This is a genomic window from Variovorax sp. MHTC-1 (genome assembly GCF_003984645.1).
Lineage (GTDB): Bacteria > Pseudomonadota > Gammaproteobacteria > Burkholderiales > Burkholderiaceae_C > Variovorax.
Window position 1 is genome coordinate 220,660 of record NZ_RWKI01000004.1, and the last position, 56,761, is coordinate 277,420.

Annotated in this window: 50 protein-coding genes and 1 pseudogene (1 of these 51 cut by a window edge); 21 read left to right on the forward strand and 30 right to left on the reverse strand. The window is 68.8% G+C overall.

Annotated features, from left to right (window positions below):
• Positions 1–203: 203 nt before the first annotated feature.
• The 5 genes from EJI01_RS09125 to EJI01_RS09145 all read left to right on the forward strand — a co-directional run bounded on the left by EJI01_RS09125 (position 204) and on the right by EJI01_RS09145 (position 17,246).
• Entirely contained in the window at positions 204–11,039 is a 10,836-nt protein-coding gene (locus EJI01_RS09125) for a cadherin-like domain-containing protein (RefSeq protein ID WP_185878872.1), read from the forward strand.
• Between the two features lie 61 nt (positions 11,040–11,100).
• The gene (locus tag EJI01_RS09130; RefSeq protein ID WP_126836792.1) at positions 11,101–13,002 is read left to right on the forward strand and encodes a TolC family protein; all 1,902 of its coding nucleotides are present in this window, start codon (positions 11,101–11,103) and stop codon (positions 13,000–13,002) included.
• The gene (locus EJI01_RS09135) at positions 12,999–13,787 is read left to right on the forward strand and encodes an efflux RND transporter periplasmic adaptor subunit (protein WP_185878873.1); all 789 of its coding nucleotides are present in this window, start codon (positions 12,999–13,001) and stop codon (positions 13,785–13,787) included. Before EJI01_RS09130 ends, EJI01_RS09135 begins: the two co-directional genes overlap by 4 nt.
• A 19-nt stretch (positions 13,788–13,806) precedes the next feature.
• Positions 13,807–15,159 (forward strand): efflux RND transporter periplasmic adaptor subunit, encoded by a 1,353-nt coding sequence (locus tag EJI01_RS09140; RefSeq protein ID WP_126836794.1) that lies wholly within the window; start codon positions 13,807–13,809, stop codon positions 15,157–15,159.
• Complete coding sequence (locus EJI01_RS09145) at positions 15,153–17,246, forward strand: HlyD family efflux transporter periplasmic adaptor subunit (protein ID WP_126836795.1); 2,094 nt, start codon at positions 15,153–15,155, stop codon at positions 17,244–17,246. Before EJI01_RS09140 ends, EJI01_RS09145 begins: the two co-directional genes overlap by 7 nt.
• 425 nt (positions 17,247–17,671) lie before the next feature.
• Here EJI01_RS09145 and EJI01_RS09150 read toward each other — a convergent pair.
• From EJI01_RS09150 to mutL, 10 genes and pseudogenes are all read right to left on the reverse strand, one after another.
• Positions 17,672–17,881 (reverse strand): annotated as a pseudogene (locus tag EJI01_RS09150) (MFS transporter); the annotation flags it as partial.
• A 60-nt stretch (positions 17,882–17,941) separates the two neighbouring features.
• Complete coding sequence (locus EJI01_RS09155) at positions 17,942–19,216, reverse strand: amidase (RefSeq protein ID WP_126836796.1); 1,275 nt, start codon at positions 19,214–19,216, stop codon at positions 17,942–17,944.
• Complete coding sequence (locus EJI01_RS09160) at positions 19,216–20,574, reverse strand: NAD(P)H-dependent oxidoreductase (RefSeq protein ID WP_126836797.1); 1,359 nt, start codon at positions 20,572–20,574, stop codon at positions 19,216–19,218. The genes EJI01_RS09155 and EJI01_RS09160 overlap by 1 nt, the downstream gene beginning before the upstream one ends.
• Positions 20,575–20,577: 3 nt before the next feature.
• Complete coding sequence (locus EJI01_RS09165; RefSeq protein ID WP_126836798.1) at positions 20,578–21,453, reverse strand: phytanoyl-CoA dioxygenase family protein; 876 nt, start codon at positions 21,451–21,453, stop codon at positions 20,578–20,580.
• Complete coding sequence (locus EJI01_RS09170; protein WP_126836799.1) at positions 21,450–22,145, reverse strand: GntR family transcriptional regulator; 696 nt, start codon at positions 22,143–22,145, stop codon at positions 21,450–21,452. Before EJI01_RS09170 ends, EJI01_RS09165 begins: the two co-directional genes overlap by 4 nt.
• Before the next feature lie 83 nt (positions 22,146–22,228).
• On the reverse strand, positions 22,229–22,876 hold the full coding sequence (locus tag EJI01_RS09175; protein WP_126836800.1) for an ABC transporter ATP-binding protein: 648 nt from the start codon (positions 22,874–22,876) through the stop codon (positions 22,229–22,231).
• Positions 22,873–23,802: a tRNA (adenosine(37)-N6)-dimethylallyltransferase MiaA gene (gene miaA / locus EJI01_RS09180; protein ID WP_126836801.1), complete on the reverse strand. Its 930-nt coding sequence runs from the start codon at positions 23,800–23,802 to the stop codon at positions 22,873–22,875. The genes EJI01_RS09175 and miaA overlap by 4 nt, the downstream gene beginning before the upstream one ends.
• Positions 23,792–25,039, reverse strand: a complete 1,248-nt coding sequence (locus tag EJI01_RS09185) for a multidrug effflux MFS transporter (RefSeq protein ID WP_221885656.1) — start codon at positions 25,037–25,039, stop codon at positions 23,792–23,794. Before EJI01_RS09185 ends, miaA begins: the two co-directional genes overlap by 11 nt.
• A 45-nt stretch (positions 25,040–25,084) precedes the next feature.
• Positions 25,085–26,032, reverse strand: coding sequence for an alpha/beta hydrolase (locus tag EJI01_RS09190; protein ID WP_126836802.1), 948 nt, complete (start codon positions 26,030–26,032; stop codon positions 25,085–25,087).
• 162 nt (positions 26,033–26,194) lie between these two features.
• Positions 26,195–28,033: a DNA mismatch repair endonuclease MutL gene (gene mutL / locus EJI01_RS09195; protein WP_126836803.1), complete on the reverse strand. Its 1,839-nt coding sequence runs from the start codon at positions 28,031–28,033 to the stop codon at positions 26,195–26,197.
• A gap of 60 nt (positions 28,034–28,093) precedes the next feature.
• On the opposite strand from mutL, the gene EJI01_RS09200 reads away from it, so the two are divergent.
• Positions 28,094–28,744, forward strand: a complete 651-nt coding sequence (locus EJI01_RS09200; protein ID WP_126836804.1) for a DedA family protein — start codon at positions 28,094–28,096, stop codon at positions 28,742–28,744.
• A gap of 57 nt (positions 28,745–28,801) precedes the next feature.
• On the opposite strand, the gene EJI01_RS09205 is transcribed toward EJI01_RS09200, so the two are convergent.
• The 3 genes from EJI01_RS09205 to tsaE all read right to left on the reverse strand — a co-directional run bounded on the left by EJI01_RS09205 (position 28,802) and on the right by tsaE (position 31,215).
• Complete coding sequence (locus EJI01_RS09205; RefSeq protein WP_126836805.1) at positions 28,802–29,080, reverse strand: glycine zipper domain-containing protein; 279 nt, start codon at positions 29,078–29,080, stop codon at positions 28,802–28,804.
• 189 nt (positions 29,081–29,269) lie between these two features.
• Entirely contained in the window at positions 29,270–30,718 is a 1,449-nt protein-coding gene (locus tag EJI01_RS09210; protein ID WP_126836806.1) for an N-acetylmuramoyl-L-alanine amidase, read from the reverse strand.
• Complete coding sequence (gene tsaE / locus EJI01_RS09215; RefSeq protein WP_126836807.1) at positions 30,715–31,215, reverse strand: tRNA (adenosine(37)-N6)-threonylcarbamoyltransferase complex ATPase subunit type 1 TsaE; 501 nt, start codon at positions 31,213–31,215, stop codon at positions 30,715–30,717. Before tsaE ends, EJI01_RS09210 begins: the two co-directional genes overlap by 4 nt.
• Between tsaE and queG the strand changes: the two genes are divergently transcribed.
• Positions 31,201–32,271: a tRNA epoxyqueuosine(34) reductase QueG gene (gene queG / locus EJI01_RS09220; protein WP_126836808.1), complete on the forward strand. Its 1,071-nt coding sequence runs from the start codon at positions 31,201–31,203 to the stop codon at positions 32,269–32,271. The two genes, tsaE and queG, sit on opposite strands and share 15 nt — an antisense overlap.
• Here queG and EJI01_RS09225 read toward each other — a convergent pair.
• Together EJI01_RS09225 and EJI01_RS09230 are read right to left on the reverse strand one after the other, a co-directional pair.
• Complete coding sequence (locus tag EJI01_RS09225) at positions 32,258–32,680, reverse strand: hypothetical protein (protein WP_126836809.1); 423 nt, start codon at positions 32,678–32,680, stop codon at positions 32,258–32,260. The two genes, queG and EJI01_RS09225, sit on opposite strands and share 14 nt — an antisense overlap.
• A gap of 41 nt (positions 32,681–32,721) precedes the next feature.
• Positions 32,722–33,627, reverse strand: coding sequence for an AEC family transporter (locus EJI01_RS09230; RefSeq protein WP_126836810.1), 906 nt, complete (start codon positions 33,625–33,627; stop codon positions 32,722–32,724).
• A gap of 106 nt (positions 33,628–33,733) precedes the next feature.
• Between EJI01_RS09230 and EJI01_RS09235 the strand changes: the two genes are divergently transcribed.
• From EJI01_RS09235 to EJI01_RS09255, 5 genes are all read left to right on the forward strand, one after another.
• On the forward strand, positions 33,734–34,708 hold the full coding sequence (locus tag EJI01_RS09235; RefSeq protein WP_126836811.1) for a tripartite tricarboxylate transporter substrate binding protein BugE: 975 nt from the start codon (positions 33,734–33,736) through the stop codon (positions 34,706–34,708).
• Between the two features lie 66 nt (positions 34,709–34,774).
• A complete protein-coding gene (gene xerD, locus EJI01_RS09240) occupies positions 34,775–35,677 on the forward strand; it encodes a site-specific tyrosine recombinase XerD (RefSeq protein WP_126836812.1) in 903 nt (300 codons plus the stop codon).
• 1 nt (position 35,678) lies between these two features.
• Complete coding sequence (locus tag EJI01_RS09245; protein ID WP_126836813.1) at positions 35,679–36,419, forward strand: DUF72 domain-containing protein; 741 nt, start codon at positions 35,679–35,681, stop codon at positions 36,417–36,419.
• A gap of 22 nt (positions 36,420–36,441) precedes the next feature.
• Positions 36,442–37,413 carry a Bug family tripartite tricarboxylate transporter substrate binding protein gene (locus EJI01_RS09250; protein ID WP_126836814.1) on the forward strand — a complete coding sequence of 324 codons (972 nt, stop codon included), beginning with the start codon at positions 36,442–36,444 and terminating at the stop codon, positions 37,411–37,413.
• A gap of 82 nt (positions 37,414–37,495) precedes the next feature.
• Positions 37,496–37,948 carry a MaoC family dehydratase gene (locus tag EJI01_RS09255; protein WP_126836815.1) on the forward strand — a complete coding sequence of 151 codons (453 nt, stop codon included), beginning with the start codon at positions 37,496–37,498 and terminating at the stop codon, positions 37,946–37,948.
• Here EJI01_RS09255 and EJI01_RS09260 read toward each other — a convergent pair.
• The gene (locus EJI01_RS09260; RefSeq protein ID WP_126836816.1) at positions 37,945–38,748 is read right to left on the reverse strand and encodes a ferritin-like domain-containing protein; all 804 of its coding nucleotides are present in this window, start codon (positions 38,746–38,748) and stop codon (positions 37,945–37,947) included. The two genes, EJI01_RS09255 and EJI01_RS09260, sit on opposite strands and share 4 nt — an antisense overlap.
• Positions 38,749–38,786: 38 nt before the next feature.
• Here EJI01_RS09260 and EJI01_RS09265 point away from each other — a divergent pair, with 38 nt between their 5' ends.
• Together EJI01_RS09265 and EJI01_RS09270 are read left to right on the forward strand one after the other, a co-directional pair.
• Positions 38,787–39,311, forward strand: a complete 525-nt coding sequence (locus EJI01_RS09265) for a gamma carbonic anhydrase family protein (protein ID WP_126836817.1) — start codon at positions 38,787–38,789, stop codon at positions 39,309–39,311.
• Between the two features lie 23 nt (positions 39,312–39,334).
• Positions 39,335–40,333 (forward strand): Hsp33 family molecular chaperone HslO, encoded by a 999-nt coding sequence (locus EJI01_RS09270; RefSeq protein WP_126836818.1) that lies wholly within the window; start codon positions 39,335–39,337, stop codon positions 40,331–40,333.
• Here the strand turns inward: EJI01_RS09270 and EJI01_RS09275 are convergent.
• The 7 genes from EJI01_RS09275 to EJI01_RS09305 all read right to left on the reverse strand — a co-directional run bounded on the left by EJI01_RS09275 (position 40,287) and on the right by EJI01_RS09305 (position 46,441).
• Complete coding sequence (locus EJI01_RS09275) at positions 40,287–41,282, reverse strand: hypothetical protein (RefSeq protein ID WP_126836819.1); 996 nt, start codon at positions 41,280–41,282, stop codon at positions 40,287–40,289. The genes EJI01_RS09270 and EJI01_RS09275 overlap by 47 nt on opposite strands.
• Positions 41,283–41,295: 13 nt before the next feature.
• On the reverse strand, positions 41,296–41,736 hold the full coding sequence (locus EJI01_RS09280) for a hypothetical protein (RefSeq protein WP_260602381.1): 441 nt from the start codon (positions 41,734–41,736) through the stop codon (positions 41,296–41,298).
• A 31-nt stretch (positions 41,737–41,767) separates the two neighbouring features.
• The gene (gene ftsB / locus EJI01_RS09285) at positions 41,768–42,043 is read right to left on the reverse strand and encodes a cell division protein FtsB (RefSeq protein WP_126836821.1); all 276 of its coding nucleotides are present in this window, start codon (positions 42,041–42,043) and stop codon (positions 41,768–41,770) included.
• Between the two features lie 124 nt (positions 42,044–42,167).
• Positions 42,168–43,451 (reverse strand): phosphopyruvate hydratase, encoded by a 1,284-nt coding sequence (eno, locus tag EJI01_RS09290; protein ID WP_126836822.1) that lies wholly within the window; start codon positions 43,449–43,451, stop codon positions 42,168–42,170.
• Positions 43,452–43,546: 95 nt separating this feature from the next.
• Positions 43,547–43,840 carry a DUF1330 domain-containing protein gene (locus tag EJI01_RS09295; protein WP_126836945.1) on the reverse strand — a complete coding sequence of 98 codons (294 nt, stop codon included), beginning with the start codon at positions 43,838–43,840 and terminating at the stop codon, positions 43,547–43,549.
• Positions 43,834–44,691 (reverse strand): 3-deoxy-8-phosphooctulonate synthase, encoded by an 858-nt coding sequence (kdsA, locus tag EJI01_RS09300; protein WP_126836823.1) that lies wholly within the window; start codon positions 44,689–44,691, stop codon positions 43,834–43,836. Before kdsA ends, EJI01_RS09295 begins: the two co-directional genes overlap by 7 nt.
• A 79-nt stretch (positions 44,692–44,770) precedes the next feature.
• Positions 44,771–46,441 (reverse strand): CTP synthase, encoded by a 1,671-nt coding sequence (locus EJI01_RS09305; protein ID WP_126836824.1) that lies wholly within the window; start codon positions 46,439–46,441, stop codon positions 44,771–44,773.
• A gap of 161 nt (positions 46,442–46,602) precedes the next feature.
• On the opposite strand from EJI01_RS09305, the gene coaBC reads away from it, so the two are divergent.
• From coaBC to EJI01_RS09325, 4 genes are all read left to right on the forward strand, one after another.
• Positions 46,603–47,829 carry a bifunctional phosphopantothenoylcysteine decarboxylase/phosphopantothenate--cysteine ligase CoaBC gene (coaBC, locus tag EJI01_RS09310; RefSeq protein WP_126836825.1) on the forward strand — a complete coding sequence of 409 codons (1,227 nt, stop codon included), beginning with the start codon at positions 46,603–46,605 and terminating at the stop codon, positions 47,827–47,829.
• Positions 47,826–48,290 carry a hypothetical protein gene (locus tag EJI01_RS09315; protein WP_126836826.1) on the forward strand — a complete coding sequence of 155 codons (465 nt, stop codon included), beginning with the start codon at positions 47,826–47,828 and terminating at the stop codon, positions 48,288–48,290. The genes coaBC and EJI01_RS09315 overlap by 4 nt, the downstream gene beginning before the upstream one ends.
• Positions 48,291–48,737 (forward strand): dUTP diphosphatase, encoded by a 447-nt coding sequence (gene dut / locus EJI01_RS09320; RefSeq protein ID WP_126836827.1) that lies wholly within the window; start codon positions 48,291–48,293, stop codon positions 48,735–48,737.
• 165 nt (positions 48,738–48,902) lie between these two features.
• A complete protein-coding gene (locus EJI01_RS09325) occupies positions 48,903–49,394 on the forward strand; it encodes a glycine zipper 2TM domain-containing protein (protein ID WP_126836828.1) in 492 nt (163 codons plus the stop codon).
• A gap of 51 nt (positions 49,395–49,445) precedes the next feature.
• Here EJI01_RS09325 and EJI01_RS09330 read toward each other — a convergent pair whose 3' ends face one another.
• Positions 49,446–49,970: a peptidylprolyl isomerase gene (locus EJI01_RS09330; RefSeq protein WP_126836829.1), complete on the reverse strand. Its 525-nt coding sequence runs from the start codon at positions 49,968–49,970 to the stop codon at positions 49,446–49,448.
• Between the two features lie 14 nt (positions 49,971–49,984).
• Between EJI01_RS09330 and EJI01_RS09335 the strand changes: the two genes are divergently transcribed.
• The 3 genes from EJI01_RS09335 to EJI01_RS09345 all read left to right on the forward strand — a co-directional run bounded on the left by EJI01_RS09335 (position 49,985) and on the right by EJI01_RS09345 (position 51,986).
• On the forward strand, positions 49,985–51,124 hold the full coding sequence (locus EJI01_RS09335; protein WP_126836830.1) for a cupin domain-containing protein: 1,140 nt from the start codon (positions 49,985–49,987) through the stop codon (positions 51,122–51,124).
• A complete protein-coding gene (locus EJI01_RS09340) occupies positions 51,114–51,620 on the forward strand; it encodes a hypothetical protein (RefSeq protein ID WP_126836831.1) in 507 nt (168 codons plus the stop codon). The genes EJI01_RS09335 and EJI01_RS09340 overlap by 11 nt, the downstream gene beginning before the upstream one ends.
• Positions 51,621–51,713: 93 nt before the next feature.
• Complete coding sequence (locus tag EJI01_RS09345) at positions 51,714–51,986, forward strand: hypothetical protein (protein ID WP_126836832.1); 273 nt, start codon at positions 51,714–51,716, stop codon at positions 51,984–51,986.
• Between the two features lie 49 nt (positions 51,987–52,035).
• Here the strand turns inward: EJI01_RS09345 and EJI01_RS09350 are convergent, their stop codons facing one another.
• The 6 genes from EJI01_RS09350 to EJI01_RS09375 form a co-directional block, all read right to left on the reverse strand.
• Positions 52,036–52,812 carry an MBL fold metallo-hydrolase gene (locus EJI01_RS09350; RefSeq protein ID WP_126836833.1) on the reverse strand — a complete coding sequence of 259 codons (777 nt, stop codon included), beginning with the start codon at positions 52,810–52,812 and terminating at the stop codon, positions 52,036–52,038.
• Between the two features lie 124 nt (positions 52,813–52,936).
• Complete coding sequence (bamC, locus tag EJI01_RS09360; RefSeq protein ID WP_126836834.1) at positions 52,937–54,022, reverse strand: outer membrane protein assembly factor BamC; 1,086 nt, start codon at positions 54,020–54,022, stop codon at positions 52,937–52,939.
• Positions 54,023–54,136: 114 nt separating this feature from the next.
• Positions 54,137–55,060, reverse strand: a complete 924-nt coding sequence (gene dapA / locus EJI01_RS09365; protein WP_409513942.1) for a 4-hydroxy-tetrahydrodipicolinate synthase — start codon at positions 55,058–55,060, stop codon at positions 54,137–54,139.
• A gap of 8 nt (positions 55,061–55,068) precedes the next feature.
• Positions 55,069–55,572, reverse strand: coding sequence for a class I SAM-dependent methyltransferase (locus tag EJI01_RS09370; protein ID WP_312846045.1), 504 nt, complete (start codon positions 55,570–55,572; stop codon positions 55,069–55,071).
• Positions 55,573–55,601: 29 nt separating this feature from the next.
• Entirely contained in the window at positions 55,602–55,742 is a 141-nt protein-coding gene (locus EJI01_RS28730) for a hypothetical protein (protein ID WP_185878875.1), read from the reverse strand.
• 14 nt (positions 55,743–55,756) lie between these two features.
• Positions 55,757–56,761, reverse strand: the 3' portion of a protein-coding gene (locus tag EJI01_RS09375) for an MFS transporter (RefSeq protein ID WP_126836836.1). Its footprint extends 213 nt past the window's final position; 1,005 of the gene's 1,218 nt are visible here — the last part of the coding sequence; its start codon lies off the right edge, out of view; it ends in the stop codon at positions 55,757–55,759.

Sequence of the window (56,761 nt, forward strand, 5' to 3'; positions counted from 1 at the left end):
CGAAGGGAAATTGGTGTCGCGTCAGCCATACATACATGTCGAAATATTGGTAACGATCGAATACAACGTTGCTACCGCCCGCAGAATCAGCCCGCTCTCTTTAGTAACAGCTTTGCGTGCGGCCTCAGCAGTGTCCCGCCGCTAGTCGAACGCCTCCTATGCCCAAGCCCAAGTTTCTTCGCCCTCGCCCCCATCGATTTGCATTGGAGAGCCGGCAGCTGTTCGATGGTGCCGCCTTCGTCGAAGCAGCTACGCATTCCGCCGAGGCGCCCGCTGCGGGCGCAGCGCCGGCCGAGGCCCAGCACCATGCCGAGCCCGCGCACCCGGCTCCTGCGCCGACGCCGCACGAAAGCGTGGCGGAGCCGACGTCAGAGTCCCCGGCGACATCCACTGCGCCGCACGAGATCTACGTGGTCGATCAGAACATTGAGAACTGGCAGCAGCTCGCCGCTGCCGTGCCGCCCGGTGCGGAACTGATCGTGCTGGATTCAGGCTCTTCAGGTGTCCAGCAGCTCGCCGATGCGCTGCAGGGCCGCAGCGGGATCACTGCGCTGCACATCCTGAGCCACGGCAGCACGGGCGAGATCACGCTCGGCAACGAACAGGTGAACCTGGCCGGCCTCGATCGCTCCGCCGACGCCTGGCGAACCATCGGCGCGAGCCTCAGCGCCGATGCCGACATCCTGCTCTACGGTTGCGACGTGGCGGCCGATGGCGCGCTGTTCTCCCAGGCGCTCGGCAGCCTGACCGGCGCCGACGTGGCTTCGTCCACCGACGCCACCGGCTCGGCCGCACGCGGTGCAGACTGGATGCTCGAATCCGCGACCGGCCACATCGAAGCGCGCAGCTTCGCAACCGCCGACTTCGATGGCGTGATGGCCGCGCCGACGGTGACGACCACCGCGACCCGCCTGACGGTCGCCGAGCCGAGCAGCCTCAATGCGCCCGGCGCCGACCGTGCGACTCTGAGCGGCTGGACCATCACCGACGACGGCTCGGGCAACGTAACCGTCACGGTCGTCGTGGAGGATCCGACTGCGGGCACGCTGTCCTCGGCCAGCACCAGCGGCGTCACCGCCATTGCGGGCGGCTACAGCTTCTCCGGCAGCGTGGCGGACGCCAACGCCTGGGTCAACCAGCTGGTGTTCAGCTCCGCCGATGTCGAGCTCGGCACCACGGCCGCCAGCACGAGGATCGTCGTGACGGTCACCGATTCGGAGACGCCGGCGCTGACGGCGACGCGCGCGCTCGACGTCACGGTCACGCCGTCGAACGATCCGGTCGCCGTCGCCGATGCGACGCAGTCGGTCAACGAGATCGGCAGCACCGTGCTCACGGTCGGAACGCTGAACGCGATCGATCCCGAGGTCGCACTCGGCACCCAGGAGCCAAGCCAGGTGGTGTACGCGCTCACGGCCGCTCCGGCGTACGGCTACCTGACGGTCAACGGCACGCGCCTGGGCGTGGGTGGCGTATTCACCCAGCAGAACGTGATCGACGGCCTCGTGGTGTACGTCCACACGGCCACCGGCGCCGACCAGAACACGCAGGACGGCTTTGCCGTGCAGATCAACGACGGCGCGACGCCGTCGAACCGCTCCGACTCGGCCACGATCACACTGAACGTCACGCCGCTCAACCAGGCGCCGACCGTCAGCGGTTCGGGCAACATCCTCGAAGGCCAGCCGGCGAACGCGCTCGAGGGCGGCAATCCCGCCTCAGTGGTCGGCGACCTCATCGTCGCGCAGGGCGGCGGCGACGATACCGATGCGGCGCTGACGGTCCGTCTGACCAGCCTGCCGACGGACGGCACGCTGTTCTACACCGGCACGGTCACGATCGGCGGCGTGTCGCAGGCGGTCAGCAACCGTGCCGTGACGCAGGCCGACATCGACGCCGGCTTCGTCTTCGCCTACAGCGCCCGCAGCGGCCTGACCTACGGCAACGCCGGCAACCGCGACAGCGACGGCAACCCCGCGACCGGCTATCCCTTTGCCGACGGCTTCGGCGTCGAGATCAGCGATGGCGGCGGCGGTGCCGGCGGCGGCGCAGCGCAGACCGCCAGCACGACCATCGCACTGAACATCCGGCCGACCGACGACGACCCGGCCCTCGACCCCGCGAGCAGCCTGCAGGCCAACGTCACCGCCCCCGGCGACGGGAGCGGCCCGTACACGGTCACTCTGACCATGGCGATGCTGAATGCCCTCGATGTCGACTCCAGCGACGACCGCCTGAGCATCGCCGTGGTCTCGCAGGCCTTGCTCGACCAGGGCCGCCTGCTGCTCAATGGCGAGGTCATGCCGAACGGCGCCACCTTCACCGTGGCGGACGTCAAGGCCGGCCGCGTGCAGTACGTGCAGCAGCAGGGCGCCGGGCCGAACCAGACCGACAGCTTCCAGTTCCAGATCCGCGACAACACCACCAGCGTGCGCTGGAACGCGGACGGCACGCGCATCCAGCGTGACGGCGGCCACTACGACGACAACGGAACACCGGGCGACTACGGCGACGACAGCCTGCAGACCTTCAGCTTCACGATCAACCTCGTGGAAACGCCGGACGGCAACGGCGGCGCCTTCCCGCCGCTGAGCAATGCCACCGCGCACGCCGACTCCAGCTATGCCGGCACCGACGCCACGGGCGCCTCGCGCGGCAACCTGACGGAAGGCGGGACCATCGTGCTGGCCGGCACCGGCAGCGATTTCAACGCCACGCCGGGGCTGAGCTACACGGCGGACGGCGTCCCGCCCGAGCAGGTGGTCTACACCATTCTCGGCTTCGACGGCGCGAGCGGCGGAGGATGGAACGGCGTGCTGCAGCGCTTCGACGGCAGCGCGTGGGTGAACCTGAACGCCTTCGATACCTTCACGCAGGCCGATCTGAATGCGAACAGCATCCGCTTCGTGCACGACGGCGCCAGCGAGGACTTCGAATCGAGCGTGCGGCTGTCGGCATCGGCCGGCGTGCTGGTCGACGACGGCGCGGGCGGGCTGACAGCGGATGCCTGGGTCACCAGCTTCAGCTTCTACGCCACCCCGGTCAACGATGCGCCGGTGACGGTCGGCACTTCCAACACGGTGATCCCCGAAGGCGAGATCGCCTACATCACCACCGGCCAGCTGCAGATCAGCGACCCGGACGATGCGGTCAGCGAAGGCTACCTGGAAGGCTCGGCCACGCTGCCCGGCAGCGGCGACAACTTCGCCTACAACAACGCGGCCAGCGGCACGGACGCCCTGCGGTTCGAAGTGCTGACGCTGCCGCCGGGCGGCACGCTGCAGTATTCGACCGACGGCGGCGCGACCTGGCTCGACGTCACCGCGAACCAGGTCATCGATGCCGCGCTGATCACCGGCACCGCCGGCACCACCGGCCTGCGCTTCGTGAGCGATGGCTCCGAGGTGCGCAACACCAGCTTCGACGTGCGCGCGGTGGACCGCTGGAGCGCCACCTCGAACACCGCGACGGTCGGTATCCAGATCACCAACCTCAACGATGCGCCGCAGATCGCACCCGATCCGACGCAGGCCGATCCGGAGACCTCGGTCAACGACCCGTTGACGGTGGCCGAGGGTGGCTATGCGCAGATCTCGACGGCCATGCTCTCGGCCTTCGACCCTGACAGCACCACCACGCAGGTGCAGTACACCATCACGGGCGCCCCGGCGCACGGCAGCATCGCCTATTCGACCGATGGCGTCACCTTCCTCAGGCTGGGCGTCGGCTCCGCCTTCAGCGAGGCCGATGTGCTCGCAGGCCGCATCTACTACCTGCATGGCGGCGACGAGTCGGACGGCGCCACCTATCCGAATCCGCCGAGCGACTCCTTCACCTTCAGCCTCGGCGACGGCGACAAGGAGCAGCCGGGCAACCAGTTCTGGATCTACGTCACGCCGGCCAACGATGCGCCGGTGGTGGCGGCGCCGGCCGGCCCGATCCCGGTCGACAGCGCCAGCGGCGCCAACAATCCGGTGCCGGGCTTCAGCGTGGCCGATACCGACATGGACACGCCCCAGGCCGGCGAGACCGACTTCGTGCAAGTCACGGTGCGCCTGCTCGATGCCGGCGGCAACGCGTTCGGCGCCGGCGCCTATACCGGCGTGACGATCGGCACGACTTCGCTCGGAGGCGCGACGATCGACGGCGACAAGAACGGCGCCGAAGACTTCCTGACCCTGCGCGGCACGCGCGCCCAGGTCAATGCGGCATTGGCCGGGCTGACCGTGACCTTCGGCGACGACCGCGACGCGGTCTACCAGGTGCAGGTCATCGCCGACGACCGGCTGCGCGATGCGGGCGGCGCGCTGGTGGACGCCGATGCGGGCACCGGCGGCGTGCAGCCGGGCGCCAACGGCGGCCCGGTGAACGAATCCGATCCGGCGGGCAGCGCCGGCATCGCCATCCCGGCGACCGAGTACGACTGGTACAGCGCCGCGGTGCCGACCGCCGGCGCCATCACCGGCAACGTAGCTGCCGCTTCGGTGCGCATCTACGCCTCGAGCGAGAACGACCCCGCGACGCTGGGCGCCCCGGCCTCGGCCAACGTGGTCGAAGACCAGGCGAGCTACATCGGCGGCGGCTTCGTCGTCAGCGATCCCGAGTCCGCCGCCTTCGATACGCCGGTCACCGTGAGCCTTTCCGTGCCGAGCGGCACGCTGGGCATCGGCGGCGCCGGCGTGCAGACCAGCTTCACGCCCGGCGGTGGCCAGGCGGTCGCCATTGCCGGCGACGGCACCGGCGCGCTGACCCTCACCGGCCGTGCGAGCGACATCCAGGCGCTGCTGAACAGCGGCGCCATCACCGGCCTGACCTACCGCAGCGCGGCCAATGTCAACCACGACACCAACGGTGCCGCCGACGGCGACGTCACGCTCACCGTCTCCTTCCAGGACGCGGGCTCGCGCATCGGCGATGACACCGGCACCGGCAGCGTCGCCAACAACCCGGCCGATGTCACCGTGGCGCTGACGATCGCGCCGGTGAACGACGCGCCCACCGTTTCGCTCAATGGCGGCGCCACGCCAAGTACACCGGTCGTGCTGACCGGCGGCGCGACGCCGACGGCAGTGCCCGGCTTCGTGGTCGGCGACGTCGACGTCACTGGCGACATGGACAACGGCTCGGATTCGGACGTGACCGACGGCGAGACCGACTTCCTGCAGGTCACGGTCCGCATCACCGATGCCGCGGGCAACGCGCTGCCCGCCGGTTCCTACAACGGCGCCAGCAGCGTCACCATCACCTCGAGCACCGCCGGCAGCTCCGGCGTGACGATCGACACCACCAACGACGGTACCGGCAGCGCGCTGGTCATCAGCGGCACCCGGGCCCAGATCCAGGCCTACCTGGACGGGCTCGAGGTCGCTCTGACCGGCGACCTGGCCAACGGCGACCAGGTCTACCGCGTCGAGGTCATCGTCGACGACCGCCTGCGCGACGGCGGCGGCACGGTGACCGGCGCCAACGGCGGCCTGAACAACGACGCGGACAACGACGGCACCGTGATGCCGCCCGCGACGCCGATCGATCCCTACGCGGCCACGCCGGGCGGCCTGGCGAGCAATGTCTCGTCGACCTACCGCACGCTGTTTCCCTCGTCCATCAACGACCCGGCGCACATCGCGGCCGGCAACCTGAACGCCAATGAGGGCGGCAGCAGCGTCACGATCACGGGCATCACCGTGACCGACCAGGATGCGCTGGAGACCAGCATCCTGACCACGACGGTCTCGGTGCCGGACGGCTTCACCATCACCGGCATCGGCGCGGGCACCGGCGGCAGCGCGGTGATTGCGGGCGACGGCCGGTCGGTCACCATCACCGGCACGCTGGCCGAGATCAACAGCCGCATCAACACCATCGCCGTGCAACTCCCGGATGCGCCGGGCGATGCCGCGCGGACGGACTGGAACGGCGCCTTCACCGTCACCGTCCAAGTCGACGACGAGGGCAACACCGGCGGGCGCCCCGGCAGTTTGGCCCCGGGCGACAACAGCACCACCGGCACCTTCGCCTACCAGGACGGTGTCGCCGCCGACCTCCTCACCACGCGCAGCTTCAGCTTCACCGTCAATCCGGTCAACGATGCGCCGGCCGTGGTCAACGGCAACACCGAGACGCTCGCGGCAGTGAACGAGGACGTCGGCAATGCGGCGGCCGGCAGCACCGTCGGCGCGCTGTTCGGCAGCCATTTCGCCGATGCGACCGACCTGATCGACAACAGCAGCCACGACGGCACGGGCGGCAGCGCATCCGACAGCTTCTTCGGCGTGGCAATCACCGGCCTCGCGCTCAACGCGGCGCAGGGCGAGTGGCAGTACTCGCTCGACGGCTCGACCTGGACTGCGGTCGGCGCGCGCAGCGACGCGAATGCGCTGGTGCTCGCATCGAGCGCACAGCTGCGCTTCGTGCCGGCTGCCAACTTCCACGGCACGCCGAACGCATTGACGGTGCGCCTGGTCGAGACCGATGCCAACGGCGACAGCGCCACGCCCGACCCGGCCTCCGGCTCGACCGTGAACGTCTCCGGCGCCGGCAACGGCGGCACGACCGTCTACAGCGCGGGCACGGTGGTGCTGTCGACCAGCGTCGCCAACGTCAACGACCGGCCGACCGCGACCGATGCCGTGCTCGCCACAGGCATCGAGGACCAGCAGGGCCAGCCGGCGCCTGCCGCGACCGTCGCCGGCCTGTTCGGCGGCGCCGGCTACGGCGACGCCACCGACAACCAGAGCGCCATCGCCGGCGGCGGCAACGCCGCCACCGCCTTCGGCGGCATCGCAATCGTCGGCAACGCTGCCACGGCGGCGCAGGGCACCTGGCAGTACTCGACCGACAGCGGTACCAGCTGGGTGAACGTGCCGACCGGTGCTTCCGACGGCAGCGCGCTCCTGCTCGCACCCGATGCCCAGCTGCGCTTCGTGCCGGCTGCCGACTACAACGGCGCGCCAGGCGCACTCACCGTGCGCGTGTCCGATGCGCCGGTGGCAACCGGCTCGGGCGACATCAGCGCCACCGTCGGTGACCAGGCCAGCCAGTGGTCCGTCACCCGCACGCTGTCCACCACCGTGGCGCCGCGCAACGATGCGCCGGTTCTCGTCGGAACGACAGGCGCGACCGCCGTCGAGAACGGCCAGACCGGCAGCGGCACCAGCATCCCGCCGGTGGCACTGCTCACCGGCGCCGCCGTGACCGACCTCGACCTCTCGACCACCCCGGGCCTGGCAACCGGCACCTTCGGCGCCGGCAGCATCACCGTCGGCTTCGATGGCTACCAGCCTGGCGACCTGCTGTTCGTCGACCCGGCCGCGCTGCCCGCCGGCGCCGTCGTCTCCGGCGGCAATGGCGTCCTTCTGGTCGTGCAGTTCGACGCCGACACCACGGTGGCCGAAGTGCAGGCGGTGCTGAACGCGCTCGCCTACCGCAGCACCAGCGACAACCCGACCAACTACGGCGCCGACACCGACCGCGTCTACAGCATCGTCATCAACGACGGCAACAACGTGCAGGCCGGCGGCAATGCGGGCGGGCCTGCGCTCGACAGCAACGTGCTGACCGGCACGCTCACGATCACGGCCACGAACGATGCGCCGACGGCGAACGACGACACGCACAGCGTCGGCGAGGACGCGGTCTCGGTCGGCAGCAACGTGATCACCGGCCGCCTGGCGCCGCAGGGCGACACCGATCCGGACAACACCGTGCTGACCGTGACCGGCGTGCGCACCGGCACCGAGGCCGGCACCGGCACTGCGGGCAGCGTGGGCAGCCCGCTGGCCGGCAGCTACGGCAGCGTCGTGCTCAATATCAATGGCAGCTACACCTACACGCTGGACAACAGCGATCCGCGCGTGCAGGCGCTGACGGCCGGCGAGACCCTGACCGAGGTCTACACCTACACCATCTCCGATGGCGCAGGCGGCACCGACATCGCCCAGCTCACCATCACCATCACCGGCGCCGCCAACGACGGCCCGGCCGACGACCTGCCCGGCATCGTGGTGAACGACCAGAACGGCGCCGCCACCGGCCAGCTCAGCGTGGACGAGGCCGGCCTCACGAGCGCCGACGACACCGGCGAGACGGCCGGCAGCACCTTCACCATCAGCGCGGCAGATGGGCTCTCCGCCATCTCGATCAACGGCACCCCGCTGACGCTGGCGCAATTGCAGGCAGCCACCCCCGGCACGCCGCTGACCATCACCACCGCGGACGGCGTGCTCCGCATCACCGGATTCACGCCGACGCCGACCGGCACGGTGGGCGGCCTCACGACCGCCGGCCAGGTCAGCTACAGCTACACGCTAACGCAGCGGCAGGACCACAGCGGCGGCGAAGTCACCGACCCGTTCGCCTTGACCGTGACCGACCGCGACGGCGACGTCGCGAACGGCACGCTCACCGTGCTGATCGTCGACGACGTGCCGCTGGCGGTCAACGACGCCAACAGCATCACCGAAGATGCGGCGCCGAACACCGCGAGCGGCGACCTGAAGATCAACGACAGCAACGGCGCCGATGCCGGCAACGGCGTGCCGGTCTCGGCCGTGAGCTTCGGCGCCACGGCGGGCACGGTGGGCAGCCCGCTGGCCACGACCTACGGCAGCATCGTCGTCAACGCCGACGGCACGTACACCTACACGCTCGACAACAACAACGCCACCGTCAATGCGCTCACGGACGGCCAGACGCTGACCGAGACGGTGAGCTACACCATCGTCGATGCCGACGGCGACCTCTCCACGGCCACGCTCACGATCACGATCAACGGCAGGACCGACGATGCGGGCGGCCCGTCGATCGTGCCGGTCGATGGCAACGGCGCCGCGGCCGGCGAAACGGAGGTGCGCGAGAGCGGCCTGACCGATGGCGCGGGCGGCACCGATCCGCGCGAAACCAGCGGCGGCACCATCGCGATCGAGGCGGCCGACGGATTGACTTCGGTCACGGTCGGCGGCACCACGCTGACGGTGGCCGAGCTGCAGGCGCTCGGCACCACGCCGGTCACCATCGACACCGGCGAGGGCACGCTGGTGCTCACCGGCTTCACCGCGACCAGCTCGGTCGGCGGCGTGCCCACGGCCGGCCAGCTGAGCTACACCTACACGCTCAAGAACCCGATCGACCAGCCCGGCGCGACCGAGAGCTTCGACCCGATCGCGCTGCAGGTCAACGATGCGGGCGGCGGCTCGAGCACCGGCACGCTGCAGGTGCGCATCGTCGACGACGTGCCGCTGGCGGCGGACGACTCGGCCAGCATCACCGAGGACGCGGCGCCGAATACCGTCAGCGGCGCCGTCAAGGCCAACGACAGGAACGGCGCGGACGACGCCAACGGCGTGCCGGTCACCGGCATCAGCTTCGGCAGCACGGCCGGCAGCCTGGGGACCCCGCTTGCCACCACCTACGGCAGCATCGTTGTCAATGCCGACGGCAGCTACACCTACACGCTGGACAACGCCAACCCCGCCGTCCAGCGCCTGGTGCCCGGCGAGACGCTGACCGACACGGTGAGCTACACCATCACCGACGCCGACGGCGACACTTCGACGGCCACCATCACCATCACCATCGGCGGCGCCAACGACGGCGTGACGCTCGAGCTCATCGACGGCAACGGTCCCGACGGCACCGGCCAGGCCACCGTCGGCGAGCCTGGGCTCGGCGACGGCAACGATCCGAGCGAGACCACCACCGGCCGCTTCGTGATCCGCACGCCCGACGGGCTCGGCAGCATCGAGGTCGGCGGCACCACGCTGACGCCGGCGCAGCTGGCGAACCTCGGCACGACCCCGATCACCATCGTCACCGACAAGGGTGCGATCACGCTGACCGGCTTCGACCCGGCGACCGGCGAAGTCAGCTACAGCTATACCCTGGCCGAGCGCCAGCCGCATGAAGGCGGCGAGGTCACCGACGACATTGCCGTCACCGTGCGCGACCGCGACGGCGACAGCACGACAGGCACCTTGCGCGTGCTGGTGATCGACGACGTGCCGACCGCGCGCGACGACGCCGCATCCGCCGACAGTGCGAGCCCCGGCGCCACCTCGGTGGCCGGCAACCTGTTCGGCCCCAGCGGCCGCGGGCCGGGAGACGTCGGCGACCGCATCGGCGCCGATCTCGTGGCCGAGCCCGTGACCGCCTTCTCCTTCGAAGGACGGCCCGGCGTCATCGGCGGCGCGCCGCTGGCCGGCGCGTATGGCGCGCTGCAGCTGAACGCGGACGGCAGCTACAGCTACGCGGTGGACGTCAACAACACGCGCGTGGCCTCGCTCGGCGACGGCCAGACCTTGACCGAGGTGTTCAGCTACACCATCACCGATGCCGACGGCAGCACGAGCACCGCCCAGCTGGTCGTGACGATCCGCGGCGCATCGCAGTTCCGGCCGCTCACGGGCGACCAGGTCTTGCCCATCGAGCACCCGTCCCAGCAGCGCTACATCGCGCAAGCCATGGAGCCGGCGCTCTTCGTGGAGCTCTCGGTCCGGGAATCGCAACGCATCAGCCAGGAAGCGCTGGCGTCGATCGCCTCGCGCGTGTCGGGCGGTGCGTACAGCTCGCTCGACGAGAGCCGCGTGTACGGCATCGGCCAAGACATGAGCAATATCCAGCACGTGAGCCGAGACGGCGTGTCGTCCTCGCTGCGCGCTCTGCAGGAGATGCAGCGGACGCTGGCGCTGCGCGGACTGGATGCCGGACTGCCGACCGGCGACAACGCGCTGTTCGGCAACTTCTCCGGCTTCGACGCGCCCTGGGAACAGCCTGCGCAGCAGCAGCCCGGCGACGAGCGCATCGTGGTGCCCGGCGCGAAGACCTCGGCCGCGCCGCTCGACGAACGCGCGCCGCAGGCGGAAGCGATCCGCCTGCCGGCCGAGCCCGCCGGCGCCGCGCGTCCCGCGGAGCCGGCGCAAGCCGCGCGCTCCTTCTCGAGCCGGCTGGCTGCAAGCGCAGGCGAACGCGGCACGGTGCGCGACCTCGTGCGCGTCCAGCAGCGCGAGGCGGTGCGCGTCAAGGTGCCTGCCGCCCAGTCGTGATACCAAGCCGGCCATCGCACGTGGGTGCCGCCGGACCCATCTTTCAGAACCCGATATCAACATGCGCGAGAGACTCAACGTGAAGAAATCCAAACTCCCCGCCGCGCCCACCTGGGCGGCCGCGGCCATCGCCGTGCTGCTGGCAGGCTGCAGCGTCACTCCCGTCCAGGTCACTCCGGAGGAAGTCGCACAGCGCGTCCAGAACGACCAGGCGCAGATGTACAAGGACCACGTGCCGGTCGCCGCAGCCATCAGCTACTCCGACGCGCTGGCGCGTGCGCTCAAGTACAACCTCGACTACCGGCTCAAGCTGATGGAGAGCGCGCTCGCGCGCGGCCTGCTCGATGTCTCGGCGGCCGACATGCTGCCCAAGCTGGTGGCCGACGCCGGCTACAACGACCGCAGCAACGATTCCGGCGGCACCAGCATCGGCATCGAGGACCGCATCGTGAGCCTGCGTCCTTCGACCTCGGAAGAACGCACGCACTACTACGGCCGCGCCACGCTGTCGTGGAACGCGCTCGACTTCGGCCTCGCCTACTACCGCGCCAAGCAGAGCGCCGAGGAGGTGAACATCGCCGAGGAGCGCCGCCGCAAGATCCTGCAGAACATCGTGCAGGAGGTGCGCAACGCCTACTGGCGCGCGCTCGGTGCGCAGCGCCTGCTGGCCGAGGCCGACCAGCTCGCCATCCGCATCGAGGACGCGCTGGGCAAGTCGCGCGAGGCCGAGCGCGCCGGCGTGCTGCCGCCGACGCTGGGCCTGGCGTACCAGCGCGCACTGCTCGATGCGATGACGCTGGTCAACCTCAAGCGCCAGGAGATGCAGTTCGCGAAGCGCGAACTCGCCGCGCTCATGAGCCTGCCCCCGGGCACCGAGTTCACGCTGGTCGACAGCCCTGCGGACAAGCTGGTGCCCTCGACGCTGGACATCGACAAGCTCGAACGCACGGCACTAGAGAACCGGCCCGAACTGCGCGAGGAGGACTACAAGGCGCGCATCAGCCTCAGCGAGACCAGAAAGCAGATCGCGGCGCTGTTCCCGAGCCTCAATCTGTACGCCGGTCCGCGCTACAACTCCAACGACCTTCTCTACAACAACAGCTGGACCGACGTCGGCGTGAGCGTGTCGATGGACCTGTTCCGCCTGGCGGCCATCCCCGCCATCAAGCGCACCAACGAAGCGCGCCTGCGCAACGACGAGGCCCGGCGCCTCGCGCTCTCGATGGCCGTGATCACGCAGGTGCGCGTGGCGGTCGAGCGCTACAAGCTGGCGGTGGTGGATCAGGAACTCGCGGCCGAGTCGAGCCGCGTCGACCAGCGCATGGCCAGCGTTTCGCGCGCCGGCAGCAGCAACCGGCTGGAAAGCGAACTGGAGTCCTTGCGCACCGATTCGCGCGCGCTCGTTTCGCGCTTCCAGCTCGCCACGGCCTACGCCGCGACCCAGGCTTCCTACGCTCGCGTGCTCAACTCGGTGGGCATCGACCTGCTGCCCGATGCCGTGACCGGCACCGACATCCCTACGCTGGCCAAGGCCATCGGCAAGAGCCTGCTCGAAGGCGAGAAGGTGGTGTTCGTCCGCACGGCTGCAGTGCAGACAGCCAGCCGTCCGATCGCTGTGCGCGTGCAGAACCTTCCCGTGGGCGTCAGCGAAGCTGCGGTGCGCGGCGCCGTGGAGCGCATCGTGGTGCGCAACGATCTGCAGACCGCGCAGGGCGGCGACGCGCTGCTGCTGACGCTCGCATTCGAACGCATGGAATCGCGCGCCACCGCGCGTGCGCAATGGCGCGTCACGCTGTCCGAACCCGGCGGCCGGCAGCTGCTGTCGCAGAGCTACGTGAGCTTCCTGCCGAACGCGCCGACCGAGCGCGCGCTCGCCGCGTTTGCCGAGGCGGCGACGCTGTCGGTGATCTCCGACCTGCGGCGCCTGGCAAGCGACAGCGCGTCGGTCGCGCAGAAGCCATGAAGCAGCCCGCAAGAGCGCTCGGCCTGCTCGCCGCTTCCATCTGCAGCCTCGGTGTCGGCCTGCAGCAGGCCAATGCCGAACCGGTGCCGGCCCGCGCTCCCGTGCAGAGCGCGGCCAGCGCCGCTGCACCGGTGCGCTTTCTCGTGGTGGCCGCGCAGGAAAGCATCCTCTCGGCATCCGTCGCCGGACGCTTCGCCAAGGTGCATGCGAACCTCGGCGACACGGTGCGCGCCGGCCAGTTGCTGGCCGCTTTCGATTGCGCCGAGGTCCAGGCGCGCCGCGACGCCGCGCGCGCCGAGGCCGAGTCGGCCCGCGTGCAGTACGAGGCCAAGATGAAGCTGCAGGGCCTGCAGTCGGCGGCCGAGGTCGAGGTCGAGCTCGCCGCGGCCAACGTCAACAAGGCGCAGAGCCAGATCCGCATCTTCGATGCGCAGCTGGGCCAGTGCGCTTTCCTGGCGCCCTTTGCCGGCAAGGTGGCGCGCGTGCACGTGAAGGTCGGGCAGGGCGTGAATCCCGGTGCCCCGGTGGTCGAGCTCGTCGGCAACGGCCCCCTCAAGGCGCGCATGAACGTGCCTTCGCAATGGCTGGCCTGGCTCAAGGTCGGCGACCGCCTCGAAGGCACGGTGGACGAGACCGCCGGCGCCTGCTCGCTCAAGGTGACGCGCGTCGCGGGTCGCGTCGATGCGGTGAGCCAGACGGTGGAGATCGAGACCGAGCTGGCCAGCACCAGCGGGCAGGTGCTGCCCGGCATGAGCGGCCAGATCCGGGCGCCGGCCGGGCGATGAGCCCGGGCATCCAAGCGCCGTGACCGACCTCGTCTTTCATGCGCTGGCCGCGAAAGTGCGCGCCGCCGGCCGCGCGGCCGATCTCGCCTTCGTCATCTGCAACGAAACCCATGCGCTCGCCGATTACCGGCAGGCGGCGCTGGTCGGCTACTTCGGCGCGCGGCGCACCCGGCTGGTCGGCCATTCGGGGCTGGCGGACGTGGAAGCCGATTCGCCTTATGCGCTGTGGCTCGCCGAGCTCGCCGACCACCTCCGGCCGCAGCTCGATGCCTTGCCTGCCGCTGCGCGCGTGCTTTCGCTGGCGCCCTCGATGCTGCCTGCTGCGCTGGCGGCATCCTGGGCCGACTGGCTGCCCGACCACGTGTGGGTGCTGCCGCTCGCCGGCCCCGACGGCCAAACGCGTGCCGTGCTGCTGCTGGCGCGCGAGAACCCGTGGCCGGCCGAATTCGACGCCGAGGCGCCCGAGTACCTGCTGCTGCAGGCCGCCGCGACCTACGGCCACGCCTGGTGGGCGCTGACCGGACGCCGGCGCTCGATCGGCACGGTCTGGCAGGGCCTTTGGTCCAGCCGCGCCTTGCGCTGGTCGCTGATCCTGCTGCCGCTCCTGCTGCTGGTGCCGGTGCGCGAATACGCGCTGGTGCAAGCGGAGGTGGTGTCGCTGCGAAGCCAGGTGATCGCATCGCCGCGCGATGGCGTCATCCGGCGCATCACGGTGCCGCCGAACACTGCGGTCGAGGCCGATCAGGTCATCGCCGAGCTCGACGACACCACGCTCTTCAACCGCCTCTCGGTGGCGCAGGCGGCGCTTGCGAGCGCGCGGCTCGAATTGCATCAGGCATCGCAGCGCGCGATCGAATCGCAGAGCGCCAAGGCCGAGCTCAACCTGGCCGACGGCAAGCTGCGCGAGCGCGAGGTCGAGGTGGCTGCATTGCAGCGCGAGGTGGCGCAGCTGTCGATCAAGGCGCCGGCCAAGGGCGTGTTCGTCTACTCCGATCCGGATGACTGGGCCGGGCGGCCGGTGCAGACCGGCGAGCGTGTCGGCCTGCTGGCCGATCCGGGCACGTTGGGCGTGCAGGCCTGGGCGCCGGTCAGCGAGGCGGTGAACCTCGCGCCCGGCGCGCCGATGACGCTGTTCCTGCGCGTGGCGCCGCTCGATCCCGTCTCGGCGCGGCTCGACTATGCCGGCTACCAGGCGGTCGAGGCCCCCAACGGCGTGGCGAGCTACTCGCTGCGTGGGCACATCGACGAGAAGGCGCCGATCGCCCGCATCGGCCTGCGCGGCACCGCGCGCATCTCTGGCGACTGGACCGTGCTTGGCTACCTCATGTTCCGGCGCCCCTTCGCCGCCGTGCGGGAGTGGTGCGGATGCTGAGCCACGCTGCCGCCGGGCCCGCGCCGTGGCCGGCACTGCGCGAGGAACTGCAGATCCATGCCGCGGGCGCGAACCGTGACGGCTCTCCGGCCTGGCACATCTGCGACCCGGTGCGCAACCTGTTCTTCCGCATCGGATGGCTCGAGTTCGAGATCCTGCAGCGCTGGCGCCTGGCCGATCCGCAGCGCATCGCGCAGGAGGTGGCAGAGGCCACCACACTCGAGCCGGCGCCCGACGACATCGCCGAGCTCCAGGGCTTCCTCGGCCGCCACCAGCTGCTGCGCAACGCACGCCAGAAAGCGCCGATGCCCGCATGGCGCTGGCTGCTCAACAACTACCTCTTCGTCCGAATTCCGCTGGTGCGCCCGGCGCTCTGGCTCGAGCGGCTCCTGCCTTGGGTGAGCTGGCTCTTCACGCGCTGGTTCCTCGGCCTGACCGCCTTCGCCGCCTTCGCCGGCATCGTGCTCGCCGCACGCCAGTGGGACACGGTGGAGGCCAACCTGCGCGGTGCGCTGAGCTGGGAGGGCGTGCTGGGCTTCGCCGGCGCGCTGATCGTCTCCAAGCTGCTGCACGAGCTCGGCCATGCGCTGGTCTCGACGCGCCATGGCGTGCGCGTCGGCCACATGGGCGTGGCGCTGCTGGTGATGTGGCCCATGGCCTACACCGACACCGGAGAGAGCTGGAAGCTCGCTCGCTCGCGCCATCGCTTCGCGATCGCCTCGGCCGGCATCGCGTCCGAGCTGGTGCTGGCGGCCTGGTCGACCTTCCTCTGGGCCTTCCTGCCCGAGGGCGACCTGCGCAACGCGCTGTTCTTCCTGGCGACCACGGCCTGGGTGCTGACGCTGCTGGTCAACGCCAGCCCCTTCATGCGCTTCGACGGCTACTACATGCTGACCGATGCGCTCGACTTCCCCGGCCTGCACGAGCGCGCGGGCCAGCAGGCGAGACGCTTCCTGCGCCGCTGGCTGCTCGGGCTGGACGACCCGGTTCCCGAGGCGCTGTCGGCCGGCTTCCGTCGCTTCCTGATCGCCTTCGCCTTCGCGACCTGGATCTACCGGCTGGTGCTGTTCGTCGGCATCGCGGTGGTGGTCTACCACGCCTTCTTCAAGGCGCTCGGCGTGCTTCTGTTCTTCGTCGAGATCGCCGTCTTCGTCGGCCGCCCGGTCGTCGCCGAGCTGCGCGTATGGATGCAGCGCCGCGCCGAGATCCCGCGCCGCCGCAAGACAGTCTGGCTGCTGGCGCTCGCCGCGGCCATGCTGGTGCTGTGGCTGCCCTGGCATGCCGGGATCAAGGCGCCGGGGGTGATCAAGGCCGGCTCGGAGCAACCCTTGTATTCGCCCTTCGCGGCGCGCGTAACGGCGCTGGACATCGCCGACGGGCTCGACATCCAGCCTGGCCGCGAATTGCTCACGCTCGACGCGCCGAGCCAGGCCGAGGCGCGCGACAAGGCGCGCGCGCTGGCCCATGCCTACACCCGCTCCGCACGCGGCGCGCTCGGCATGGACGAGGGCCAGGCCGCGCAACTGGCGGTGGCCGAACAGCAGGCGAGCCGATGGGCGGCGGAGGGACGTGCGCGCGAGGCCGAACTGCTGCGGCTGCGGCTCGTCGCCTCGCAGGCCGGCGAGGTACGCGACGTCGATCCGCTGGTCGCCCAGGGCACCTGGGTCGGACCGTCGCAGCTCATCGCGATGCTGGTGGACGGGCGGCGTTGGCGCGTCGAGGCGCTGGTGTCGGAGCGCGACCGCCAGCGCCTGGCGCTCGATACCGAGGCCACCGTGATCGTGAAGGGGCGCACGCGCAAGCTGCAGGGGCAGGTGCGCGCGATCGACAGCAGCCCGGTCAAGCGCCTGCCGCACATGCTGCTCGCCCAGGACCACGGCGGCCCGATCGCGCTCAATCCGGCGCGGCCCAAGAACGAGCTGCGGCCGGCAGAAGCCTGGTTCCGCGTGCTGGTGGAAGGCGAGTCGGACACGACGCTCGCGGCCGTGCGCGAGGTGACCGTGCATTTCGAAGGCACGCGCGAAAGCATCGCGCCCAACTGGATCGACAGTGCGCTGTCGGTGCTGATCCAACAGGCGGGCTTCTAACATACGGACATGGTGGCTGCCGCAACTGCGCCGCGGCCGACGTTACCTACATCGGTGACCCCGGACTTTCCTGGGCAGGGGACGCGCTTGGATTTCTTGCTGCACCGCTTAGAAGTCGACGCGATTCCACGCACTCCCGCAGCTCACCATGGATTGAACTGGAATCTCTCGTGCCCGCAGTGCACGCTCCAAGCTGCTGATCGCATCGCACCATCCTGTCGAGATCGCGGGCGCGCTGGCCGAAGAGCTTCAGCAGGATCGGCGAAATGGATCGTCATCGCGCGTGACCCGGCCCTTCAGAACGTCCAGTTCAGACTGGCCTTGAATCCAGTGGTCCAGCAGCCGCATCGATGCGGTGGCCGGCTTCGCCGAACAGCTGCGTCGTCGCGCTGTCATAGTCGGCTTTTGAGGGCGTCCGCAAAGCCCGCGAACAGGACCTGGCGGATCGACAGCAGCAGGAAGGGCAGGGTCTGCACCGTGGCCAGCATGCCGATCTCGCCCGGGCCGGCGCCGAGCGCGAGCACCGCCACCAGCGGCACGGCGGCCAGGCTCAGATGCTCGGCCGACCGGTCCGCCAGGTTGGACCAGGCCAGCTTGACGAAGGGGCGGGGGAGATTCGGATTTATGCGCGCCATCTTCGACCGGAGGCCGCCTTGACGCTGGCCGTATGCGGACGCGTGAACGAGCGAAGCGCTTCAGGCCGCGGCCCACACGCGGTGCAGGCTGCCGGCCACGGCCAGCAATTCGTACTCGCGCTGCGGATGGCCGATCAGCTGCATGCCGATCGGCAGGCCTTGCGGCCCCAGCAAGCTGGGCACGGCGACGCAAGGCGGGCCGAGCAGGGTCCAGATGCGGTTGAACACCGGGTCGCCGGTGGCGGCCAAGCCCGCCGGTGCCTCGCCGGGAGCGGCGGGTACCAGCAGTGCATCGACATCGCGCATCAGCTCGGGCAGCAGGCGACGGGCGATGGTGGCTTGCGCCAGCGCCTGTGCGTAGGTCTCGTCGCTGCAGTCGCGGCCGGCTTGCAGCAAGGCGCTGAGCGCCGCGCTGAGCTGCTCGGGATGTTGGCGCCATTCGGTGTCGAGCTGGCTCGCGGCTTCGTAGGCCATCACGGTCTTCTGCGACTCCAGCAGGCCGGCCCATGCGGCGGGCAGGGCGACGTCGCGCAGCGTGACGCCGGCGGCAGCAGCCAGCTTCAGCGCTTGTTCGAAGGCCGCCGCGCCGCCGGCATCGACGGCCGGCCATTCGTGGGTGCGGCAGACGCCGATGCGCAAGGCAGTGGGCGCGGTCAGCGGCAGCGGCGCGAAGGCGGTGCCGTTCATCGCGCAGCGCATCAGTTCGAGGTCGTCGGCGCTGCGCGCCAGCCAGCCCAGGGTGTCGAGCGAGGGCGAGAAGGGCTTGATGCCCTCGAGGCTCAGCAGGCCGAAGGTGGGCTTGAGCGCGAACACGCCGCAGAAGGAAGCCGGGCGGATCAGCGATCCCGCGGTCTGCGTGCCGAAGGCGATCGGCACCATGCCGTCGGCCACGGCGGCGGCCGAGCCGCTGGACGAGCCGCCGGGCGTATGGGCCGGGTTGCGCGGGTTGGCCGTGGGGCCGGGCGAGAAGTAGGCGAACTCGGTGGTCACGGTCTTGCCGATCACGAGCGCGCCGGCCGCGCGCGCGAGAGCCACACAGGCGGCATCGGCAGCAGGACGGAAGCCCTCGTAGATCGGCGAGCCGTAGCGCGTGGGCATATCGCCGGTGGCGATGAGGTCCTTGACGCCGATCGGCACGCCGCCGAGCAGGCCGGGCCGGCCGCGCGCATCGAGTGCGCGCGCCGCGGCGATGGCGCCCTCGGTGTCGACGTGCTGCCAGGCATGGATCAGCGGCTCGCGTTCGGCGATGCGATCGAGGGCGGCACGGGCTGCGGCTTCGGCTGTCATCGTGCCTGCGGCCATTGCATGGCGCAGGGCGACGGCGGTCGACCCCATCAGGCTGCCCTGGCCTGCGCCGGCGCGAACATCGATTCCATCTCGCGGCGGATCTTGTAGGCGTGGGTCGTGCTGTCCATCGCGACGTCGGCCCAGCAGAGGCTCTGGCCCTTCTTCACCGGGCGCACGAGCTTGATGTTGTGCGCGAGGCCCAGCGGCAGTCCGCCGATGCGCATCGAGCGTTCCGCCGGCAGCAGCTTGCCCCACACGGTGTAGCCGCCTTCGCCGTCGAGCGTCTCGCCCGCCGCGAGGTCGCGCTTGGCGGTGGCCACCACGTCGGCGTTCCAGCAGCTCGCGACGCCGGTCGCCTCGCCGCGCAGTGCCACGCTGGCGACAGAGACGCCGACTTCGAGCCCGATCAGGTGCCAGCGCTTGTAGAGCGTGAAGTAGCGCCCGCTCGGATCGGTGTGCGCGTTGTATTCCTCGAAGCAGTTCTTGATGTACTCGGTCTCGGCCTCGACCGTGACCCACACGCCCATACGGATGTCGTAGGGAATCTTGCGGCCGTCGGCCTCGAGCGAGGAGACGACCTCCACCATCCCCTTGCGTTCGAGTACGCCGCCCTCGCTCTTCGGCCGCGTGACGAAGGGGATGTCTTCCACGCTGGCCGGCGGATAGAGCAGGCCGTCGGAAGGCACGCCGAGTCCGGTGGCATTGGCGACCGCGGAGCTTTCGATCGAGGGCTTGGAGCCGTCGAGGAAGCTGTTGAACATCTTCGGGTTGAGCCCGCCGCGCAGCGCCTGCTCGGGCGTGAGGCCGTAGTTGCCCCACACCGTGTCGGGCGTCGACTCGCTGAAATGCGGCAGCCACTTGTGCCCGCGCCCGGCCGCCACCACCGGAAAGCCGCAGGTGCGCGCCCAGTCGACCAAGTCGCAGATCAGCGCCGGCTGGTCGCCGAAGGCGAGCGAATACACCACGCCCGCCTGCTGCGCGCGGCGCGCCAGCAGCGGGCCGCAGAAGGCATCGGCCTCGACCGTGACGTTGACCACGTGCTTGCCGTGCGCGAAGGCATCGAGACAGTGGTCGACCGCGGCCACCGGATTGCCGGTGCACTCGACCACGATGTCGATCGAGGGCTCGCGCGTCACGGCCTGCCAGTCGTCGGTGATCCAGGTGCTGCCGGTCTGCAGAGCTTCCTGGACGGAGCGGGCGCCGGCGCGCTCGGACTTCCAGCCGACGCGTTCGAGGTTGGCGTGCGCCGCGGCGGGCGAGAGGTCGGCGATGGCGACCAATTGCACGCCGGGCGTGCGCGGAATCTGCGCCAGGTACATCGAGCCGAACTTGCCGGCGCCGATCAGGCCGATGCGCACCGGCTTGCTTTCGGCTGCGCGTTGTTGGAGTCGGGTGTAAAGGCTCATGCTTCAGGCCGCCACGGTGTCGATCTCTTCGAGCGAGGTGGTGAGCGCACTCTCGGGCAGACCGTTCTTCCATGGCACGTCGACCGGGTAGGGCTTTAGCAGGCAGTCGTCCGGTAGCATCTCGATCGGCGCAAAGTTTCTGTGCGCGATGTACTCGGGCCGCTTGAAGCGCCGGATGTGGTTGCTGACCGCGCACAGGCTCAGGTACACGGCCACGCGGTTGAAGGGCGAGAGGTTGCTGCCCGAGGCATGCACGAGGCAGCTGTGGAACAGGATCATCGAACCGGCGGGGCCCTTGGGCGAGACGATGCCTCCGTTCTTTCCGCCGGCGCGATTCACCAGCTGACGGATCAGGTCGTTGTCGACCGTCCAGAGCGGATAGCTGGTGGTCGTGAGGTCGTGCTTCGCCTCCACCACGCCCTTCACATGGCTGCCGGGGATGAACATCAACGGGCCGTTGAATTCGCTCACGTCGTCGAGAAAGATCGCGACGTTCATCGCGCGCTCGGTCGGCATCAGGTCGTCGTTGAGCCAGGTGCCGTAGTCCTGGTGCCATTGCCAGACGTCGCCCTCGAAGGCCATCTTGCCGTTGATCTTGAACTGGTGCATGTAGACCTGTTCCTCGAACAGGTCGCTCACGGGGCCGACCATGCGCGGATGGCGCGCGAGGCGGGCGAAGGGCTCGCTGATCAGGTGCGCCGCGAAATTGGTGCGCACGGCGTCGGAACCTTTCTCGCGCACGTTGAAGGCCTCGCGCCGGCCGTAGAGCTCGGGCACGGCGTCCGTGAGCACCTTGGTCTCTTCGGCGGAGAAGTGGCTCGGGAAGAAAAGATAGCCGTCGCGCTCGAACTGCGCGCGCTGCTCGGGGCTGAGTCTCATGCGGTATCTCCTGCGTGGGTGAGGGTGCGGGCGGAAAGACGTTCGGCCAGCCGCTTGCCGAGCGTTTGGCTGGCCTGGGCGCCGTGCTCCTCGCTCAGGCGCGCGGCGGTATCGGCATCGCCGGCCGCAATGGCTTTTGCGATCGCCTCGTGCTCGTCCCACAGCGACTCGCGCTGCGGCTCGGATTGCAGCACCGCGCCCATCGTGCGGCGCAGATGGCGCCAGTGCTGGTCGGCGCTCTGCGCGATCAGCGGGTTGCCGGATGCGACGTAGATGGCATGGTGAAAAGCCATGTCGGCATCGATCATGGCTTCGACGCTGCGGCCGCGCGCGGCACGGCGGCCGCGCTCGATCAGCTTGGAATCGATCTTGAAGTGCTGCTCGGCTGCGAGCCGCGCGGCCAGCACGTCGAGCGCGCCGCGCACCTGGTAGACCTTGGCGGTCCATTCGGCATCGAGCGGCGCGACCAGGAGGCCGCGGCCCGGCGCGTCGAGCACGAAGCCGTCTTTCTTCAAGAGGCGCAGCGCCTGCAGCACCGGCTGGCGCGACACCGCCAGCCGCCTGGCCAGGTCTTCCTGCGTGATGCGCTCGCCGGGCGCCAGCGAGCCGCTGCTGATGGCATCGAGCAGCGCGCGGTAGACCTGGTCGACGAGGTCGGGGGCGGCGGCGATCTGGACGAGTCGGGCTGGCATCGGGCGGGTCGTTCTGAACTCTGTATACAGAATACGACCGGCGGGCTGCCGTGGCGAGCTGGGGCTTTCCCCAGGCCGGGGAATCAGGCCCGGATGCCGTCTGCGCTCAGGTGCAGCACGCGGTCTGCGCGCGCCGCCGCCGCTTCGGAATGCGTCACCAGCACCAGCGAGGCGCCATGCTCGCGCGTCTGGGCCAGGAGCACGTCCATCACCTTCGCGGCGGTCGTCGGATCGAGATTGCCGGTGGGCTCGTCGGCCAGGAGCAGCGCCGGCCGGTGCACCAGCGCGCGCGCGATGGCCACGCGCTGCAGCTGGCCGCCGCTCAATTGCTGGGGCAGCCGCTCGCCGAGCCCGCCCAGCCCGACCGCGTCGAGCATGTGCGCCACGCGCGCCGGATCCTGCTGCTTCAGCAGCATCAGCGGCAGCGCGACGTTCTGCGCGACGTCCAGGTGCGGCAGCACATGGAAAGCCTGGAACACGAAGCCGACGTGCTTGCGGCGCCACAGCGCGCGCGCCTCGGCGTCGAGCGCGCCGATGTCGATGCCGCCGTGCACGACGCTGCCGGCGTCCCAGCTGTCGAGCCCGGCCATGCAGTTGAGCAGTGTCGACTTGCCGACGCCCGATTCGCCGACGACTGCGACGAACTCGCCGGATGCGACTTCGAGCGAAACCTGCTCGAACACGGTCGCCTCGCTGTAGCGCTTGGCCAGCCCGGTGATCCGCAGCGTCATGCGATCTCGCACACCTGCTGCACGATGCGCTCCGCCGCATCGGGCGCCTCGGCCGCGATCACGCGGCGCGTGGGCATGCTGCGCAGCCATGTGATCTGGCGCTTGGCGAGCTGGCGCGTCGCGGCGATGCCGCGTTCGCGCAGTTCGGCCATCGGGAAGAGGCCGTCCAGCGCTTCCCAGGCCTGGCGATAGCCGACGCTGCGCATCGAGGGCAGCTCGGGCGCGAGGTCGCCGCGCGCGCGCAGGGCCCGCACCTCGTCCAGAAAGCCAACGGCGAGCATCGCATCGAAGCGCTCGGCGATGCGCTGGTGCAGCCAGGCGCGCTCGGTGGGTTCGAGCGAGAAGAGCGCGACCGGCGGCATGCCGCCCGCTCCCTGCTCGGCATGGAAGCTGGCCATGGTGCGGCCGCTCGTCAGCCACACCTCCAGCGCGCGCTGGATGCGCTGGCTGTCGTTGGGCGCGAGCCGCGCGGCGGTGAGGGCATCGACTTCGGCCAGCCTGGCATGCATCGCGGGCCAGCCCAGCGCGGCAGCTTCGGATTCGAGCTGCCGTCGCACGGCAGGGTCGGCCGCGGGCATGGCATCGATACCCTCGGCCAGCGCCTTGAAGTAGAGCATGGTGCCGCCCACCAGCAGCGGCAGCCGGCCGCGCCCGCGGATCTCGGCGATGAGCCGCGTCGCGTCTGCCACGAAGGCTGCGGCGCTGTAGGGCTCGCTCGGGTCGCGGATGTCGATCAGGTGATGCGGCGCCTCGGCGCGCTCGGCAGGCGTGGGCTTGGCGGTGCCGATGTCCATGCCGCGGTAGACCAGCGCCGAATCGACGCTGACGATTTCGACCGGCCGCGCGCGCGCAATCGCGAGCGCGGCTGCGGTCTTGCCCGAAGCCGTCGGCCCCGCCAACGCCACATAGCCGGCCTTAACGCCCATGCGACGCGCCGTACTTGCGCACCAGCGTCCAGGCGATCAGCGCGATGCACACGCTCCAGAACCACATGCCGAGCGCGAGCGGCAGCACGGTGCCGTCCATGCGCGCGCCGAGCCAACCGCCGATGCCGAAGGCCGCCAGCATCATCAAAAAGCCGTTGAGTGCAGAGGCCGCGCCGGCGGCCTGCGGAAAGGGGCCGACTGCGCCGCTCTGGCCGCAGGGCTGGTACACGCCGTGCCCCGCCATGATCAGCGTGAGCGGCACCACGATGGCCGCGACCGAATGCACGCCGGCCAGCGCCAGCAGGCCTATCGCGCTGCCCCCGGCCAGCGTCAGGAGCGACGCGCGCGCCACGCTGCCGCGCACGCCGTAGCGCGGCAGCCAGCGCCGGCAAACGAAGGTGCCGGCAATGTAGGCGAGCGAATTCCACAGCATCACCAGGCCGTACTGCGTTTTCGTGAGGCCGAGCACCTGGATGAAGACGAAGGACGAAGCGGCGAGAAAGGTGAAGAGCAGCCCATAGGCCGCTGTCGTCAGCGCCGAAAAGGCGAGGAAGGTGGGATTGCGCAGCACCATCGTCCAGGTGGTGGCGAGCGTGGCGAGGCGCAGCGCATCGGGGTTGGGGCGCACCAGCGTCTCGCCGAAGCGCAGCGCGATCAGCGCGAGCGTGACGCCGCCGAAGAGCGCCGGCACCAAGAGCGCGATGCGCCAGCCGAACAGGTCGGACACCAGGCCGCCCAAGGGGGCGCACAGGCAGGCGATCACGCCGAGGCCGGTGAGCGCGCGCGACATCACGCGTGCGCCGTCGGCCGGCTGGTAGAGGTCGCGCACGATCGCGCGCGCTGCCATCACCGCCGCACCCATCGCCGCGCCCTGCAGCGTGCGCCAGACGATCAGCAGCTCGATCGACGGTGCGATCGCGCCGCCGAGGCTCGCTGCCACATAGCCGGCGAGGCCCCACAGCAGCACGGGCCGGCGGCCGAAGCGGTCGGACAGCGGCCCGAAGACGAGCTGCGCGCAGCCGAAGGCCAGCAGCAGCGCGCTCAGCGTGAGCTGCGCCTGCGACATGCGGGCGCCGAAGCCGCTCGTCAGTGCCGGGAGCGCAGGCAGGTAGAGATCGGTGGTGACGGGCTGGATGCCCAGCAGCAAGGCTAGCGTGAGCACGACCAGCGCGGGCGACATGACCGTGGCACGCGGCGCGAGTTGCGGAAGGGCCGGTGCGTCGGGAGGGGGCGGCATGCGCCCAAGGGTAACAAAGCCGGCGCGCCGGGCGCCGGCGCCGACTCAGATCGCCTGGCCTGTGGACCGGGCTTGCGGTGGCAGGACGATCGCAGGCGCGGCCGGCGCGCCGCTGCCGCTGTCGCGGGCGGCCATCTCGGTCGGCGGCTCCTTCATGCGAAACAGCTGCGACAGGGCCGCGCGGTACTGCGCCTGGCCGACCGAACCGGTGCTGTGGTGCGAGCCGCCTTCGACCAGCACGAACTGCTTGGGCACCGTGGCCGCCTCGTAGAGCTTGCGGCCCAGGGTCGGATTGATCAGGCTGTCGGCCGCACCATGCACCACCAGCAGCGGGGCGCCGATGGTCTTGACCCTGGTGACCGCTTCGAAGCGCTGGGTGATGAAGGGGCCGAAGGGCAGCCAGCCCCACTTGAAGCTGCTCACCACGTCGGCGATGGAGGTGAAGGTGCTCTCGACGATGGTGCCGCTCTCGTCATTGACCCGCGAGGCCAGGTCGATGCCGATCGCTCCGCCCAGCGAGTGGCCGAAGATGTAGCGCGGCTGCTGGGGATGCCGCGCCGCGAGCCAGATCCATGCGGCGCGCGCGTCTTCGCGGGCCGAGTCTTCGGAGGGCAGGGCCTTGCTGCTCTTGCCGAAGCCGCGGTAGTCGATGGCCAGCACCGAGAAGCCCAGCTCGTGCATGCGCCGCATGCGCGGCGCAGAGCCTGCCACGTTGTAGCGCGCGCCATGCAGGTAGAGCAGGACGGGCGTGTCGGCCGACGCAGGCGCACCGCCGAGCCAGAGGCCGTGCAGGCGGGCCGGCTGGCCGGTGACGGAGGACTGGAAGTCGATCCAGACGTGGTCCATGCCCTCGGTCATGGATTCGGAATTGCCCCAGCTGCGGTCGCTCGGCTGGAAGATCCATTCGCGTTGCCGCTCGTCGAGGGTGGAGCAACCGGCCGCCAGCAAGGCGACCAGCGCGGTAGCGGATGCGAACAGGGACCAGGATTTCATGGGCAAGACTGAAAGAGACAGGTGCTCGACCGGAAAGTTCAACGAAAGACTGCATGCAACGTGCGTGCCCGGTCTGCCGATGACCCATGAAAACCCTCAGTTACGTGTCCAACAGCTGCCAAATGTGCGGAACTTGCGAACTTCCTGGGCGCCGCTCGCGGTTCAGCGTCCGCGCAGGAACAGCGAATCGAGCTCGCGGATCGAGACCTGGCGCCAGGTCGGCCGGCCGTGGTTGCACTGGTCCGAGCGCTCGGTGGCTTCCATCTGGCGCAGGAGGCCGTTCATCTCGTCGATGGTCAGCCGACGGTTGGCGCGCACCGCGCCATGACAGGCCATTGTCGACAGCAGCTCGTTCTGGGCCCGCTGCACCACGGTGCTGGCGTCGTGGTTGGCCAGTTCGGCCAGTACGCTGCGGGCAAGCTCCACCGGGTCGCCGTCGGCCAGCGTGCCGGGCACCGCGCGCACCGCAAGAGTGCGCGGCGAGAAGGGCGTGATCTCCAGGCCCAGCGCGGGCAGCACTGCGGCGCAGGCCTCGGCGGTCGCCACTTCCTGCGGCGTGGCGGCGAAGGTGGCCGGGATCAGCAGCGGCTGGCTCGTGATCGCAGCGCCGTCGAGTTGGGTCTTCAGGCGCTCGTAGACGATGCGCTCGTGCGCCGCATGCATGTCCACGATCACCAGCCCTTGGCTGTTCTCGGCCAGGATGTAGATGCCCTGCAGCTGGGCCAGCGCGCGGCCCAGCGGCCAGGCCTGGGCCTCGTCGGCGGCCGGGGCGGGCTTGATCGGTGCAGGCGCGGTGAAGGGCGCGGTGAAGGGCGCGGCCGGCGTCGCGGCAATGTCGTTGCGCTCGCCGGGCCACATCGCGGCCGAATCGCCGAGGCCGCGTTCCGCGGCGAAATGGATGGCCGGTTGCGTCCACGAAGGCACGGGCCGGGGCGAAAGCGGCTTGAAGAAGGGCTCGGCCGCCGCCGCTGCCGCTTCGCCGGCCCGCGGCGCGGCCAGCGCGTTCTCGATCGCGTGGCGCACCGCCTGGTGCACCTCGCGCCCATCGCGGAAGCGCACTTCGATCTTGGTGGGATGCACGTTGACGTCGACGCGCGCCGGATCGATCTCGAGATAGAGCGCGTAGACCGGCTGGCGCTGGCCGTGCAGCACGTCTTCGTAGGCGCTGCGCACCGCGTGGGCCAGCACCTTGTCGCGCACGAAGCGGCCGTTGACGTAGAAGAACTGCTGGTCGGCGCGCGAACGTGCCGCATCGGGAATGCCGGCGCGGCCCGCCACGCGCACCGGGCCCGCGGCGTGCTCGACCGCCACGCTCTGGGCGACGAAATCCTCGCCGAGCGCATCGGCCAAGCGCCGCTCGCGCGCATCGGCGGCGCGCCACTGCTCGACCAGCCGGCCTTCGTGCCAGACCGAGAAGCCCACATCGGGCCGCGCCAGCGCATGGCGGCGCACCGCCTCGATGCAGTGCGCGAGCTCGGTCGCGTCGGTCTTCAAGAACTTGCGCCGGGCGGGCGTGGCGAAGAACAGCTCGCGCACCTCGACCGTGGTGCCGGTCGCGCGCGCCACCGGCCGCAGCTCGCCGGTGCGGCCGTCGAGCGCGAAGGCGCCGTCGGCGGCGTGGAAGCGGGACTGCAAGCTGAGCTCGGCAATGGCGTTGATCGCGGCCAGCGCCTCGCCGCGAAAACCCATCGTGCCCACCGTCTCCAAGTCGTTCAGGCTCGCGATCTTGCTGGTCGCGTGGCGGCGCAGCGCCAGCGGCAACTCGTCGCGCGGCAGGCCCTGGCCGTCGTCCTCGACCGAGATCAGCCGCACGCCGCCGGCCGAGAGCCGCACCGTGACCTGGCGCGCGCCGGCGTCGAGCGCGTTGTCGAGCAGTTCGCGCACCACCGAGGCCGGCCGCTCGACCACTTCGCCGGCCGCGATCTGGCTGATCAGTTCGTCGGGAAGTTCGCGGATCGGACGGCGCGCGACCGGTGCGGGGGAGGAGGGGAGAGCGCTCACCGGGGCATTCTAGAAGGGCTTCTCGAGCGCCGGGCGGTGCCGCCCGGATAATGCGCGTCCATGGAAATCATCAGCTTCTTCATCGACTTCATCCTGCATGTCGACAAGCACCTCGAGGCCTTCGTCATCGCCTACGGGCCCTGGGTCTACGCGCTGCTGTTCCTGATCGTGTTCGTCGAGACCGGGCTGGTGGTCATGCCCTTCCTGCCGGGCGACTCGCTGCTCTTCATCGTCGGCGCGCTGTGCGGCGCGGGGCTGATGAGCTATTCGGTCGCGGTGCCGATCCTCATCGCGGCTGCGATCCTCGGCGACCAGTGCAACTACAGCATCGGGCGCTATTTCGGGCCCAAGGTCTTCCAGTGGGAGAGCTCGCGCTTCTTCAACCGCAAGGCCTTCGACCAGGCCCATGCCTTCTACGAGCGCTATGGCGGCATCACCATCATCCTCGCGCGCTTCATGCCCTTCATCCGCACCTTCGCGCCCTTCGTGGCCGGCGTGGCCGAGATGACGCGCACCAAGTTCAGCCTCTACAACGTCGTCGGCGCGCTGGTGTGGGTGCTGAGCCTGTGCACCGCGGGCTACCTGTTCGGCAACATGCCTTTCGTCAAGGAACACCTGGACAAGATCATCTGGGCGCTGATCATCGTGCCGGGCCTGATCGCAATCTTCGGCGCCTGGCGCGCCGGCCGCACGCCTTCCTCCGTACGCTGAAGCCAACAAAAAAGGCGCGTCCTCGGACGCGCCTTCGATCATGGAAGAGCCGCGAGCTCAGTAGGACGGGCCGTTGTACGGGTAGTAGCCGCCGCTGCGTTGTCCACGGTAGTAGTTGCGCTCGTCGGCGCGGCGACCCACCTGGTTGCCGATCACGCCGCCGATCGCCGCACCACCCACCGTGCTGGCGGTGTTCCCGCCGATGGCATTGCCGAGCACCGCGCCGCCCACAGCGCCGCCCGCGGTACCCCATTGCTCGTTCGGTCCCGCTGCGCAGCCTGCCAAGGTCATGAGGGTCGTGGCCGTTGCGGCCGTGATCCAAAGACGTGTCTTCATGGTGTCCCCTTTCGATGAGTGATGGACACATTTTGTTAAGAACCCGTGCCGCCGGTGTAGGAGCCCGCCGCAGGCCCTTGCCCGAGATCATGCGCTGCATTCGTGCAACAAGGCGCGCGCGTTGCGCAGGCAGGGACGCACCTTCCCAGGGGCCTGTCGTCGTGGCGAACTTCGGCTCCGCCGAACGCGCTAGAGCTGGCGGCTGCGCGCCAGCGGCGGGTTCTGCGCGAAGTAGCGCTGGATGCCGCGCATCAGCGCGTCCGCAAGGTCTTCCTGGTAGGCAACGCTGCGCAGCTTGGCTTCTTCCTCGGGGTTGCTGATGAAGGCAGTCTCCACCAGCACGCTCGGGATGTCGGGTGCCTTGAGCACCGCGAAGCCGGCCTGCTCGACTCGCGGCTTGTGCAGGCGCGCACCGATGCCGCGGATCTCGCCGAGCATCGCGCCGCCGAGCTTGAGGCTGTCGTTGATCTGAGCCGTGGTGCTCATGTCGAGCAGGGCGCGCTGCACCTGGACCTCGTGCGTGCCCACGTTCACGCCGCCGACCTTGTCGGCCTGGTTCTCCTTGTTGGCGAGCCAGCGCGCGGCGCTGCTCGACGCACCGGTCTGGCTCAGCGCGAACACGCTGGCGCCGCGCGCTGCGGGCGTGGTGAAGGCGTCGGCATGGATGCTCACGAACAGGTCGGCCTGCACCCGGCGCGCCTTCTGCACGCGCACGCCCAGCGGCACGAAGAAATCGGCATCGCGGGTGAGAAAGGCGCGCATCGGATTGCCGTTGACGCTGCTCGCGTTGATGCGGTCGCGCAGCCGGTACGCGACCTGCAGAACGATGTCTTTTTCACGCGTGCCGTTGGGGCCGATCGCGCCCGGGTCCTCGCCGCCGTGGCCCGGATCGAGCGCGACGATGATGATGCGGTCGGTGCGGCTCGCGGTCGCGCCGCCGTTGCGCGCGGTGGCGGAAGATGGCGGCGGGAGGGGCGTTACCGGCGTCGTTCCCACCACGGGCGGCAGCGGCGCCGGAACGACCAGCGCCTGTCCGGGCGGCGAAGAAGGCGAGGAGCGCGTCGCCTGCTGCGCCATCAGTTCGCCCAGCGGATCGACGGCCGGAGGCGCGGGAGTGCCCGGCGCAATGCCCGCGACGGTGCCGTCGCGGCCGGCGGCCTTGGGCGCATCGCGCAGCCGCTCGGCGATCAGGGCTTCCAGCGGATCGATCGCCTGTTGCGGATAGAGGTCCAGCACCAGCCGGTGCTGGTAGGCGGCCACCGGTGCCAGCGAGAACACCTGAGGGGCCACCGACTGCTTGAGGTCGAACACGATGCGCACCACGCCGGGCGCGAATTGCCCGACGCGCAGGCCGTTGATGTAGGGGTCGCCGGGCTTGATCTTGCCGACCAGCTCGCGCAGCGCGGGATTGAGTTCGATGCCGTCGATGTCGACCGCCAGCCGCGGCGGACTGCCGACCACGAGTTGCTGCGAGTTCAGCCGGCCGTCGGATTCGATGGTGACGCGCGTGTAGTCGGCTGCCGGCCAGACGCGCACCGCCACGATGGTGGCGCCGCGCGCGATCTCGTGCACGCCGAGCAAGAGAGCGATGCTGCCGCCTTGCAGCAGCACGCGACGTTTGAGTTGGCCGGCTTTCATGAGGAAGCGGCGGCCAGCAGCCGGCTGCCGCGCGGCGTGTTCGCGTGCAGGGTCACGGTGCGGGTATCGTCGATCATTGCTTCGATTTTAATAGCAAGATCCGCAAGCGGAATGCGCCCTGCAGCGTTTTCTGGCCATTCCGCGAGTTTGAGGCCCGAACCCGCGAAGATGTCACGGAAGCCTGCATCGTCCCATTCGTGGGGATCGCTGAAACGATAGAAATCGAAGTGGAAGATGCTGAGGCCGCCGGGCGCTTCGTGCGGCTCGACCACCGCGTAGGTCGGGCTCTTGATGCGCGAGCCGATGCCCAGTGCGCGCAAGAGGTGGCGCACGAAGGTGGTCTTGCCGGCGCCGAGGTCTCCATGCAAAGCAATGAACGCGTCAGCCAGGTCGGGCGACGACGCGAGCGCGCGCGCGAGGGCGTCGCAATCGTCCTCGCTGCGCCAGCGTTGCACGAGGCTTTGCGTTTCTACAATCGGCAGGTGATCGGCAGCCATCAACTCGTGATTCGGATTCAGGCCTTGGCCCGGGAGCTCGGATTCTCCCAAATCGGGATCGCGGGCGTCGATCTGTCGAGCGCGGAAGAGGGGCTCACGCGATGGCTGGCCGAGGGCTTCCATGGCGAGATGCACTACATGGCCGCGCACGGCACGCGGCGCGCGCGGCCTGCAGAGCTGGTGCCGGGGACGGTGTCGGTGATCACCGCGCGCATGGACTACCTGCCGCGCAGCACGACCGACGACTGGCAGGCGGTGGAGTTCGACCGGTTGCGCAGGCCCGTCGAAGGCATCGTGTCGGTCTATGCGCGCGGCCGCGACTACCACAAGGTCATGCGCTCGCGGCTTGCGAAGCTGGCCGAGCGCATCGCCGCCGAGGTGGGGCCTTTCGGCCACCGCGCCTTCACCGATTCGGCGCCGGTGCTGGAAGCCGAACTGGCTTCGCGCAGCGGCCAGGGCTGGCGCGGCAAGCACACGCTGGTGCTGGACCGCGATGCGGGCTCGATGTTCTTCCTGGGCGAGATCTACGTCGACATGGCGCTGCCGCCGAGCGCACCGGTCACCGCGCACTGCGGCAGCTGCAGCGCCTGCATCGACGTGTGCCCGACGCGCGCCATCGTCGCGCCCTACCGGCTCGATGCGCGGCGTTGCATCTCCTACCTCACCATCGAGCATGCCGGGCCGATCCCGCTCGAACTGCGGCCGCTGATCGGCAACCGCATCTACGGCTGCGACGACTGCCAGTTGATCTGCCCGTGGAACAAGTTCGCCAAGAAGAGCGCGCTGCCGGACTTCGATGCGCGCGACGGGCTCACCGGGCGCCAGCTCGGCGAGCTCTTCGCGTGGACCGAGGAGGACTTTCTGCGCTACACCGAAGGCAGCCCGATCCGCCGCATCGGCCACGAGCGCTGGCTGCGCAACGTGGCTGTGGCGCTGGGCAATGCCTTGCGTGCGGGCCATGAGGAGGTGCGTGAGATCCTCGCGACGCGGCGCTCGCATCCCAGTGCGCTGGTGCGCGAGCACGTCGAATGGGCCCTCGACTTCAGCGCCGCATGATGGCCGAGATCTGCGCCGTTCCTGCGTCGAGCGAACGCATCGAGTTCAGCCGCAGCGAGGCGTACTTGAGGACCGGGTTGTTGATCAGCTTGCCGCTGAAATGCCCGTTGAAGCGCGTGTCCTTGCAGCCGCTCACCGTGAGGTCGAGCGAGGCATTGGCCGGCGAGACGAAGTCGACGCTGGAGCCCGTCATCGTGCAGGCACCGCCCGGCACCTGAGCGCGCACCGTGCCGTCGGGATCGATCTGCATCGCGCCCGGATGGACCGCCGGCGGACCCTGCGCGCCGGTGTCCTGCTGGACCACGTAGAAAAGAAACGGCCCGCTCCACGCGCCGTGGTAGCGGGTGTGCTCCTGTGCCTGCACCGCCCCCGCGAGCAATGCTGCGACAACGGCCGGTAGGTAGCGCATCGTCCGATGGTAGCGACTGACGATGACGATGACGATGACGATCAGCGCGAGAGCGCCAGGGCGAAGGGCAGGCTTGCCACACCGAGCAGCGTCGACAGCGTGACCAGGCCCGCCACGTAGGGTCCGTTGTAGCCCATGCGTGCGGCCAACACGTAGGCGCTCGAAGCGGTCGGCACCGCGGAAAAGGTCATCAGCACCGCGGCCTGCGCCCCGTCGAGCTGCAGTGCGCCGGCCAGGCCCCAGGCGATCAGCGGCAGCGCCAGATGGCGGATCGACAGCACCGACACCGCGAGCACCTTGCCGCGCGCGAGCGTCGCGAACTGCATGCCGGCGCCGGCCGCCATCAGGCCGAGAGCGAGCGACGCGGCGCCGATGCGCGTGAGCGTGGGCTCCAGCCAGTTCGGGACGCCGAAGCCGAGCACGTTGGCGACCAGGCCGCTGAGCGTCGCAATGATCAGCGGGTTGCGGATCAGCTGCCGCGCCAGGCCGGTCTGCGCATGCCGCGCCATCGGCCACACGGCAGCGATGTTGAAGAGCGGCACGCAGGCGCCGATCAGCACCGCAATCATGAGGAGCCCGGCGGGGCCTGCGGTCCGCTCGGCCAGCGCAAGGCAGATGAAGGAGTTGAAGCGGAAGGCGATCTGCGCGCTGGCTGCATGGTCGCTGCGGTCGATGTGCGCGCCGATGCCGGGCAGGAAGGGCAGCATGTAGGCGAGCGCGATGCCGGACAGACCGACGCCGACGCCGGCGGTCAGCAGGTGCGAGGTGGCACCGAAGTCGAGCGGGCTGCGCACGATCGAGTGGAACAGCAGCACGGGAAAGAGAAAGTAGTAGACCAGGCTCTCGACCTGGTCCCAGACGCGACGGTCCAGCGGGGTATAGCGGCAAAGCAGCCAGCCGCAGGCGATGAGGGAGAAGTCGGGGAAGAGCAGCTGGGCATAGTTCACCGGTCGAGGATAAACGGCCCATTCCCATGGGTTATCCACGAACTGCGGCGCGCGCAGACCCGTTAGCATCCTGGCTTCGCTTTTTTCGACCTCCAGGAGCTCTTCAATGCAACGTCGTCAATGGAATGCACTCGCCGGCGCCGCCGCGCTGGCGCTGATCGCCGGCCCCAGCTGGGCGCAGGGCTACCCCAACAAGCCCATCGAGCTGCAGGTGCCTTTTGCACCCGGCGGCACCACCGACATCGTGGCGCGCGTGATCTCCGAGCCGCTGGGCAAGGCGCTGGGCCAGAGCGTGGTGGTGATCAACAAGGCCGGCGGCGGCGGCATCGTCGGCGCAGCAGAGACCGCGCGGGTCGCGCCGGACGGCTACAAGCTCGGCGTGGCAACGGTGTCGAGCACGGCCGCCAATCCGGCGATCAATCCCAAGGTGCCCTACGACCCGATCACCGACTTCACGCCGATCATCAACATCGCGGCGACGCCGAATCTCATCGCGGTCCATCCGAGCTTTCCGGCCAAGAACTACGCCGAGTTCGTGGCCGAGATCAAGAAGAATCCGGGCAAGTACTCCTATGCATCCTCGGGCACCGGCGGCATCGGCCATCTGCTGATGGAGCTCTACAAGAACCTGACCAGCACCTTCATCACCCACATTCCCTACCGCGGCGCCGGCCCGGCGCTGAACGATGTGGTGGCCGGCCAGGTGCCGATCATTTTCGACAACATTCCGTCGGCGCTGCCCTTCATCAAGTCCGGCAAACTGGTGCCGATCGTGGTTTCGGCGCCGCAGCGCCTGAAGGATCTTCCCAACGTGCCGACCTTCAAGGAAGTCGCGCTGGAGCCTGTCAACCGCATGGCCTACTACGGCATCCTGGGTCCCAAGGGCCTGCCGAAGGAAGTGGTCGACAAGGTCAATGCCGGCGTGAAGAAATCGCTCGAAGACCCGGCGGTGCGCAAGCGCATCGAGGACACCGGTTCGCTGGTCGTCGCCAACTCGCCCGAGCAGTTCGCGGCGCAGATCAAGGCCGAGTACGAGGTCTACAAGCAGGTGGTCGCCAAGCAGAAGCTCACGCTCGAATAAGCCGGCCTTCTCCCATCAGAGCCGCCCGCGCCACGGGCGGCTTTTTCTTTTGCTATCTTGCACAGCATGACCGCGGCCACCGACACGCCCGAAATCGACGACTTCATCGACGCACTGTGGCTCGAGGACGGCCTGTCGAAGAACACGCTGGCGGCCTACCGGCGCGACCTCGCGCTCTTCGCCCAATGGCTCCAGGCCCAGCGCGGCAGCGCGCTGGACGCCGCGCGCGAGACCGACCTGCAGGCCTACATGGGCGCCAAGCTCTCCGACAAGGGCAAGGCCACTTCCGCCAACCGCCGGCTCACGGTGTTCAAGCGCTACTTCCGCTGGGCCCTGCGCGAACAGCGCATCGCCGCCGACCCGAGCCTGCGGCTGGCGCCGGCCAGGCAGATGCCGCGTGCGATCAAGACCCTGTCGGAGAAGCAGGTCGACGACCTGCTCGCGGCGCCCGAGGTCGACACGCCGCTCGGCCTGCGCGACCGGGCCATGCTCGAGCTGATGTATGCGAGCGGACTGCGTGTGAGCGAGCTGGTTTCGCTCAAGGTGTTCGAGCTGAGCCTCAACGACGGCGTGCTGCGCGTGCTCGGCAAGGGCAGCAAGGAACGGCTGGTGCCTTTCGGCGGCGAGGCGCGGCGATGGATCGAGCGCTATCTGCACGAATCGCGCCCCGCCATCCTGGACGGGCAGCAGACCGCCGACTTGTTCGTCACCGCGCGCGGCGCGGGCATGACGCGCGTGATGTTCTGGATCATCGTCAAGAAGCATTCGCTGGCGGCAGGCATCCACGTGCCGCTGTCGCCGCACACGCTGCGCCATGCCTTTGCCACGCACCTGCTCAACCACGGCGCCGACCTGCGCGCAGTGCAGTTGCTGCTCGGCCACGCGGACATCTCGACCACCACGATCTACACCCACGTCGCGCGCGAGCGCTTGAAGCAGCTGCACGCGCAGCACCATCCCCGAGGTTGAGATGCAGGCCTCGCTGCACGTCGGTTGCGCGGGGTGGAGCCTGCCGCGGCCACAGTGGCCGCACTTTCCGGAAGAAGGATCGCACCTGGAGCGCTATGCGGCGCGTTTCGACGTGGTCGAAATCAACAGTTCCTTCTATCGGCCGCACCGCCGCGAGACCTATGCGCGCTGGGCGGCGAGCACGCCGGCGCATTTCCGCTTTGCCGTGAAGCTGCCGCAGACCATCACGCACGAACAGCGGCTGGCCTGTGCGATGCCGGCCTTCGACGAATTCTTCATGCAAGCCAGCGGGCTGGGCGACAAGCTCGGCTGCCTGATCGTCCAGCTGCCGCCGAGCCTTGCCTTCGATGCGCGTGTGGCGGCACGTTTCCTCGCGGCGGCGCGGCGGCGCCATCGCGGCCTGCTCGCGCTGGAGCCGCGCCATGCAAGCTGGTTCGTGCCCGCGGCCGAGACTCTTCTCGCGCGCTTCGAGACAGCGCGGGTGCTGGCCGATCCGGTGCTGCACGAACGCGCCGCGGCGCCGGGCGGCTGGCCGGGGCTTGTCTACCTGCGGCTGCACGGTTCGCCGCGGCGCTACTGGTCTTCGTATCCCGATGTGCAGCTGGCTCAGCTGGCGCAGCGCTTGCGGCAGGCCGGCCAACAGGGAACGCCTTGCTGGTGCATCTTCGACAACACCGCGGGCAGCGAGGCGGTCGGGAATGCCCTGGCGCTCAGCGACATGATTGCAGCGGCGTCAAAATGAGTGTTCGCAAGGAGACGCAGCAATGAGTGGCACGAAAGCATGGGCCGCGATGGTTCTCTTCGCAGCGGCCGCAGCGGTTTCGGTGGCACAGGCGCAGGCCGTGCCGAAGACCATCCGCATGGTCGTCGCCTATCCGACCGGCGGGGTCAGCGACATCGTGGCCCGCGCACTGGCCGACAGGCTCGGCGCGCAACTGGGCAGCACCGTGGTGGTCGAGAACAGGGCGGGCGCCAGCGGCACCATCGGCATGGATGCGGTTGCCAAGGCGGCGCCGGACGGCGCGACGCTGGGTTTCGCGGCCATCAGCCCGCTGGTCTTGAATCCGCACATCGGCAAGTCGCCCTTCGATCCGCAGAAGGACATCGCGCCGGTGGCGAGCGTCATGTATTCGCCGGTGCTGCTGCTGGCCACGGAAGCGACCGGCACCCGCGACTTCCGCACCCTGATCGACGATGCGCGCGCCCGGCCAGGTGCGGTGCGCTGGGCCACTTCGGGCCAGGCCTCGCTCGGCCACATCGTGCTCGAGGAGTTGCGTGCGGCGGCGAAGGTGAACATCACCCACGTGCCCTACAGGGGTGGAGCCCAGCAGATGAACGATGCGCTGGGCGCGCAGTTCGAGATTCTTTCGATCAATGCCGGGCCCGCCGTCGCGCCGCACATCCGCTCCGGCAAGCTGCGCCCGCTGGCCGTAGGTGCGCCGGCGCGGCTCGAAAGCCTGCCGAAGGTGCCGACGCTGGGCGAGCTGGGTTATCCGGAGGCCAATCTCACTTCGCTGTTCGGCGTCTTCGCCCCGGCCGCCACCCCGCCGATCCTGATCGCCAAGTACAACAGCGAGATCAACAAGGCGCTTGCCAGTCCGGAGCTGCGCGCCAAGCTGACGGCCACCGACAACGTGCCGACCGGCGGCGGTGCCGAGGCCTTTGCCGACGAGATCGCGGCCGAGTACGAGAACAATGCGCGCATCGTGAAGGCGGCGGGCATCAAGTCGGATTGAGGCCTTGCGCTTCATGGCCACGGCGCTCGAGCGCGTTTGAGCGCCGCGTGACAAGATTTCCCGCCCACACCGAGGAGCCACCATGGCCGAAACCCTGTACCTGGAAGACCTGTCGCCGGGCGCTCGCTTCACGAGCGCCGAGCATGCGCTGGACGCGGCGCAGATCATCGATTTCGCGACGCGCTTCGATCCGCAGCCTTTCCATCTGGACGCGGACGCCGCGAAGCGCACCTTCTTCCAGGGGCTGGCCGCCAGCGGTTGGCACACGGCCTCGATCACGATGCGGCTCTTGGTCCAGAGCGGCTTGCCGCTGGCCGACGGCATCATCGGTTCGGGCGGCGAAATCCTATGGCCGAAGCCGACCCGCCCGGGGGATGTGCTGCATGTCGAGAGCGAGGTGCTGGAAGTGATCCCCTCGCGCTCGCGGCCCGAGCGCGGCATGGTGGTGGTGCGCAGCGAGACGCTCAATCAGCATGGCGACGTGTGCCAGCGGCTCACGACCAGGCTGGTGGTGTCGCGGCGCCCCGCTGCCTAGTTCTGCTGCAGATCCTGTAGTTCCTCGTCCGTGAACCCGGCCCGCGCGCGGGCCTCGAGGTTGAAGGGCGCGCGCAGGCGCGGCGCCTCGTGCCTGCGGTACAGCACGCGGTAGTGCGCGATCGGATCGAGCCCTTCGCGCTCGCACAGCCAGCGGTACCAGCGGTTGCCGATGGCCACGTGGCCGACCTCGTCGCGCAGGATGAGGTCGAGGATCTCGCAGGCCTTGAGCGCATCGGGCGCGTTCACGCGCCGGAGCTTGGCCTGGATCAGCGGCGTCGCATCCAGCCCTCGCGCCTCCAGCGTGCGCGGCACCAGCGCCATGCGCGCGATCACGTCGTTCCTGGTCTTCTCGCACATGTTCCACAGGCCGTCGTGGCCGGTGAAATCGCCATAGCTGTAGCCCATGCCGCGCAGATGTTCGTGCAACAGCGTGAAGTGCTGCGCCTCCTCGTCGGCCACGCGCAACCAGTCGCGGTAGTAGGCCTCGGGCATGCCGTCGAAGCGCCAGGCGGCGTCGAGCGCAAGATTGATCGCGTTGAACTCGATGTGGCAGATCGAATGGACCAGCGCCGCTCGGCCGTCGGGCGTGAAGGGCGACCGCTTCTCGACCGCGGTGGCGGCCACGCGCAGCGGGCGATCGGGGCGACCCGGGACGCCGGCCTCGTCGCCGGCTGCGCGGATGGGCTCCGGCGCCATCGGATGCAGGGCGGCCTGCGCCGCCGTGGCGCGCGTCGCCGCGACCTTGCGGTCGGGATCTGTCAGGCGCAGCGCGGCCAGGGCGCCGAGGCGTGGGTGCATCCCTACAATTCTAGTTTTCCCCTTTCAGGAGCACGGCGATGGCCCTCTACGAAATCGACGGCGTGGCGCCGCAGCTCGGCCCGGGCGCCTACGTCGCGGACAGCGCACAGGTCATCGGCCGCGTCGTCATGGGCGAGAACGCGAGCATCTGGTTCGGCGTGGTGGCGCGCGGCGACAGCGACACCCTGACCATCGGCCGCAACAGCAACATCCAGGACCTTTCGATGCTGCATGCCGATGCCGGCGTGCCGCTGACCATCGGCGAGAACGTGACGGTGGGCCATCAGGTCGTGCTGCACGGCTGCACCGTGGGCGACAACTCGCTGATCGGTATCGGAGCGGTGGTCTTGAATAACGCCAGGATCGGCCGCAATTCGATCGTTGGCGCCGGCAGCGTCGTGACCGAAGGCAAGGAGTTTCCCGACAACTCGCTGATCATCGGCTCGCCGGCCAAGGTGGTGCGCACGCTCGACGAAGCTGCCGCCGGCCGCCTTCGGCAGAATGCCGACCACTATGTGAAAAACGCCCAACGCTTCGCGAAGGGCCTGAAGAAGATCGGCTGAAGAAGCCGCTCGGAAAGATTGTCTTGAGCGAGTTGCACAAGTTCCTGTTCGACGGCATGCCGGTGCGCGGCATGATCGTTCGCCTGACGGAAGCCTGGCAGGAGATCCTGGCGCGGCGCGCCTCGAACACTGCGACTGGCGCGTACCCGCCTCCGGTGGCCGAATTGCTCGGCGAGATGACGGCGGCGGCCACGCTGATGCAGGCCAACATCAAGTTCAACGGCGCGCTGATCCTGCAGATCTTCGGCGACGGCCCGGTCAAGGTTGCGGTCGCCGAGGTCAAGCCCGACCTGAGCCTGCGCGCCACCGCCAAGGTGGTGGGCGAGCTCGCGGCCGACGCGCATCTGCCCGAGATGGTCAATGTGAACAACAAGGGCCGCTGCGCGATCACGCTCGACCCCAAGGACAAGCTGCCGGGCCAGCAGCCCTATCAAGGCGTGGTGCCGCTGCACGGCGACGGCGGCGAGAAGCTCGGCCGCCTGAGCGAGGTGCTGCAGCACTACATGCTGCAAAGCGAACAGCTCGACACCACGCTGGTGCTCGCGGCCGACGACAAGGTGGCGGCGGGCCTCTTGATCCAGCGCCTGCCGGTGAAGGGCGAGGCCAACCTCGAAGGTACGTCCGCCAGCGATCGCGATCAGGCGAACGAAGACGAGATCGGCCGCAACGAGGACTACAACCGCATCTCGATCCTCGCCTCCACCCTGACGCGCGACGAGCTGCTGACGCTCGACGTCGAGACCATCCTGCGCCGCCTGTTCTGGGAAGAGAAGCTGCTGCGCTTCGAGCCGCAGGCCGGCATGCTCGGGCCGCATTTCGCCTGCACCTGCGGCCGCGAGCGCGTGGCCCAGATGATCCGCGGCCTCGGCGCCGAGGAGGCCGAGGGCATCCTCGTCGAGCGCGGCGACGTCGAGGTCGGCTGCGACTTCTGCGGCAAGCAGTACCGCTTCGACGCGGTCGATGTCGCGCAGCTGTTCACCGCGCCTGGCGACCAGCTGCCGGCGAGCCCGGTGATGCAGTAGATCGCTCGAAGCCGCTGAAGCGGATGTCGGGCGCGCTCGTGTTGTGGCGCGAAGGGAGGCTGCGGCCGAAGCGCACTTCCGACGCCTGCAGCGTCGACACTTCCGGCAGCGGCTTGGTCTCTAGGGACGATTGCGCCGTGGCCCGCCACGACACTTCGCTCATGTCGGCGTTGTCGGGCGCGACGTACATCGAGCGCAGGACCGCGAATCGGGGGCCGTGCCGGCGTCCCGGCTTCATATCCACGTCGAGCGCAGTCCGCGACTCGCTGATTTCCCGAACATCGACCTTCGCTGCGCCGCCGTTCGCAAACTTGAGCCTGAACCGCAGCGGCTGCGTATCGACGGCGATGTCGGTGATGTTCGCCACCGGACGGCCGGCGTGCTCGACCGGGCCCATCACGAAGGAGGAGCCGTAGACGCCGTCGCCGAAGCGCGGCGCGGGCAGCGGCTTGATGCGCCAGTAGCCGTCGGAGGGGTACATGACCAGCGCTTCGAGCGGCTTGGCGCCGGTCTTCGCGAAGACCTGGATCATGTGGAATCCGCCTGCGGTCTTGCGGCCGTCCACGCGCACCGGCACGCGCTGCGGCCGCCAGAAGCTGGACAAGGTCATGCCGACGACCATCCAGCGCGGCCCGTCGTGCAGCACTTCTCGGCGCTCCTTGAAGGCATAGCGCGGGTCGGTCGGATGCGTGGCGCCGTCGAAGTTGCAGCCCGAAAAATCGGGCGCAGTGATGTCCTTGTCGATGGATGCCAGATACACGGGCGGCAGCGCCTCGACGCGGAACTTGCGGATGTTCCTGCCGCTCAGGTTCAGCGAAACGTTGTCTTCTTCGGCGCAGGCGGTCGCGTGGGTCTCGTTGTCGACCGTCGCCTCGGCCGGCGCGGCCGAAACCGCCGCGGAAGACAGCAGGGCCAGCAGCAGGGCGGCCAAACGGAGTCTGAGATGCATTCCTTCGGTTCCTTTACGAGCGCTGCGCGACGAGATCGCTGAACAGCCTGTGTTCGCATGCGGGGTCGGAGCACTTGTCGCAGGACCACGACCATGCAGCGGCTGCTCTTCCTCGCGCGGCACTCCGGCGGGCGTCCGGATCTGCGGCCGCGTTGATCGCGTTCCATGCGTTGGCCAACTGCTCAGCGCCTTCGCCGTGCACCACCGCAAAGCCCAGATTCGCGTCCATCAGTCCCTGGCGCAGCATCTCGTCGATCCTCGTCGGCGAGGCCGGGGCAATCAGCAGGATGAGGGCATGGCCGCGATACGCCTCGAGCGCGGCCGCATCGAACGCGTGCTCGGGCGAGGAGTCGATCACGAGCGTGGCGTCGATGCCGCGCTGCGCAAGCCGTTGCGAGAGCGCCTCGGCAAGCTGGGTCTTGCCGCTGTCGTCCGCGCCGAGCAGCGCGATCACGCAGCCGGCCGGCAGCGCAGGCGTCATGGCATCAGCGCGCGATCTGCACGAACACTTCGTTGGGCTTGACCATGCCGAGCTCCTGACGCGCACGCTCCTCGACCATCTCGAGCCCTTCCTTGAGGTCATTGACCTCGGAATTGAGCCGGTCGTTGGTCGCGGCGGCGCGCGCATTGGACGCCCTCTGCTCGGCCAGCTTGTCCTTGAGCTGGGCCACGTCGCGCACGCTCCCGCGCCCGGTCCAGAGCTGCCACTGGAGGATCAGCAGCAGCAGGACCAGGATGATCGGGACGATGCGTGAACGCATGTGATCTAGGCCATCTTGGAGCAATGCGCGACGATGCGGCCGCCGCCGGGCCGCCCCAAGGCGGGCCGCGCCTCCCCCTCGGGGGGTGGCGAAGCACACGAAGTGGCAAGCCGGGGGGCTGACATTACCTGAGGTTGTAGAAGGCGCCGCGGCCGGGGTAGCTGGCGACGTCGCCGAGGTCTTCCTCGATCCGCAGCAGCTGGTTGTACTTGGCGATGCGGTCCGAGCGCGACAGCGAGCCGGTCTTGATCTGGCCGGCGTTGGTGCCGACCGCGATGTCGGCGATGGTCGAGTCTTCGGTTTCGCCCGAGCGGTGGCTGATCACGGCGGTGTAGCCGGCGCGCTTGGCCATCTCGATCGCGGCGAAGGTTTCGGTCAGCGTGCCGATCTGGTTGATCTTGATCAGGATCGAGTTGGCGATCCCCTTGTCGATGCCTTCCTGCAGGATCTTGGTGTTGGTCACGAACAGGTCGTCGCCCACCAGCTGCACGCGCTTGCCGAGGCGTTCGGTCAGCATCTTCCAGCCGTCCCAGTCGCCTTCGTGCATGCCGTCTTCGATGCTGATGATCGGGTACTTGTCGACCCAGGTCGCCAGCATGTCGATCCAGTTGCCGGCCGACAGCGTGAGGTTCTCGCCGGAGAGAACGTAGTGGCCGTCCTTGTAGAACTCGCTGGCCGCGCAGTCCAGGCCGAGCGCGATCTGCGTGCCTGCGGTGTAGCCGGCCTTGTCGATCGCTTCGAGGATCAGCTGGATCGCCGCTTCGTGGTTTTCGACGCTCGGCGCGAAGCCGCCTTCGTCGCCCACAGCGGTGCTGATGCCGCGGTCGCCCAGGATCTTCTTGAGCGCATGGAACACCTCGGCGCCATAGCGCACCGCTTCGCGGAAGCTGGTCGCGCCCACGGGGATGATCATGAACTCCTGCAGGTCCAGGCTGTTGTTGGCGTGCGCGCCGCCGTTGATGACGTTCATCATCGGCACCGGCAGCTGCATGCCGCCCATGCCGCCGAAGTAGCGGTACAGCGGCAAGCCCGATTCTTCGGCGGCGGCGCGGGCCACGGCCATCGACACGGCCAGGGTCGCGTTGGCGCCCAGGCGGCCCTTGTTGTCGGTGCCGTCGAGGTCGTTCAGCGTGCGGTCCAGGAAGGCCTGCTCGCTCGCGTCCAGGCCCAGCACGGCCTCGGAGATCTCGGTGTTGATGTTCTCGACCGCCTTCAGCACGCCCTTGCCGAGATAGCGGCTCTTGTCGCCGTCGCGCAGCTCGATCGCCTCGCGCGAGCCTGTCGAAGCGCCGGAGGGAACCGCCGCGCGGCCCATGGTGCCCGATTCGAGCAGCACGTCGCACTCGACGGTGGGGTTGCCGCGGCTGTCGAGGATTTCGCGCCCGACGATGTCAACGATTGCACTCATTCAGTCACCTTCTCAAAAATTCTTTTGTCTTCGAAACCCTCCCCTTGAGGGGAGGGCTGGGGAGGGGTGGGCACATGCGCTCCGAAGGAAAGCCGTCAGGCTACTCCTTCGACGACGATCATTCGCATGATCGCCGCGCCCTGGCGCGACGCGCGCGCCTTGCCGTACTCGGGCGAATCATTGAATTTCTTCGCCGCCTCGACGCTCGGAAACTTGAGCAGCACGAGGCGTTGCGGATGCCAGTCGCCTTCGAGCACCTCGACTTTGCCTCCGCGCACGCAGACTTCGGCGCCGTGCGCCTTCATGGCCTCGGAGGACCACTTCTTGTACTCCTCATATTGCGTCGGATTCGTGACCTCGACATTCGCGATGATGTATGCGCTCATGATTGAAACGAGTTCTCCAGGAATGCGTTTTTCTTGGTAACGCCGTCGAGCGCCAGCAGCGTCTCGAGCAGCGCCTTCATGTGCTTGAGCGGCACGGCGTTGGGGCCGTCGCTCAGTGCCTTGGCGGGATCGGGGTGCGTCTCCATGAAGAGGCCGGCAACACCCACGGCCACCGCGGCGCGCGACAGCACCGGCACCATCTCGCGCTGGCCGCCCGAGCTCGTGCCCTGGCCGCCGGGGAGCTGCACCGAGTGCGTGGCATCGAACACCACCGGCGCGCCGGTCTCGCGCATGATCGCGAGCGAGCGCATGTCCGACACCAGGTTGTTGTAGCCGAAGCTGGCGCCGCGTTCGCAGGCCATGAAGCTGTCTTCGGGCAAGCCCTTTTCCTTGGCCGCCGCGCGCGCCTTGTCGATCACGTTCTTCATGTCGTGCGGCGCGAGGAACTGGCCCTTCTTGATGTTGACCGGCTTGCCCGACTGCGCCACGGCGCGGATGAAGTCGGTCTGGCGGCACAGGAAGGCCGGCGTCTGCAGCACGTCGACCACCTGCGCGGCCGCCGTGATGTCCTCTTCGGTGTGCACGTCGGTCAGGACCGGCAGGCCCAGCTCGCGCTTGACCTTGGCCAGGATCTCCAGCCCCTTGTCGCGGCCGGGGCCGCGGAAGCTGGTGCCCGAGGAGCGGTTGGCTTTGTCGAAGCTGCTCTTGAAGATGAAGGGAATGCCGAGCGCGGAAGTGATTTCCTTCAGCGTGCCGGCCGTGTCCATCTGCAGCTGCTCGGACTCGACGACGCAGGGGCCGGCGATCAGGAAGAAGGGCTTGTCGAGCCCGATGTCGAATCCGCAAAGTCTCATAGTGCCCTCATGCTTGCCACTTCGTGTGCTGCGCTGCTCCCCGAAGAAGCCTTCGCGGCTTGGAGCGGTCCGGTGCCGCTCATGCCACGACTTTCAATGCCTTCTTGTCCGCGCCCTGGTGTTCCAGCGCCGCCCGGATGAAGGCGTTGAACAAGGGATGGCCGCTCCAGGGCGTGGACTTGAATTCGGGGTGGAACTGCACGCCCATGAACCACGGGTGCACGTCCTGCGGCAGCTCGACGATCTCGGTCAGGTGCTCGCGCTGGGTGAGCGCCGAAATCACGAGGCCGGCGCGGCGCAGCTCGTCGAGGTAGTTGACGTTGGCCTCGTAGCGGTGGCGGTGGCGCTCGGTCACCACGTCGCCGTAGATGCTGTGGGCGAGCGTGCCCGGCGCCACGTCGGAGCTCTGCGCTCCCAGGCGCATGGTGCCGCCGAGGTCGGATTTCTCGTCGCGCAGCTTGATCGTGCCGTCGTTGTCCTTCCACTCGGTGATCAGCGCGATCACGGGGCAGGAGGTTTCGGGATCGAACTCGGTGCTGTTGGCGTTCTTGAGCCCGGCGACGTTGCGCGCGTACTCGATGGTCGCGACCTGCATGCCGAGGCAGATGCCGAGGTACGGAACCTTCGTTTCGCGGGCAAAACGCGCCGCCGAGATCTTGCCTTCGACGCCGCGCTGGCCGAAGCCGCCAGGCACCAGGATCGCGTCGTACTTGGCGAGCCGGGCCACGTCCTGCGGTGAAATGGTTTCCGAGTCGACGTAGTCGATCTTCACGCGCGCATGGTTCTTCATGCCGGCGTGGCGCAGCGCTTCGTTGAGCGACTTGTAGCTGTCGGATAGGTCGACGTACTTGCCGACCATGGCGATGGTCACTTCCTTCTGCGGATGCTCGACCTCGTAGACTAGGTCGTCCCAGCGCTGCAGCTTGGCCGGCGGCGTGTTGATGCGCAGCTTGTCGCAGATCAGGCCGTCCAGGCCCTGCTCGTGCAGCATGCGCGGTACCTTGTAGATGGTGTCGACGTCCCACATCGAGATCACGCCCCACTCGGGCACGTTGGAGAACAGCGAGATCTTGGCGCGCTCGTCGTCGGGGATCGGCCGGTCGGCGCGGCACAGCAGCGCGTCGGCCTGGATGCCGATGGCGCGCAGTTCCTTGGCGGTGTGCTGGGTGGGCTTGGTCTTGAGCTCGCCGGCGGCGGCGATCCAGGGCACGTAGCTCAGGTGCACGAAGGCCGAGTTGTTGGGGCCCATGCGCAGGCTCATCTGGCGCGCGGCTTCGAGAAAGGGCAGCGATTCGATGTCGCCGACCGTGCCGCCGATCTCGACGATCGCCACATCGACCTCGTGCGGCGTGCCGAGGCCGGCGCCGCGCTTGATGTATTCCTGGATTTCGTTGGTGATGTGCGGGATCACCTGCACCGTCTTGCCGAGGTAGTCGCCGCGGCGCTCCTTCTCGAGCACCGACTTGTAGATCTGGCCGGTGGTGAAGTTGTTCGCCTTGCGCATGCGCGTGGTGACGAAGCGCTCGTAGTGGCCGAGATCGAGGTCGGTTTCGGCGCCGTCGTCGGTGACGAAGACCTCGCCGTGCTGGAACGGCGACATCGTGCCGGGGTCGACGTTGATGTAGGGGTCCAGCTTGATGAGGGTGACTTTGAGGCCGCGCGATTCGAGGATCGCGGCGAGCGAGGCGGAGGCGATTCCCTTGCCCAGGGAAGACACCACACCACCAGTGACGAAGACGAATTTGGTCATGCCAGTTCCGAACTTGCAGGTCCGGGCAGTGGGAAATGGGGATTATAGGTGGGGCCTCTTGCCCTGGCCGCCGTAGGGCCGCCACAAGGCCGCCGCGCCCCCTCGGGGGCAGCGAGTACACGCAGTGACGCAGCGCGGGGGCGACAGATACACTGCCGGCCATGCAAGACCTCGCAGGAAAACACATCGTTCTGGGCCTGACCGGTGGCATCGCCTGCTACAAGTCGGCCGAACTTTGCAGGCTGCTCGTCAAGGCCGGAGCCACCGTGCAGGTGGTGATGACCGAGGCCGCCACGCAGTTCATCACGGCGGTGACCATGCAGGCGCTGTCCGGTCGGCCGGTCTATACCTCGCAATGGGACGGGCGCGAGGCCAACAACATGCCCCACATCAACCTGAGCCGCGAAGCCGATGCGATCGTGCTGGCGCCGGCGAGCGCCGATTTCATCGCCCGGCTGGTGCAGGGCCGCTCTGATGAACTGCTGAGCCTCCTGTGCCTCGCGCGTCCGGCCGAGCGTGTGCCGCTCTTGATCGCACCGGCCATGAATCGCGAGATGTGGGTTCATCCGGCCACGCAGCGCAACCTGCGCCAGGTCGACGCCGATGGCGCCCGGGTGCTGGGTGTCGGCAACGGCTGGCAGGCCTGCGGCGAGACCGGCGACGGCCGCATGCTCGAGGCGGAGCAACTGCTCGAAGAAATCGTGGCGCAGTTCCAGCCCAAGGTGCTGGCCGGCCGGCGCCTGGTCGTCACCGCCGGCCCGACCTTCGAGGCACTCGATCCGATCCGCGGCATCACCAACCACTCGTCGGGCAAGATGGGTTTTGCGATCGCGCGCGCAGCGCGCGAGGCGGGCGCCGAGGTCACGCTGGTGGCGGGCCCGGTGCACCTGCCCACGCCGCGCGGCGTCGCACGCATCGACGTGATGTCGGCCAGGGAGATGCTCGACGCGACCCTGCGCGCCACGCAGGATGCGGCGGTCTTCGTCGCGACGGCGGCGGTGGCCGACTGGCGGCCGGCCTCCCACAGCGAGCACAAGATCAAGAAAGACGGCAGCGGCAAGCCGCCGGTGCTCCATTTCGTCGAGAACGACGACATCCTGCTAACCATCGCGCAAGGCGAGCGCGCCAAGGCGGGTCAACTGTTCTGCGTCGGGTTTGCGGCGGAAAGCGAAAACCTGGCCGAGCACGCGAAGGCCAAGCGCGAACGCAAGGGCATTCCGCTCCTGGTCGGCAACATCGGCCCGCTGACCTTCGGACAGGACCACAACAGCCTGCTGCTGGTCGACACCAAGGGCGTGCGCGAGCTGCCGCGTGCGCCCAAGCTCACGCTGGCGCGCGAACTGGTGGCGGAAATCGCGGCACGTCTGCCGGCAAGGAGCCAGCGATGAATCCCCAATGGAACACGCCGCCTGATGGCGACTTCGCGAGCTACGTGGAGCGGCTGACCGCGCAGGCGGCGCTCCCCGGGCGCGAGAACCAGAGCGGCGAGCACGGTCTGGACGTCGGCATGACGCCTTCCTCCGAGCCGCACAGCGCGGTCGCGGACGCAGCCTCCGCCGCGCGGCGCAGCGCCCAGTCGAACGGCGAGATGCGCCCGGCGGCGGGCAGCGGCGACGTGATGCGCAAGATGATCAAGGCGCTGGCCATCGTCTGGGTGCTGATCCTGCTGGTGCTGCTGGCGCTCGACGTGCCCTTGGGCATCGTCGCCGTGGTGTTCGCGTTCGGCCTCTGGCTCGCGCACAAGCTGCGGCGTCTGGCGCTTCCGCCCGGCATGGAAAACTGGAAGCAATGGGTCGACGCGGCGGCCAGGAAGCAGCAAGAACATCAGCAGCAAAGGCGTGGCAAGTAAGTGAAAGTCGACCTCCGAATCCTCGATCCCCGCATGCAGGACCAGTTGCCTGCCTATGCAACCCCCGGCAGCGCCGGGCTGGACCTGCGCGCCTGCCTCGACGCGCCCATCACGCTGGAACCGAACGCCTGGCAACTGGTGGGCACCGGCATCTCGATCCACCTGGCCGATCCCGGCTACGCCGCGCTGATCCTGCCGCGCTCGGGTCTGGGCCACAAGCATGGCATCGTGCTCGGCAACCTCGTGGGGCTGATCGACAGCGATTACCAAGGGGAGCTGAAGGTCAGCGCCTGGAACCGCAGCGACACCGCCTTCGTGCTGCAGCCGATGGAGCGGCTGGCCCAGCTGGTGATCGTGCCGGTGGTGCAGGCGCAGTTCCGGGTGGTGTCGGAATTCCCGCCCAGCGAGCGCGGCGAGGGCGGCTACGGCTCGACCGGCAAGCATTGAGGCGGGGCTGTAGGCCCTCTCCCACAGGTAAAGAATGGAACCTGCGATGCAGCTTGCGCATCGAAGGTTTCAACATGTGTGCACGGTCATCGCGCAAGCGTGCGATGCGTTAGGACACATGCATAGGGCGCATTGCGCCAGACCTGCTTCGAGGAGCACTACACCATGAAAACTTCAATCCGCGTTGTTTCAGTCACTGCGTCCGTTCTTGCGCTCGCGACGCTGACCGCCTGCGTGGCGCCGGCGCCCGTCTATCAGACCTCGCGCTATCCGTACCAGCCGGTGCAGCCGGTGGCGCAGTCGCCCTATGTGGAATATGGCCATGTTGCCAACATCGAGGTGCTGCGAAGCCAGACCGCAGGCGCCGGCACCACCGGCGGCGGTGCGGTGGCCGGTGGCGTCCTCGGCGGCGTGGTCGGCAACCAGTTCGGTCATGGCAGCGGGCGTGCGGCGGCCACTGCGCTGGGTGTCGTCGGCGGCGCCTTGCTGGGCAACAGCATCGAAGCCAACCGCAACGCGCCGCGCGTTTACGAAAGCTACCGCGTCTCGATCCAGACCGACAACGGCGGCTATCGCTCCTTCGACGTGCCGAGCCCGGGCGACCTGCGCATCGGCGACCGCGTGCGCATCGACGGCGGCCAGATCTCACGCTTCTGAGCGCGCAGCGCACGCAAGGAAAAGCCGGGCATTGCCCGGCTTTTTTCTTTGTTAGTGCAGCAGGTCGTTCCCCGGCGCCATCGGCGGCACCTTGAAGAAGCCGGTGCCCGCCGTGCCTCTGCCGATTTCTTCTTCGGTGGCTTCGCGCACCGACTTCACTGTGATGTCGAGCCGGATCGCGATGCCCGCGAGCGGATGGTTGCCGTCGAGGACCAGGTGCTCGGGGTAGACCTCGCTCACGGTGTAGATCGCGTCCTTGGGAATGTCGGGATTCACGCCCGCGGGCAAGGCGGCGCCATCGAAGGTCATGCCTTCTTCCGTGCCTTCCGGAAAGAGGGTTCGCGGCTCGAGGAAGAGCAGCTGGTCGTTGAAATCGCCGAAGGCCTGTTCGGGCTCCAGCTGGAGCAGCACCCGAGCACCCGGCCCATGGCCGAGCAAGGCGGCCTCGATCGCATCGAAGAGGTCGTCGCCACCGACCAGGAACTCGACCGGATCGTCGAGTACGTCGAGCACCTCGCCCAGAGTGTCTTTCAGCGTCCAGGTCAGGCCGACCACGCATTGTTCAGAGATTTCCATTGCAGAATTCTCCCATGGAGATTCATCAACCCTTGCCTTTGCTCGGCGGCCTCAGCGCGTCGCAATTCATGCGCCGTCACTGGCAGAAGAAGCCGCTGCTCGTGCGCCAGGCCGTACCTGCCATGGTGCCACCGATCGAGCGCCAGTCGCTGTTCGCGCTGGCCGAGCGCGAAGAGGTGGAGTCGCGGCTGATCCGTTACGGCAAGGCCGGCTGGATCTTGCGGCACGGTCCGTTGCCGCGCAAATCGCTGCCGTCGCTGAAGCAGCCCGAGTGGACACTGCTGGTGCAAGGCGTCGATCTGCATCACCAGGGTGTTCATGAATTGTTGCAACAGTTCCGTTTCGTTCCCGATGCGCGGCTTGACGACCTGATGATCAGCTACGCGAGCGACGGCGGCGGCGTCGGCCCGCACTTCGACAGCTACGACGTGTTTCTGCTGCAGGCGCAGGGCAGCCGCCGCTGGTCCATCGGTAAGCAGCGCGATCTGCGTTTGCAGCCCGAGGTCCCGCTCAAGATCCTGGCGCAGTTCGAACCCGAGCAGAGCTTCGTGCTCGAACCCGGCGACATGCTCTATCTGCCGCCGCGCTACGCGCACGAAGGCGTCGCCGTCGGCGGCGACTGCATGACGTACTCGATCGGCCTGCGCGCGCCGGCCGCTGCCCCGCTCGGCGTGGACCTGCTCGCGCGCATCGCGGAGGCGCAGGCCGAGGCGCTGGAGGATGCGCCGGCGAACACGGCGCTTCACTACCGCGATCCCGCGCAGCCCGCCGTGGAGGCGCCGGCGGCGATACCGCCCGCCCTGCAAGCTTTTGCGCGCGATGCAGTGCTGGCGGCCTTGCGCGACCCGGACGCGATCGACCGTGCGCTGGGCGAATCGATGACCGAGCCCAAGCCCAAGGTTTGGTTCGACCAGGGCGAGCAGCCACCGGCGTTGACCGGCGTTGCGCTCGACCGCCGCACGCGCGTCCTCTACGACGCGCGGCATATCTACATCAACGGCGAGAGCTTCCGCGCCTCCGGCCGCGATGCGAAGCTGATGCGCCTGCTGGCCGATCAGCGCGCGCTCGGCACGCGCGATCTCCGAGGCGCGAGCGAAGATGCGCTGGCGCTGCTGGGCGACTGGTGCGAAGCGGGGTGGTTGCATGCCAAATGAAGAAGTCGACGATACGTCATTGCCCGAGGGGGCCTTCGATGGCCGCCACGCCTTCCAGGCCCACCTGCATACGGCGCTCGCTGCCGCTGCGCAGCAGAACTGGCGCGAAATCATCCTGTCCGACCCCAGCTTCGGCGACTGGCCGCTGGGCGAGCGTGCCATCGCCGACGCGCTGCAGGCCTGGTCGGCCAACGGGCGCAGCTTGGTGCTGCTGGCGCAGCGCTTCGACGTGTTCGAACGTGAACATGCACGCTTCGTGCATTGGCGTCGCATGTGGAGCCACATCGTCGATTGCCGAGCCTGCGACGGCCCGGGCCTGCCGCAGGTGCCGAGCGGCATCTGGACGCCGTCCTGGTTTCTGAATCGCATCGATGTCGAACGCAGCCGCGGGGTCTGCGGCCGCGAGCCCGAGGGCCGGCGCGCCTTGCGCGAGAGAATCGACGAGTGCCTGCGCCACGGCCGGCCGGCCTTTCCGGCTTCCACGCTGGGTTTGTAAGCCAATGCCGCGAATCGCCCCTCCGTACGTCATCTTGAGAGGGCGCAGGTCTAGAATTTTTCTTTCGAGACCTTCATCCAAAGGAGTCCTGTAATGAGAAATTCCGTCCTGCTCGCCTCGCTGATCGCCGCTGCTGCACTGGCTGCTTGCGGCAAGAAGGAGGAACCCGCGCCGGCCGTCGTCACCCCGCCGCCTGCCGCGGTCACGCCGGCGCCCGCGCCTCCGCCTCCGCCGGCAGCAGCGCCTGCAACGCCCGACACGTCAGCCACGACGCCTGCACCGTCGCCCGGCTCGCAGTCGGCACTCGACGCGGCCAATGCCGCGACCGACGCAGCCAAGAAGAAAGAGGACGCACCCAAGCAGTAAGCTGCAGCAAATGCTCAAGAGGCCGCCTTCGGGCGGCCTTTTTCATTTCCTAGAGATCGAGCCAGGGCGAGCCCTCTGCGGCGTTCGCCGTCAGCATCTCGTGCTCGCCGGCACCGAGCGCCTCGGCCATCGCGCGCCGCACGATCTCGGGCCGATTGTTCTGTTCGCTGAGATGGGCTGCCAGCAGGTGGCGCAGCCCGCCGTGATGCACGGCGCGTGCGATGGCTGCAGCAGCGGCGTTGGACAGGTGGCCGTAGTTGCCGCCGACGCGCAGCTTCAGGAAGGGGGGATAGGCCGACCCGGCCAGCATGTCGCTGTCGTGGTTGAACTCGAGCAGCAGCGCGTCGAGCCCTGCCAATCGGGCCAGCAGGTATGGCGTCGCATGTCCAAGGTCGGTCAGCACGCCGAGACTGCGTGCGCCGTCGGTGCAGCGCAGCTGCAGCGGCTCGCGGGCATCGTGCGGTACGGTGAAAGGCTGGACCAGGATGCCGCCGACCTGGATGTCGGCGCCGTCGCGCGCGAAGCCGAGCCGGCCTTCGAAATCGCGTGCGCCGGTGGCGAGCCAGGTGCCCTCGCTCATCCAGACCTGGAGGCGGTCACGGCGCGATAGCGCATGGGCGCAACCGATATGGTCGCCGTGTTCGTGCGTGACGAAGACCGCATCGATGTCGCAGGCCGCGAGGCCCGCGCGCGCGAGCCGCGCGTCGAGCTGCCGCAGCCCGAAGCCGCAGTCGACCAGGAGCCTCGATGTGCGGCCGCCGCTCGTCGCTTCGACCAGCGTGGCATTGCCCGTGCTGCCGCTACCCAGGCTGCGAAAGCGCAGCATCTCTAGACGGACCCGAATCCCGTTCCAGAAACACCGCGGAACCGGCTTTGCCGGGCCGCTGGTGTTGCCCCCGGTGAGAGGGTTGGCGTAGCGACACGAAGTGCGCGAAGCCTGGGGGAGAGCGTCATTTCAGATCGTCGGCAATGACCTGCACGATGCGCTGCGCGTTGGCCGAGGTCTCGGGCGCGCCGCTTTCATTGAGTACCGCCACCGTGCTGGCCTCGCCCTGGCCCTTGACCAGGATGCGGTACTTGAGCGGCCCCTCGGTCTTGCCCGAGCCGCCGAAGGTGAACAGCTTGCCGAAGAAGCCGGGCTCCTTCTTGTCCGGGTTGGGCGCCACATATCGCACGAAGTAAGTGCCGGCGCTGCGGTCGCGGTCTTCGACGGTGAAGCCGGTGCGGTCCAGCGCGAGGCCGACGCGGCGCCATGCCCGCTCGAAGTTCTCGTTGATCTGCACCACGGGCTGGCCGCCGACGTTGGCGACGCTGGCCGTGCGCGCCGGTGCGCTGGTCGCGGCGAGCAGTTTCGACTGCTCCTGCGAGACGCCCAGCTTCACCATCAGGCGGCGCAGGAATTCGGTTTCGAGCTCGGGATCGGTGGCGCGCGGCTGCCAGACCGTCTGGTCCTTGCGCGCGGTGTTGTAGACCTCTTCCATGCCGCGGTGGCTCACGAAGATCTCGGTGCCGTTGGGCGTGCGCTCGAGGCGAGTGCGAAAGCGATCGAGTTCGCCGGTGGAGTACACCGAATCGACCAGCTTGCCGAGCGTGCCGCGGATGATGTCCTGCGGCAGCTTGGCACGGTTCTCGGCCCAGTCGGTCTCCATGATGCCGAGGTTGCGCTGCTCGGTGGTGAGCAGGAAGCCGTTCTCCTGCCAGAAATCGCGCACCGGCTCCCAGAGCTGGTCGGGCGAGCGGTTGACGACGATCCAGCGCTGCGAACCCGAGCGCTCCATGCGCACGTCGCCGATGTTGCCGACGGCCGTCGGAATGCTCGGTGCGTTGGCAATGCCTGCTTGATAGCCGCTGGCCGTGACCGCGCCGCCGGGCACCGCGTAGCGGTTTTCGCGCGAGAGCTGCGTCAGATCGGGCGGCACCTCGAGCGTGGGTGCCTTGCCGGCGCTCTTGTAGTCGATCTTGTCGCTCTCGAGGACCGAGCAGGCGGCGAGGCTGGCGATCAGGGCCAGCAGTGCGAATCGCGAAATGGTTTTCAACGTCGTCTTCCTTGTGGAATGTTTAGCTCAATCGATGGGCAGCAGCGTCCCGCTGTGTCAGAGCGCCGGCCGCGCAAAAGGTTGCCGGCGCTCGCGAACGGCGGAGGGATGGGATCAGTCCTTGAGCAAGCCGCTGGCGCGCAGCGCGGACTCGACCACCGGACGGCTTGCTTCGGCGAGCTCGGTCAGGGGCAGGCGCAACGCGCCGCCGCACAGGCCGAGCCGGGCCATGGCCCACTTGACGGGGATCGGATTCGGTTCGACGAACAGATGGCGATGAAGCGGCATCAGCTCGAACTGGATCTGCATCGCGCGCTTCGCGTCGCCGGTGATGGCGGCCATGCAGAGCTCGTGCATCTTGCGCGGCGCCACGTTGGCCGTGACGCTGATGTTCCCCTGGCCGCCGCACAGCATCAGCGCAACGGCGGTCGGATCGTCGCCCGAGTAGACCGCGAAATTCTTCGGCAGGTCGCGGATGAGCCACTGCGCGCGCTCGATGTTGCCGGTGGCTTCCTTGATGCCGACGATGCCGGGCACCTGCGCCAGGCGCAGCACGGTGTCGTGCGCCATATCGGCCACCGTGCGGCCCGGCACGTTGTAGAGCACGACGGGCAGGTCGCCCACGGCCTCGGCGATGGCCTTGAAATGCTGGTACTGGCCTTCCTGCGTCGGCTTGTTGTAGTAGGGCACCACCTGCAATTGCGAATCGGCGCCTACGCCCTTGGCGAACCTGGCGAGCTCGATCGCTTCCTTGGTGGAGTTGGCGCCGCAGCCGGCCATCACGGGCACGCGGCCTTTGGCCTGTTCGACTGCGATGCGGATGATCTCGCAATGCTCCTCGACGTCGACCGTCGGCGACTCGCCGGTGGTGCCGACCACGCCGAGGCAATCGGTGCCTTCGTCGATGTGCCAGTCGATCAGCCGACGCAAGGCGGGATAGTCGACACTGCCGTCATCATGCATCGGCGTGACGAGCGCGACGATGCTGCCTGTCAGTTGCTCCAAGGGTGGTCTCTTTGTCGGGTGGACGAAAAGCAGCCATTCTACTAACTCAGCGGCGGCCCCCCGGCGGCCGCGCCGGCTGGTCTGACGGCGGCGATCCGCTGCACGAATCGCGCCGGCGCCGGCAGGAAACCGTCCTCGTAAGCCACGACCCGCAGCCCCGCGCAGACAACCAGCAGTTCGCCGGGCTGCAGCAGGAAGTCGGGGCGCGAGGGCTTGCCCACGGTCTCGTTGCCCGCGGCGAAGGTTTCGTAGAGCAGCACGCCGCCGGGCGCGACCGCTGCGACGATGTCGGGCAGGCGCGGCCGCCAGAGGTAGTTAGTGACGATCACCGCTCCGAAGACCCGGCCTGCAAAGGGCCAGGGCCCGGACTCGATGTCGGCGACCAGTGCCTGGCCGAACCCGGCCGCGGAGGCGACGGCCTCCGGCGACCGGTCCACGCCGGTCACCGGATGGCCGCGTTCGGCGAACCAGCGCATGTGCCGGCCCGCGCCGCAGGCCACGTCGAGCACGGAGGCGCCGGGCGCGAGCAGGTGCGACCAGCGCACGATCCACGGGGAGGGCGGGAGGTCGTGGCTCAGAAGCAGGCCCAGATCTGGTCCGCCAGCGTCACCAGGAAGCCCGGGCGGGTGTAGAGCGCGAACACGCCTAGCAGTGCCAGCGCGGCCGCCCCCAGCCAGCCGGCTTGCACGAGGCGATGGCGTGTGCTCGGACGCATAGCGGGAGGACCTCTCAGGCCGGCTGAGGAAGCGGACGCGCGATCGCGCCTTCCTTGACCGGCAGGTTGACGAGCGCCGCGAACACGCCGAACGCGATCGCGAGGTACCAGACGATGGCGTAGCTGCCGGTGCTGTCGTAGAGATAGCCGCCGAGCCAGACACCGAGGAAGGAGCCGACCTGGTGGCTCAGGAACACGAAGCCGCCCAGCATCGAGAGATGCGCCACGCCGAAGATCTGCGCCACGATGCCACTGGTCAGCGGCACGGTCGACAGCCAGAGGAAGCCCATCGCGCTCGCGAACACGTACACCGTGAGCGGCGAGATCGGCGCCAGCAAGAAGATCGCGATCGCCGCCGCGCGGCTGAAGTAGATGGCGGCCAGCAGCTTGCGTTTGGCCAGCCGGGTCCCCAGTGAGCCCGCGACGTAGGTGCCGAAGACGTTGAACAACCCGACCAGCGCCAGCGCATAGCTCGCCACCTCGGGCGAGAGCCCTTTGTCGCGCAGGTAGCTCGGCATGTGCACGCCGATGAACGCCAACTGGAAACCGCAGACGAAATAGCCCGCCATCAGCAGCACGAAGCTCGGGTACTTGAAGGCCTCGCCCACCGCCTGAAGGATGGTCTGGTCGCGGGGCACGACGGCGCCGGTACCGTGGCGCGGCTCGCGCAGGCCGAGCGCGAGCGGCACGATCAAGAGCACCATGAGCGCCAGCACCAGCAACGCCGTCTGCCAGCCGAAGCCCGCTATCAGGTGCCCCTCCACCGGCACCATGAGGAACTGGCCGAAGGAGCCGGCCGCGGCGGCCACGCCCATGGCCCAGGAGCGTCGCTCCACCGGAATCTGGCGGCCGATCACGCCGTAGATCACCGCGTAGGTGGTGCCGGCCTGAGCGGCGCCGATCAGCACGCCCGCCGTCAGCGCGAACATGAGCGGCGTGGGCGAGAGCGCCATGCCCGCGAGGCCCAATGCGTAGAACACAGCCCCCGCCACCAGCACGCGAAAGGCGCCCAGTTTGTC

What these genes read in the sequence shown, in the direction of transcription:
- EJI01_RS09160 (WP_126836797.1), bottom strand. Translation starts at nt 20,574, where the DNA reads ATGAGCCTTTACACCCGACTCCAACAACGCGCAGCCGAAAGCAAGCCG.
- miaA (WP_126836801.1), bottom strand. Translation starts at nt 23,802, where the DNA reads ATGGGCGTTAAGGCCGGCTATGTGGCGTTGGCGGGGCCGACGGCTTCG.
- EJI01_RS09225 (WP_126836809.1), bottom strand. Translation starts at nt 32,680, where the DNA reads ATGCGCTACCTACCGGCCGTTGTCGCAGCATTGCTCGCGGGGGCGGTG.
- EJI01_RS09275 (WP_126836819.1), bottom strand. Translation starts at nt 41,282, where the DNA reads ATGCATCTCAGACTCCGTTTGGCCGCCCTGCTGCTGGCCCTGCTGTCT.
- EJI01_RS09260 (WP_126836816.1), bottom strand. Translation starts at nt 38,748, where the DNA reads ATGCACCCACGCCTCGGCGCCCTGGCCGCGCTGCGCCTGACAGATCCC.
- EJI01_RS09235 (WP_126836811.1), top strand. Translation starts at nt 33,734, where the DNA reads ATGCAACGTCGTCAATGGAATGCACTCGCCGGCGCCGCCGCGCTGGCG.
- tsaE (WP_126836807.1), bottom strand. Translation starts at nt 31,215, where the DNA reads ATGGCTGCCGATCACCTGCCGATTGTAGAAACGCAAAGCCTCGTGCAA.
- EJI01_RS09200 (WP_126836804.1), top strand. Translation starts at nt 28,094, where the DNA reads ATGGAAATCATCAGCTTCTTCATCGACTTCATCCTGCATGTCGACAAG.
- EJI01_RS09165 (WP_126836798.1), bottom strand. Translation starts at nt 21,453, where the DNA reads ATGAGACTCAGCCCCGAGCAGCGCGCGCAGTTCGAGCGCGACGGCTAT.
- EJI01_RS09185 (WP_221885656.1), bottom strand. Translation starts at nt 25,039, where the DNA reads ATGCCGCCCCCTCCCGACGCACCGGCCCTTCCGCAACTCGCGCCGCGT.
- EJI01_RS09255 (WP_126836815.1), top strand. Translation starts at nt 37,496, where the DNA reads ATGGCCGAAACCCTGTACCTGGAAGACCTGTCGCCGGGCGCTCGCTTC.
- EJI01_RS09315 (WP_126836826.1), top strand. Translation starts at nt 47,826, where the DNA reads ATGAATCCCCAATGGAACACGCCGCCTGATGGCGACTTCGCGAGCTAC.
- eno (WP_126836822.1), bottom strand. Translation starts at nt 43,451, where the DNA reads ATGAGTGCAATCGTTGACATCGTCGGGCGCGAAATCCTCGACAGCCGC.
- coaBC (WP_126836825.1), top strand. Translation starts at nt 46,603, where the DNA reads ATGCAAGACCTCGCAGGAAAACACATCGTTCTGGGCCTGACCGGTGGC.
- EJI01_RS09325 (WP_126836828.1), top strand. Translation starts at nt 48,903, where the DNA reads ATGAAAACTTCAATCCGCGTTGTTTCAGTCACTGCGTCCGTTCTTGCG.
- EJI01_RS09250 (WP_126836814.1), top strand. Translation starts at nt 36,442, where the DNA reads ATGAGTGGCACGAAAGCATGGGCCGCGATGGTTCTCTTCGCAGCGGCC.
- EJI01_RS09340 (WP_126836831.1), top strand. Translation starts at nt 51,114, where the DNA reads ATGCCAAATGAAGAAGTCGACGATACGTCATTGCCCGAGGGGGCCTTC.
- EJI01_RS09175 (WP_126836800.1), bottom strand. Translation starts at nt 22,876, where the DNA reads ATGACGCTGCGGATCACCGGGCTGGCCAAGCGCTACAGCGAGGCGACC.
- EJI01_RS09345 (WP_126836832.1), top strand. Translation starts at nt 51,714, where the DNA reads ATGAGAAATTCCGTCCTGCTCGCCTCGCTGATCGCCGCTGCTGCACTG.
- ftsB (WP_126836821.1), bottom strand. Translation starts at nt 42,043, where the DNA reads ATGCGTTCACGCATCGTCCCGATCATCCTGGTCCTGCTGCTGCTGATC.
- EJI01_RS09335 (WP_126836830.1), top strand. Translation starts at nt 49,985, where the DNA reads ATGGAGATTCATCAACCCTTGCCTTTGCTCGGCGGCCTCAGCGCGTCG.
- EJI01_RS09245 (WP_126836813.1), top strand. Translation starts at nt 35,679, where the DNA reads ATGCAGGCCTCGCTGCACGTCGGTTGCGCGGGGTGGAGCCTGCCGCGG.
- EJI01_RS09130 (WP_126836792.1), top strand. Translation starts at nt 11,101, where the DNA reads ATGCGCGAGAGACTCAACGTGAAGAAATCCAAACTCCCCGCCGCGCCC.
- EJI01_RS09135 (WP_185878873.1), top strand. Translation starts at nt 12,999, where the DNA reads ATGAAGCAGCCCGCAAGAGCGCTCGGCCTGCTCGCCGCTTCCATCTGC.
- EJI01_RS09205 (WP_126836805.1), bottom strand. Translation starts at nt 29,080, where the DNA reads ATGAAGACACGTCTTTGGATCACGGCCGCAACGGCCACGACCCTCATG.
- EJI01_RS28730 (WP_185878875.1), bottom strand. Translation starts at nt 55,742, where the DNA reads ATGCGTCCGAGCACACGCCATCGCCTCGTGCAAGCCGGCTGGCTGGGG.
- EJI01_RS09190 (WP_126836802.1), bottom strand. Translation starts at nt 26,032, where the DNA reads ATGAAATCCTGGTCCCTGTTCGCATCCGCTACCGCGCTGGTCGCCTTG.
- EJI01_RS09170 (WP_126836799.1), bottom strand. Translation starts at nt 22,145, where the DNA reads ATGCCAGCCCGACTCGTCCAGATCGCCGCCGCCCCCGACCTCGTCGAC.
- EJI01_RS09330 (WP_126836829.1), bottom strand. Translation starts at nt 49,970, where the DNA reads ATGGAAATCTCTGAACAATGCGTGGTCGGCCTGACCTGGACGCTGAAA.
- EJI01_RS09350 (WP_126836833.1), bottom strand. Translation starts at nt 52,812, where the DNA reads ATGCTGCGCTTTCGCAGCCTGGGTAGCGGCAGCACGGGCAATGCCACG.
- EJI01_RS09210 (WP_126836806.1), bottom strand. Translation starts at nt 30,718, where the DNA reads ATGAAAGCCGGCCAACTCAAACGTCGCGTGCTGCTGCAAGGCGGCAGC.
- xerD (WP_126836812.1), top strand. Translation starts at nt 34,775, where the DNA reads ATGACCGCGGCCACCGACACGCCCGAAATCGACGACTTCATCGACGCA.
- EJI01_RS09265 (WP_126836817.1), top strand. Translation starts at nt 38,787, where the DNA reads ATGGCCCTCTACGAAATCGACGGCGTGGCGCCGCAGCTCGGCCCGGGC.
- EJI01_RS09145 (WP_126836795.1), top strand. Translation starts at nt 15,153, where the DNA reads ATGCTGAGCCACGCTGCCGCCGGGCCCGCGCCGTGGCCGGCACTGCGC.
- kdsA (WP_126836823.1), bottom strand. Translation starts at nt 44,691, where the DNA reads ATGAGACTTTGCGGATTCGACATCGGGCTCGACAAGCCCTTCTTCCTG.
- EJI01_RS09155 (WP_126836796.1), bottom strand. Translation starts at nt 19,216, where the DNA reads ATGGGGTCGACCGCCGTCGCCCTGCGCCATGCAATGGCCGCAGGCACG.
- EJI01_RS09305 (WP_126836824.1), bottom strand. Translation starts at nt 46,441, where the DNA reads ATGACCAAATTCGTCTTCGTCACTGGTGGTGTGGTGTCTTCCCTGGGC.